Annotated in this window: 41 protein-coding genes; 12 read left to right on the plus strand and 29 right to left on the minus strand. The window is 66.3% G+C overall.

Annotation, left to right across the window (positions count from 1 at the left end; translation table 11 throughout):
• The 3 genes from NA4_RS07400 to NA4_RS07410 form a co-directional block, all read left to right on the plus strand.
• The coding region (locus NA4_RS07400; RefSeq protein ID WP_169810993.1) for an acyl-CoA dehydrogenase C-terminal domain-containing protein at positions 1-485 on the plus strand (485 nt) is incomplete at its 5' end.
• Between the two features lie 201 nt (positions 486-686).
• Positions 687-1,436 (plus strand): helix-turn-helix domain-containing protein, encoded by a 750-nt coding sequence (locus tag NA4_RS07405; protein WP_067466131.1) that lies wholly within the window; start codon positions 687-689, stop codon positions 1,434-1,436.
• A 68-nt stretch (positions 1,437-1,504) separates the two neighbouring features.
• Entirely contained in the window at positions 1,505-2,590 is a 1,086-nt protein-coding gene (locus NA4_RS07410) for a glycoside hydrolase family 183 protein (RefSeq protein ID WP_067466032.1), read from the plus strand.
• A gap of 490 nt (positions 2,591-3,080) precedes the next feature.
• On the opposite strand, the gene NA4_RS07415 is transcribed toward NA4_RS07410, so the two are convergent.
• The 11 genes from NA4_RS07415 to NA4_RS40145 all read right to left on the minus strand — a co-directional run bounded on the left by NA4_RS07415 (position 3,081) and on the right by NA4_RS40145 (position 14,862).
• Entirely contained in the window at positions 3,081-3,350 is a 270-nt protein-coding gene (locus tag NA4_RS07415) for a hypothetical protein (protein ID WP_157128869.1), read from the minus strand.
• A 26-nt stretch (positions 3,351-3,376) separates the two neighbouring features.
• Entirely contained in the window at positions 3,377-3,589 is a 213-nt protein-coding gene (locus tag NA4_RS07420; RefSeq protein WP_067466039.1) for a hypothetical protein, read from the minus strand.
• A complete protein-coding gene (locus tag NA4_RS07425) occupies positions 3,589-4,362 on the minus strand; it encodes a peptidoglycan recognition protein family protein (RefSeq protein WP_067466042.1) in 774 nt (257 codons plus the stop codon). Before NA4_RS07425 ends, NA4_RS07420 begins: the two co-directional genes overlap by 1 nt.
• A 191-nt stretch (positions 4,363-4,553) precedes the next feature.
• Positions 4,554-4,985, minus strand: coding sequence for a hypothetical protein (locus tag NA4_RS07430; RefSeq protein ID WP_067466046.1), 432 nt, complete (start codon positions 4,983-4,985; stop codon positions 4,554-4,556).
• Positions 4,986-5,346: 361 nt separating this feature from the next.
• Positions 5,347-6,633 carry a hypothetical protein gene (locus NA4_RS07440; protein ID WP_067466052.1) on the minus strand — a complete coding sequence of 429 codons (1,287 nt, stop codon included), beginning with the start codon at positions 6,631-6,633 and terminating at the stop codon, positions 5,347-5,349.
• Positions 6,634-6,727: 94 nt separating this feature from the next.
• Complete coding sequence (locus NA4_RS07445) at positions 6,728-7,777, minus strand: hypothetical protein (RefSeq protein ID WP_067466055.1); 1,050 nt, start codon at positions 7,775-7,777, stop codon at positions 6,728-6,730.
• Between the two features lie 2 nt (positions 7,778-7,779).
• Positions 7,780-8,856, minus strand: coding sequence for a hypothetical protein (locus NA4_RS07450; protein ID WP_067466058.1), 1,077 nt, complete (start codon positions 8,854-8,856; stop codon positions 7,780-7,782).
• A 6-nt stretch (positions 8,857-8,862) separates the two neighbouring features.
• Positions 8,863-9,903: a hypothetical protein gene (locus NA4_RS07455; protein WP_067466061.1), complete on the minus strand. Its 1,041-nt coding sequence runs from the start codon at positions 9,901-9,903 to the stop codon at positions 8,863-8,865.
• A gap of 20 nt (positions 9,904-9,923) precedes the next feature.
• Positions 9,924-11,543 (minus strand): Gp37-like protein, encoded by a 1,620-nt coding sequence (locus tag NA4_RS07460; RefSeq protein ID WP_067466064.1) that lies wholly within the window; start codon positions 11,541-11,543, stop codon positions 9,924-9,926.
• Positions 11,543-12,436 carry a phage tail protein gene (locus NA4_RS07465; protein ID WP_067466068.1) on the minus strand — a complete coding sequence of 298 codons (894 nt, stop codon included), beginning with the start codon at positions 12,434-12,436 and terminating at the stop codon, positions 11,543-11,545. Before NA4_RS07465 ends, NA4_RS07460 begins: the two co-directional genes overlap by 1 nt.
• On the minus strand, positions 12,433-14,862 hold the full coding sequence (locus tag NA4_RS40145; RefSeq protein ID WP_157128870.1) for a hypothetical protein: 2,430 nt from the start codon (positions 14,860-14,862) through the stop codon (positions 12,433-12,435). Before NA4_RS40145 ends, NA4_RS07465 begins: the two co-directional genes overlap by 4 nt.
• 140 nt (positions 14,863-15,002) lie before the next feature.
• Here NA4_RS40145 and NA4_RS40150 point away from each other — a divergent pair, with 140 nt between their 5' ends.
• Positions 15,003-15,869 carry a hypothetical protein gene (locus tag NA4_RS40150; protein WP_157128871.1) on the plus strand — a complete coding sequence of 289 codons (867 nt, stop codon included), beginning with the start codon at positions 15,003-15,005 and terminating at the stop codon, positions 15,867-15,869.
• 4 nt (positions 15,870-15,873) lie between these two features.
• Here NA4_RS40150 and NA4_RS07475 read toward each other — a convergent pair whose 3' ends face one another.
• The 12 genes from NA4_RS07475 to NA4_RS07525 all read right to left on the minus strand — a co-directional run bounded on the left by NA4_RS07475 (position 15,874) and on the right by NA4_RS07525 (position 25,623).
• The gene (locus NA4_RS07475) at positions 15,874-16,299 is read right to left on the minus strand and encodes a DUF5361 domain-containing protein (protein ID WP_067466074.1); all 426 of its coding nucleotides are present in this window, start codon (positions 16,297-16,299) and stop codon (positions 15,874-15,876) included.
• Entirely contained in the window at positions 16,260-16,550 is a 291-nt protein-coding gene (locus tag NA4_RS07480; protein WP_067466076.1) for a hypothetical protein, read from the minus strand. Before NA4_RS07480 ends, NA4_RS07475 begins: the two co-directional genes overlap by 40 nt.
• 113 nt (positions 16,551-16,663) lie before the next feature.
• Complete coding sequence (locus NA4_RS07485) at positions 16,664-17,251, minus strand: phage tail tube protein (RefSeq protein ID WP_067466078.1); 588 nt, start codon at positions 17,249-17,251, stop codon at positions 16,664-16,666.
• Between the two features lie 127 nt (positions 17,252-17,378).
• Positions 17,379-17,816 carry a hypothetical protein gene (locus tag NA4_RS07490; protein ID WP_157128872.1) on the minus strand — a complete coding sequence of 146 codons (438 nt, stop codon included), beginning with the start codon at positions 17,814-17,816 and terminating at the stop codon, positions 17,379-17,381.
• A complete protein-coding gene (locus NA4_RS07495) occupies positions 17,809-18,336 on the minus strand; it encodes a hypothetical protein (RefSeq protein WP_067466083.1) in 528 nt (175 codons plus the stop codon). The genes NA4_RS07490 and NA4_RS07495 overlap by 8 nt, the downstream gene beginning before the upstream one ends.
• 467 nt (positions 18,337-18,803) lie before the next feature.
• A complete protein-coding gene (locus NA4_RS07500) occupies positions 18,804-19,682 on the minus strand; it encodes a hypothetical protein (RefSeq protein ID WP_157128873.1) in 879 nt (292 codons plus the stop codon).
• 9 nt (positions 19,683-19,691) lie between these two features.
• The gene (locus NA4_RS38770) at positions 19,692-20,021 is read right to left on the minus strand and encodes an EndoU domain-containing protein (protein ID WP_084496878.1); all 330 of its coding nucleotides are present in this window, start codon (positions 20,019-20,021) and stop codon (positions 19,692-19,694) included.
• Positions 20,018-20,875 (minus strand): hypothetical protein, encoded by an 858-nt coding sequence (locus NA4_RS07505; RefSeq protein WP_157128874.1) that lies wholly within the window; start codon positions 20,873-20,875, stop codon positions 20,018-20,020. Before NA4_RS07505 ends, NA4_RS38770 begins: the two co-directional genes overlap by 4 nt.
• A gap of 31 nt (positions 20,876-20,906) precedes the next feature.
• Entirely contained in the window at positions 20,907-22,853 is a 1,947-nt protein-coding gene (locus NA4_RS07510) for an EndoU domain-containing protein (protein ID WP_157128875.1), read from the minus strand.
• Between the two features lie 533 nt (positions 22,854-23,386).
• Entirely contained in the window at positions 23,387-23,584 is a 198-nt protein-coding gene (locus tag NA4_RS07515) for a hypothetical protein (protein ID WP_067466095.1), read from the minus strand.
• A gap of 543 nt (positions 23,585-24,127) precedes the next feature.
• Positions 24,128-24,823: a hypothetical protein gene (locus NA4_RS07520; protein WP_067466098.1), complete on the minus strand. Its 696-nt coding sequence runs from the start codon at positions 24,821-24,823 to the stop codon at positions 24,128-24,130.
• Positions 24,820-25,623 carry an alpha/beta fold hydrolase gene (locus NA4_RS07525; RefSeq protein ID WP_067466102.1) on the minus strand — a complete coding sequence of 268 codons (804 nt, stop codon included), beginning with the start codon at positions 25,621-25,623 and terminating at the stop codon, positions 24,820-24,822. The genes NA4_RS07520 and NA4_RS07525 overlap by 4 nt, the downstream gene beginning before the upstream one ends.
• A gap of 468 nt (positions 25,624-26,091) precedes the next feature.
• On the opposite strand from NA4_RS07525, the gene NA4_RS07530 reads away from it, so the two are divergent.
• Positions 26,092-26,349 (plus strand): helix-turn-helix domain-containing protein, encoded by a 258-nt coding sequence (locus NA4_RS07530; protein WP_067466104.1) that lies wholly within the window; start codon positions 26,092-26,094, stop codon positions 26,347-26,349.
• 100 nt (positions 26,350-26,449) lie between these two features.
• On the opposite strand, the gene NA4_RS07535 is transcribed toward NA4_RS07530, so the two are convergent.
• Entirely contained in the window at positions 26,450-26,647 is a 198-nt protein-coding gene (locus NA4_RS07535; protein ID WP_067466108.1) for a hypothetical protein, read from the minus strand.
• A 320-nt stretch (positions 26,648-26,967) separates the two neighbouring features.
• Positions 26,968-28,734: a VanW family protein gene (locus NA4_RS07540; RefSeq protein ID WP_245671168.1), complete on the minus strand. Its 1,767-nt coding sequence runs from the start codon at positions 28,732-28,734 to the stop codon at positions 26,968-26,970.
• A gap of 460 nt (positions 28,735-29,194) precedes the next feature.
• Here NA4_RS07540 and gnd point away from each other — a divergent pair, with 460 nt between their 5' ends.
• The gene (gene gnd / locus NA4_RS07545) at positions 29,195-30,223 is read left to right on the plus strand and encodes a phosphogluconate dehydrogenase (NAD(+)-dependent, decarboxylating) (protein WP_067466134.1); all 1,029 of its coding nucleotides are present in this window, start codon (positions 29,195-29,197) and stop codon (positions 30,221-30,223) included.
• Positions 30,224-30,308: 85 nt separating this feature from the next.
• Here the strand turns inward: gnd and NA4_RS07550 are convergent, their stop codons facing one another.
• On the minus strand, positions 30,309-31,631 hold the full coding sequence (locus NA4_RS07550; RefSeq protein ID WP_067466136.1) for an acetyl-CoA C-acetyltransferase: 1,323 nt from the start codon (positions 31,629-31,631) through the stop codon (positions 30,309-30,311).
• A 201-nt stretch (positions 31,632-31,832) separates the two neighbouring features.
• On the opposite strand from NA4_RS07550, the gene NA4_RS07555 reads away from it, so the two are divergent.
• Positions 31,833-33,191, plus strand: a complete 1,359-nt coding sequence (locus NA4_RS07555; RefSeq protein ID WP_067466113.1) for a 3-oxoacyl-ACP reductase — start codon at positions 31,833-31,835, stop codon at positions 33,189-33,191.
• Entirely contained in the window at positions 33,188-34,078 is an 891-nt protein-coding gene (locus tag NA4_RS07560; protein ID WP_245671170.1) for a MaoC family dehydratase, read from the plus strand. The genes NA4_RS07555 and NA4_RS07560 overlap by 4 nt, the downstream gene beginning before the upstream one ends.
• Before the next feature lie 79 nt (positions 34,079-34,157).
• Here NA4_RS07560 and NA4_RS07565 read toward each other — a convergent pair whose 3' ends face one another.
• The 3 genes from NA4_RS07565 to NA4_RS07575 all read right to left on the minus strand — a co-directional run bounded on the left by NA4_RS07565 (position 34,158) and on the right by NA4_RS07575 (position 37,574).
• Complete coding sequence (locus NA4_RS07565) at positions 34,158-35,522, minus strand: DUF5685 family protein (RefSeq protein ID WP_245671172.1); 1,365 nt, start codon at positions 35,520-35,522, stop codon at positions 34,158-34,160.
• A 52-nt stretch (positions 35,523-35,574) separates the two neighbouring features.
• Positions 35,575-36,174 (minus strand): TetR/AcrR family transcriptional regulator, encoded by a 600-nt coding sequence (locus tag NA4_RS07570; RefSeq protein ID WP_040784738.1) that lies wholly within the window; start codon positions 36,172-36,174, stop codon positions 35,575-35,577.
• 239 nt (positions 36,175-36,413) lie between these two features.
• Positions 36,414-37,574: a glycoside hydrolase family 3 N-terminal domain-containing protein gene (locus NA4_RS07575; protein ID WP_067466122.1), complete on the minus strand. Its 1,161-nt coding sequence runs from the start codon at positions 37,572-37,574 to the stop codon at positions 36,414-36,416.
• Between the two features lie 237 nt (positions 37,575-37,811).
• On the opposite strand from NA4_RS07575, the gene NA4_RS07580 reads away from it, so the two are divergent.
• From NA4_RS07580 to NA4_RS07590, 4 genes are all read left to right on the plus strand, one after another.
• Positions 37,812-38,300, plus strand: coding sequence for a universal stress protein (locus tag NA4_RS07580; protein WP_157128877.1), 489 nt, complete (start codon positions 37,812-37,814; stop codon positions 38,298-38,300).
• A gap of 54 nt (positions 38,301-38,354) precedes the next feature.
• Positions 38,355-39,449, plus strand: a complete 1,095-nt coding sequence (locus NA4_RS07585; RefSeq protein ID WP_067466125.1) for an isochorismate synthase — start codon at positions 38,355-38,357, stop codon at positions 39,447-39,449.
• Between the two features lie 174 nt (positions 39,450-39,623).
• Positions 39,624-39,794 carry a DUF2613 domain-containing protein gene (locus tag NA4_RS38775; protein WP_084496880.1) on the plus strand — a complete coding sequence of 57 codons (171 nt, stop codon included), beginning with the start codon at positions 39,624-39,626 and terminating at the stop codon, positions 39,792-39,794.
• A complete protein-coding gene (locus NA4_RS07590) occupies positions 39,775-44,151 on the plus strand; it encodes an alpha-(1->3)-arabinofuranosyltransferase domain-containing protein (RefSeq protein ID WP_067466128.1) in 4,377 nt (1,458 codons plus the stop codon). Before NA4_RS38775 ends, NA4_RS07590 begins: the two co-directional genes overlap by 20 nt.
• Positions 44,152-44,221 lie beyond the last annotated feature (70 nt).

Genomic DNA, 44,221 nt, shown 5'->3' on the forward strand with positions numbered 1-44,221 from the left:
CGATCCAGGCGCAGGACTTCTTCTTCCGCAAGATCGCCCGTGACCGCGGCGTCGCGCTGGCCCACGTGGCCGGCCAGGTGCAGAAGCTCATCGAGTCCGAGGCGGGCAATGGCCGCCTCAAGGGCGAGCGCAAGCTGCTGGCTACCGCGCTGGAGGACGTCCAGGCCATGGCGGCCACGCTCACCGGCCATCTGATGGGCGCCCAGGAGCAGCCGAGCGAGCTGTACAAGGTCGGCCTCGGTTCGGTGCGCTTCCTGCTTTCGGTGGGTGACCTGCTCGTCGGCTGGCAGCTGCTGCGTCAGGCCGAGATCGCCATCGCGGCGCTCGACAACGGCGCGACCGGCGCCGACCAGGCGTTCTACCACGGCAAGATCGCTGTCGCGCAGTTCTTCGCGCGCAACGTGCTGCCGGAGCTGACCGCCACCCGCGCCGTGCTGTCCACCCTGGACAACGACATCATGGAGCTGGACGAAGCGGCGTTCTGACGCATCTTCATAACAGGCACACGACAAAACGGCCCGGAGATCATCTCCGGGCCGTTTTGTCGTCTAGGTTGTCGATTCGTGACTTCCCATCAGCGCTCGACGCCGATGCTCTCCGGTAGATTGCGTGCTCCCGGGAAGCGGCAGGAATCTTCCGACTCCCACGGTTCGGCGCGGAAGGTTTCGGCAGAGGTGCCCGAGGTGATGCGCAACGCGACTGGCATCGGCGCTTACTTGCGCGAACGACGACTCGCCGCCGGATTGACGCCCACGCACCTGGCCGAACGCGCCGGGCTCGCCGAGCTGGTGCTGGATCAAGTCGAAACGGGTGCGATGACGCCGAGTTATCCGCTGCTCGAACGGCTTTTCGACGCGCTCGAAGTACCGGCCTGGTACCGCAGGCACATTGTCGTGCTGACTTTGCCGAGCTTCTTCGAAGCCGCCTACGGACCCGGCCCCGGTGTGCCGACTCCCGATGACCTGGACGACCTGCACAGCCTTCCCGATCCCGCCTGTTATCAACGAATGCCGACGCAGGATCTGGTGGCGGCGAACTCCGCCTTCGAACGGGCCTTTCCGGGAGCCGCCGCCCGAGCGAACATGCTGGAGTGGATGTTTCTCGACCCGGCCGCCAAACGGGTGATCGTGGAGTGGGCGGTCGAGGCGCACCTGCTGGTCGGCGCGTTTCGTATGCTGTCCCCGCTCGCGCCGCGCGAGCGCGTCGAGGAGATCGCCGAGCGCTGCCGCCGCTCCCCCGACTGGGATCGCATGTGGACCACCGAGGTGCGTTCCGCGGACATCCCGCGCGGCAGGCTGCTGGTGCGCGACCTCGCGACGCGCCGGGTACGCACGATGAGCATGCGTGTCTACAGCCCGGAACTCCCCGAACGGCCTTGGTGGCTCTACCGGCTGGTGACGATCAGCCGAACGCGTGGCGCGCATGCGCCGATGTAAGCGACATCGAGCCGCCGAACAGGCACAATGAGCGAGCAGACTGCGTCCCAGAGAAAGGGAATTGCCGGATGACTCGATCGCTGTCCGCACTCGCCGGTGCCGGTGCGCTCGCCGCGGTCCTCACCTTCGCCGCCGCCGCGCCGGCCGGGGCCGACCCCAACAACGTCATACCGATCCCGGCCCTCAACGGCATCCACGGACTGCCGAACCTGCCCGGCCCGACCAAGGCCGTCTTCCAGGTGACCGGCATGGACAGCCCGAACCGCACGCAGAACTTCAACGTGCTCGGCACCGATCTCGGCATCATGTGGGACGACGGCCACGGCCGCATGATCACCGCTTTCGGCGACAGCGCCGGGCTCGGCTTCCCCAATCTGCTGGCAGGCAGCATCTGGGCCTGGACGAGTAACGTACTCTTCCGCAGCTCGACACACGATCCGGCCAACGGCATCATCTTCGAGGACGTGGTGCCGAATCCCTTGCCCAGCCCCAAGATTCCCGGCATCGAGATCAGTTTGATCCCCACGGCGGGCATCTCGGTGGGCGGTGTGCAGTACATGAGCATGATGTCGGTCCGGGAATGGGGCGACCACGGCAAGTGGCACACCAATTTCGCCACGCTGGCCGTTTCGCATGACCGCGGTAGCACCTGGACGCCGCTCACGCACACCCGCCGCGCCAACGTGGACGGTCATGAGAACTTTCAGCAGAACGCCTTCTTGAAGACGGGCGGCTACATCTACCGCTACGGCACCCCCTCCGGGCGAAACAACCCCGGATTCGTCTCCCGCGCAAAAGAATCCGATATCGCAAATATCGACGCCTACGAATACTGGGACGGCAAGGCGTGGAAGCCCGGTGACGCCAAGACCGCTGCGCCCATCCTGGGCGGCGTGGCCGAACTGTCGGTGATGTGGAACGACCACCTCGGTCAGTTCGTCATGCTGACCACCGATCCGTTCAACAGCGTCGTCATGCGCACCGCGGCCGCACCCGAAGGACCGTGGAGCGAACCCAGGGTCCTCATCGAGGCCCGTGCCCTCCCCACCGCATACGCACCGATGATCTTCCCGTACCAAACCGGCCGTGACCTCTATTTCATGGTCACCCAGCACACCCAATACAACGTGCTGCTTATGCGCACACCGCTGTGACAGTGGGAAACAACGACACGAATCGCGGCGGTTCGAGGGTCAGGGCTCGGTGTAGAGCCGCTCGGTGGGCAGGCGCGGGAGGCCCGACGTATCGCACGGGTACACGACGGTGACGGTTCCGTGGTTGCGGGCATGCCATTATATGGATCGGAACCAGGTGTCGTGTTCGACCACCCAGGTGTTGTCCGGGGCTGAGGGACGGACACCGTGGGTTTACCAAGGGAATTCACCTCGCGTGTAACGAAGGGGTGCGGCCGGGAGGAGATGGATCGACCTCTCGCGTGGGTGGCCGCGCATGTCCATGCGGGAAGCAGGCACCGCGGCCAACAGTGTGTCGTGGTGTCGTCCGATGCCTCAGAGCAGAGGAATGTGGCACCAGAAACTCGTGCTGTCCAGAAACGAGCGGAGCCTCGATCCTGACAGGATCGAGGCTCCGCTCGAGGTTGCTGAAGATAGATACTGTCGCACCGGGGCGTGAAAGAGGACCTTGTCAGATTTCTTCCTGCAAGGATTCAGGTACCTTGTACCGCGCCTCCGGAGGTTCCTGGCCGGGCACATGGATGCGCAGGAAACCGCGGAGTTCGTCGATATGCTGCCGGAGTGCCCGGATCAAGCGAATCGCGTCGCGGAAGCGTCGTTTGTCGTCCAGCGCTTGATTTTCCAGTGTTTCGACCCGGGTGCGCAGTTTGGCGACCTCGCGCGCCTGCCACGCGGTGACCGTGGCGATGACAGAGGCCACCGCCATCCCGGCGGCTTGCACGAGCTCAGGGCTGAGCCACGAAGCCGTCATTCGTCGCTCGCCGTCCGATCGGCGATCGGCATGACCGCAGGACGGATGAGTAGACCAGCTATCACCGGAGTGAGCAGGCCGTAGATGGCGAGCACGGATTCGATCCACACCGTGTCGATTTCACGGCCGAGGACGAATGCGATGACGCCGGTGACGGCGACCAGCACCGAGCGGACGAGGGCGGGTTCGGGAAGGCTACTGATCCGCATCACTGTGCACTGTCTCGAGCCGCGAGCAGCTGGTCGAGCTTGAGCTCGAGCGCCTTCAAGCGCTGTTCGGTACGGTAGTCCGAGGCGTCGGAGTTCAGCACATACCCGGCCAATGTGTCGCGGTATTCCGAGTCTGCGACCCGCGATGGGAAACCGTAGGTCAGCTCGTAGTGCACGCGACGCAGCATGTCCAGCAGCTCACGCTGCTCCATGTCGGAAAGTGCCATCAGCACACCGCCTTTCAATCGTTCCGCGACATCAGCGCGGAACACGTCCATGTCCATGGCGCCGGGATCCCACTTGCCTTGTTTGGGCCCGGCCCATTCCTTGTGTCCGATCACCCGATCGGCGCCGTGCCCGAGTTTGCGCAGGATCGCCGCGCAGCAGCCGACGTACGCGTCGTACTGCTCGCGCGACCACCCCTCGGTGCCGTTGTTCACGGCTTCTATGCCGATCGTGTGATAGTTCGCGTTGTCCTCCGGCAGGCCCGGCCATCGCCCGCGCCCCGCATGCCAGGACACGCCCGCGGCGACGACCGTCACGGTCCCGTCCTTCGCCAGGTGCAGCTGCGACAGCGGCCCCTCCAAATGGGGGAACCCGTAGGCGATTTCGGATGCCGGGGTCTGCGAACCGCCCGTGTGATGGGCGATGATGCCCCAGATTTCGCCGAAGTCGGCGTGGCCGCGTTCACGCCATCCGGGGAACTCGATCACGCGCAGGCCCTCCTGCCGGAGGACGTCCGCCAACCAGACTGGGTCGCCGGTCCACGACATGAGTGTCCTGCCTTTCCGATCGACTGGTGCAGCTCGCTGCGCGAGCGCCGCTTTCGATCCTTGAATGGGTCGACGTCAGAGGCGTCGAAAGCTTGTTTCGGATGTCCACGTCGGCGGAGCCGAACACCGAGCCGCGACATCGGTTGCGTAGCGTCGGCCCCACGCCGACGTGGACGCGAGAGGTGCGCGGTTCAGGTGATGCGCACGTACGTGCCGACACCGGCGGTGATACTGGCCTCCCAGCCGGCGAAGCCGACGTCGTGCGTGGTCTCGACCGTCACCAAATCGTCCGCCGAGACGGTGACGTTCGCGCTCACGGTCATCGTTCCGGCAGTACCGGTGGCGACCGGGCCTGTCGCCACGACCACGCTGTTGACCAGCAGGCGCGCTCGGTGGTTCCCGCTCGTTCCCGCGCCCGAGAAAGGCAGCACGGCCGAGACATTCGCGCCGGCGCCGCCCTGCGCGCGCAACCCGTTGTTGGAGACGGTCGAGCCGGGATAGGCCGGGTCCGGGGTCCAACCGGCGACGATGTTCCACTGATTGGCGGTGCCCATGCTCGACGCCGCGCTTTTTGTCATCGCGGAAGGCGCGAATCCGTTGGCGCTGACAATGACGTGCGGCATCACCCGCTCACCTCCCCGGCAACCGATTCTGGGCTGTCTTCCGCATCCTCGGCCGCGATCGGTGCCGTGGGCTGCGCCGTCTCCGCAAACGGCTCCGGCTCTGGAGCTGGATCAGTGGCCTGCTCCGGCTCCGTGGGCTGCTCGGGCTCCGTGGGTTGCTCCGGCTCCGGTTCCGCCGACGGCTCTGGCTCTGGAGCTGGCTCAGTGGGCTGCTCGGGCTCAGTGGGCTTCGGCTCTATTGGCACCTCCTCGGGCACCGTCGCACCGGGATATCCCGCCTCCGCGGTCGCCCAACCCGGGTCCTCCGGCGGCGGTTCCTGCGGCGGTTGGAAGAACGGTCCGCCCATCTGCAAGCCCGGCATCAGAGGGTCACCCCCTTCAACGCGGCCTGCAGGCCGCGGCCCGCCGGGTTGTCCACCGTTGTGACGTGCACGGTGAGCCGGTCGCCCGCCGCGAAGTTCCAGTCGCCGGTCACGGTGGTGTCGAGCGCATGGTTGGCGGCCGAGATCGTGGCGGCGGTGCCGGTGATGGCCGAGCCGTTCTTGCGCAGCTCCACCACCAGGTTGCCGGTGCCCGCGGTCTCACCGCGGTAGGTCACCGAGGTGATCTTGATGGGCCGCTCGATCCGCAGGCCCTCCGGCATCGCGTTACCGGCGCCCGCGGCGCGCAATCCGCTGTGCGACTTGAAGGCGATGTCGTAGGCCTGGCCCGCGGCCGTCGGGGTGCGGACGTCGGACAACCGCGGATCGGTGCTCGAGACGGCCGCGAGCGCGGTACGCGCTGCCGCGGCATCAGCGGCGGTCAGCACCGACCGGCCGAGCGCCGATGAATCGGAGATCTGGTTCGCCGGATGCGTGTGGGAGGTCGGCGTGCGCGCATTTGTCAGGCGCGGATCGTCTCCCGCGACAGCAGTGGTCGCGGTATCACCGATGGCCGGCGGGAATGTGGCGGGTTTGCCGGTGATCCCCGACCACTGTGTGGTCCCGGCCGGACCCCGGATGACCACACCCTGCCCGTTCGGCGACCACCCGCCCGCCGCGGCGTGGTAAACGTAGAGCAACCCATCGGCTTGGACCACGTACTGCGCGCCCTCGGCGGGCGAAGCGGGCAACTGCGCATAGGTCGCGGCCTGACCGTCGATTTGGATGCCCGCGCCGCGCGGTCCCATGACGACGGCATCACCGGCGGAACCCGGCACCGGCGCAGCCAGCGTCAGATCGACTAGACCGGTCGAGTCGGTATCCGGATCCTCCGCGTTCGGGCCGGGGACATACTCGGGCACTGTGAAACTGAAGGACTCCATCGGCACCCGCTCGCCGTCGTAGGACAGCTCGAAGGACACCCGCCAGGTCCACGCGGACGGGTTGGTGTCGGCGCTCGGCGCCACCAGCCGAACGCCACGCTTGCCACGCCAGGTGAGGTAGCCGAACTCGTCGAGCGGGCATTCGTAGTGCTTCGGCAGCTGCACATAGGTCGCTGGAGCCGGAAGTGCCTGCGAAACAAGTACTTTCGGTGCTTCGGCGGTGAATGTAACGATGCCGTTCAGCGGCAGGAATTCGGGGTGGTCGCCAAGGTCGGGTCCGTCGATGACGTTGGCGAGGAAACGCCCGACGACCTTGCCGTATTTCAGAGGGGGCAGATCAGCCATGGATCAATGCCTTTCGAACATCGGGCAGCCCAGCGGCATGCCGGATCGGGAGATGCCGACGTCGCGTACGCCGGTAACGGAGAAGCGCGTGGGCTCAGAGGGGCTGCGCTTGCACGATGAGGTGCGAGTAGTTGGAGCGAACCGTGTACGTTCCCGCGCCGACCACCCGCCGTACCACCACGTAGAGGGTGACGGTCTGATTGGCGGACACCACGGCGGCGGTCGCGCCTGGCTGTATCGGATACTCGTACACCGAGTTCAGGGTCACGTACGCCAACGTGTTGACGGCATGTCCCCAGCCGTAGCCGACGAGGTCGCCGGTGTCGGGATGACCGATTCTGACCTCGGCATCGCAGCGTGTGCCGCTCGGCGAGCTCTGGATCACGGCGCCCTCGACGATCGGCCGCCATGCCATTGGTTGCGCCGGAATGGTGATGGCCGCGACAACTTTCGACGCATCGGCAATATTCGTGACATCGGCGAACTGCTTTTCGCCGATAACCCATGCGCCGCCGAGGCGTGGGTTCGGTGCGGGACGAAACTTCTGCGCCGCCGCGTCCCAGCGCAGCACGAAACCCTCGCCGAGGGAATGCTCCGCATCGATCGCTACGTCGGCAGCGTCCTGGATACGACCTTCGGCGCCTGGGTCGCCGATGCCACCCGCGGCACCGCGCGGAAAGGTGATCTCCAGCCGCTGGTTCGGCGCGGTGCCGGTGACCTGCGCGGACGCAGCGGACCCCGATGCTCCCGCGATCGCTTCTCCGGTGAGCTGGTTGGCCGGTCCACGCTGGCCCGCCTTGCCGAACGCGTCGTCGAAGGCGATGAATTCCAGGCCGGTCCAGAAGTAGATGGCGTTCTCGGAGACCACACGCCAGGCCTTACGTGCGTCGGCGGTCGTCAGTCCGAGCCCGGTCAGGGCCGCCACGTCGGCGACGTCGCCCTGCCACTGCCACGGCCACGCCGCCGCGCCCTCCGGCCCGATCGGCCCCGCCGGCCCTTCGCGCAGCTCGGCCAATGCTTCGCGATCGACCAACTCGAGCGAATTCACCGTGTACGGCAATCCGACGGAGTCGGCGACCCCACGCATGGTGATCATCACGTCGTCGTCGAAGACGACCGGCGCGTTGTTCGTCTGATTTTCCATAGTCACAGCGCCCCCGCAGGTCGGGCCATGCACACGATCCGAGCGCGCGACATGGAGTAGTCGTAATTGGAACTGCCCGCATTGCGACGCAGCACGACGTACAGCGTCACCGCCTGACCGGCCGCAACCACGCCAACTGCGCTGTCCGGCGTGAGTCCGCGGGTCGCATAGAACGGCTGGAAACGGTTGTATGAGTCTGCGCCGGTCACCATGCCCGCGCCGAGGGCGACGATGGGGCCGTCGGCGTTGCCGATGCGCACTTCCGCGTCTACGCGGGTGGTGAACTGATTCCACGCCTCGGTGGTGCCGACCACGACGCCGCCGGTGACGATCGGCCGCCAGGCCACATCTTGTGCCGGAATACTCAGTTGGGCAACGGTCTTGGTAGCCGTCGAGATGTTCAACTGCGATGCGGCGAAGCCTGCGCCGCCGTCCCACGCCTGGCCCTCCACGATGCTCCATGGGCCACGCAAACCCGGATACGGGCGTGGCTTCCATTTCCCGACGGTGTCGTCCCATACCGGCACGGCACCGTCGGCGTGGACGCCATCGGCGTAGTCGGGGGCGTTCCGCAACGGCCCCGGACCACCGGGATCGCCCTTACGCCCCTGCACGCCACGGGGAACGGTCAGGTTGAGCACCAGGTCGGGTGGTTCGCCCACGACAGTCACGTGCAGTTCGGAGCCAACGGGACCGGTATCGACCGTGCCGATGCTGACGGTGCAGGTTTCGCCGTCGGGGCCGTGCGCACCGAACGCCTGCGCGAACGAGTCGAACCCCCGTCCGTTCCAGTACACCAGTGTGTCGGTCGCGACCACCCGCCACGCCTTGCCTGCATGCGCTGTCGTCAGTTCGGCCGCCAACGCCGTCAGCGCCGTATGGTCGGCGATGTCGCCTTCCCAGCGAAACGGCCGTGCGGCTTCTCCCTGCTCACCTTGCGGGCCAGGGGTTCCGGTCATCAGTTCGAGAGAGCCGTCGCTCGGCGTGCCGTGCATCGCCTGCACCACGCCTCGCGTTCCGACGCCCTCGTCGAGTCCGCGGATCGCGGTCGACGCGAAGTAATCGCCTACGGTGGACATGTCACCTCATTCGATGGGTCGGGCGAACACGACCAGCGATGCTCGCGTGTTGCTGAATCCGATGTCGGTGGTGCCGTTTCCGGTGCGCTCGGCCGAGACCACCAAGTTGGCGGGTTGTCCGGCCGGCACGATCGCGAAATCCGACGTGGGCGACATCGCCTTCGTCGTGCTCCCGTCCCGAAAGCACGGGAGGATCGGCAGGTACATCCAGCCGCCCGAGGCCGCCGCTGCCGTCCCGACGATCGGGCCCTGCGCGTGGTGCAGCCGCACCACGAGCTCCGCACCTTGCGAGCCGTTGTTGACCGAATACGAATAGCCGTGCCCATACACGACCGGCTGCCAGTCGAACGGCTGCGCCGGAATCAGGAACGTGCCCGCCTCGATCCGGCTGGCAGACGCCACCTGTTCGGCGGCGAAATCCTCCTGATACCAGGACCAGGGGCCGGTGCCGAGCGGTGCGGGCGCCGCGCGGAACTTCCGCCCTGCCCGGTGGTAGGCGAAGACCGAACCCCGGCCAGGCACGGTCGTCGAATCGTAGTCGGGCGAGTCGCTGATCGCGCCGGACGCACCCGGCGGCCCCTTCGGGCCGCGCTCACCCGCGGGCACGGTGACTTCGAGTTGCTGATCGGCGCCCTGGCCGGTGAATTCGATGGCGGGCACGGTCAGGTCCTCGTCGTGCACCGTCGAAGTCACCGTGATGGAGTTCGCCACGGCGACCGGGCCTTGCGGCCCGACGGCGGCCGGCGAATGCCGCCATTCGGCGCCGGTCCACACGTCCATCCCGTTGTCGTCGAGCCGGTGCCACCACTTGCCGCGGTCCTCGGCGCCGAGGCCGGAGGGGCGGGCGGCCGCGTCTGCGATCGCGCCCATCTTGCGGAACGTGGAACGCGGGCGACCACGCGGGCCGGGTTCACCCGCCGGGCCAGGGGGCAGTGGCAGTGCAGCCACGTCGTCGGTGAGTGAGATTTGCGCGGTCAGCACGGGCAGACCGTCGACGTCGGTCTCCCGGCGCATCGTGATATGGGCGGGAAAGGTTATGTCCGCCATGGATTCTCCTGTTCGAAGGCTCAGAAGATGAGCAGGTCGAGATCGGCGCCGACGTCGGTGGCCAGATCCTTGATCGCGGCGGCGACGCGGCCGAGGCGCTGCCACGCCTTGACGGTCGAGTCCTCTTCGTCGGAACCGTCGCCGACCACGATCTGCCATTTCGCGGAGGTCTCGCGGTCGTCGAGGAAGGTCAGCTCGGTGACGTAGTCGGTGAAGATGTGCTTGCCGAGCGCGAAGCCGATCTGGTCGCCGAGTTCGAAGTCCTTGCCGAGGATGTACGGTGCGTTGTCCTCCACCGTGACGCGCTTGCTCGTGTAGCCGCGCGTCAGATGCAGCCCTTGCAGGCCCGCGACGAGGCCGTCGAGCGTGAACGCTTTGTCGCTGCCCGTGATGTACAGCTCGCGGAAGGCATACGGCCCTGCGCGCTCCACCCGTCGCATGTCCCGGTAGACCATCCACGCGAGGAATACGTCGTTGAGCTGACCCCGATACAGCCAGTCCAGGCCGAAGAGCCCGAGCAGGCTCTTGATCGCGATCTCGATGCCCGCGTTCACCCAGCCCGGCGACCGGCCACCAATGATCACATCGGTGGCTGTCGGCTTGTGCAGTGCTACCTCCGAAGGCCCGATACCGGAGTATTCGCCCTCGAAGTACCACACCCAGGGGAAGTTCCTGGTCGTGCCGAGCCTGCCCCGATGTCCGTAAACCGCCTCGTACTCGGTGGTGGAGTCGAAATTGGGGTACCGGACCGGCGTGGTGCCGTCGTCGGTGAATTCCTCGATCCACGAGACGATTCCGTCGATCAGCGTGCCCGTGGGACCGGTAACGCCCGACTTGTCGACCGTCTCCAGTACCACCGTCGGCCGTTCGAGATAGAACCATTCGGGCGCGGGCTGCTCGTCCTCGCCGGGCAGGAAGAACCGCGCGGTCAGGTTGACGCCGGAGTCTTCCAAAATCGGCCCGAACAGCTTGTCCGCCATGTCGAATCGCGCCGAGGCGGCATTCCATCGGCTGGTGTCGGTCAGCGGGTTCACCGGCACCACCGCGATCGGGAACAGCGTGTTGCCCACGCCAGCCCAGTCCGGGTCGTCACCGGTACCCGGCGGCGCCCAGCCCGGCGCCTGCAAGCGCATCAGATTGGTAGTGAGGTAGGTGGTGATGAGGCTGCGGGCGGGGCCGAACAGGATGTGATGGCGCGGGAACTGCGCCAGGATCGGCGCGAACGGGCTCGCCCAGCAGCAGATCGTCGCGATGTGGTTCCAGCAGTGGATAGCCTCGATGTCGACCGTCTCCACGCCGTGCTCGTCGCGCACGATCGATGCCTTGGTGATGTAGCCGTCCCAGCGGAACCCTTTGGTGTTCACCGTGATCGGGATGGTCGCGTCTTCCTCGTCCGCGTTGTTGAACAGATGGTCGAAGTGCACCATGTCACGCGGGCAGATCATCTTGAGCCCACCGGCGGCGTTGCGCGGATAGGTGAACTCCAGCGAGAGGTAGCTGTGCTCCTCGCCGATCTCGCGCATGAACTTGTCCCAATAGCGGACCAGCACATCGGGATTGCGCCACTGTTCCTGTTCGTCGCGGTGCGCCTTGTCCATCCGCCGCGATTCGGCGTGCGGGTCCCAGGTTTGCGTACTCATCAGAACGGCCTGGAGGATCGCGGGGTGACCGCCACGATCAGGCTGGACTGCGTGTTGCCGCCCTCGACCTTGACCGTGATATCGGTCGCGCTCCACGGCGGCAGGGCGGCCAGCCAGCGCCGGCCGGCCAGCTGTCCCCATACGTTGACGGGATCACTGTCACCCGAGGTGTATATGCGCGCTGTGCGATGACGCGGATGGGTGTCGATGCGCAGTGTCGCGCCTTCGGGCAGCGTCGGGGTCTGCACCATCCGCAGCAGATCGCCGCCCACCGGGTCGAGAATCGACCAGCGGCCCGGTCCGTTCATCGTGTACCGCGGCCAAGCGGGCTGATCGGCGGCGTTGCGGGCCCGCACGATGCCTTCGCCGATGCCGCTGGAGTTGGTCCACACCGCGGTCTCGTCGAAGTGCCGCTCCAGCGGGTCCATCGCGACTGCCGACATCTTGTAGATCGCGAGAGCATTCCGCGCGGGATCGACATCGCCGATCGCCTCGGGCGGCGCATCGACCTGCGCCTGCTGGAATCGCCACCCCTGATGGCGGGTGTAATACCCGACAGTGACCGGTTTGTCGGTGGACCAACCGCGGAACCAGGCGTCGTGCACGGCGTAGAAATCCCGCACCGTGTTGTTGCTGCCGTTTTTCGCGGCGGCAGAGATCATGACGACGAAATCCCACTCCTTCTTCGACCGCACCGATCGCAGGAAGGTCGCCCCGTCCTGCCGCGCCCCTTCGGAGACCAGCAGCTTCACCGGTGCGAACATATTGCCGGTCTGCTTCGACAATCGCACGCCCTCACGACCGCCGTTCGCCCCGGACAGGTGCCAGACCCGTCCGTTGACGTCCCAGACGACGATCTTCGTATCGTGTCTATCCAAGAGCTGGTAGGTCATCGCCCGAGCCCTCCTCCACGTTGCTGCGCCAATGAACGGCGCCGGCGGACCCGCTCGACCGCAATCGCGGCGCTCTTCGGATCCATACCGTTGAAGTTGTAAATGTCTTGTCGCGGTGTGTAACCGCCTGGGCCTTCCGCCAGATCGACGAGGCCGAAACCGCTACCGATAACCTCCTTCGCGGTATCGGCCGCGTAGCCGACAACCTGCTCGACCGGTTCGAGCAGCGCCTCCGCGCCCATCTGGCCGATAGTGGAGCCGAGAGCCTCGCCGATAACCGGGCCGAGCGGTGCCGCGGGGCCCAGGGCGGGCATCAGCGCCGTACCGATGGCGCTGCCGATCGCGCCCCCCGCAGTGACGGCAAGTCCGGAAACGCCGCCCTCGAGCATGCCGAACGGTCCGCCCTTCGCTCCGGCGATCGCACCCTCGAGGAAGCCCCGGGCCAGGACATTCTGGTCCAGTCCGAACGGGCCCGCATTCTCATCGGAGGTTGCCGGCCGTTGCCGCGAATCATCTGGCACACTCAAACTCGGACCGGGCAATTCCAGCGTCTTCAGCTTCCACGGACTGGGACCGGGGGACTCCAGTGTCTTGATCGGCTGGATTCGCGACGATTCGATCAGCGCCTCCAGATCTATCCCGCTGCCCCCACTCTCGGGCTGCGGCGGCATGATCGATGACCATTCCGCAGGATCCAGTGTTCGTTTCGGAGTTGTGTACACGCCGGTCCACCCCACTGGCGAGAATCCCGGAACCAGGCCGTGCAGCAGATCGGCGGAAGGCACCCACCCCGAGTTGATCGCCTGCAGGATCGGGAGATTATCGGCTGTTGCCGAAGCATTGACTACATATTCACCGTTGGACAACCAGGCGGGGATCAAATCGTCGGTAGACCCGCCCGGGCCCGAGATGTACCCACCGGCCGCACGATGTTCCGCCTTCGGATTCTCGACCTGACCGAGTTTCTCGCGTGCGGCATCGATTTGTGTTTGCCACTCGTCGTGCAGATATTTCTTGGTATTGTACGAATCATAGTTCGCCGGACCGCGGCCGACATATCCGTGGTTCGTCGGTTTCTCAGGCTCCGACTGCTCGAGAGCACCGATATATTCCCGCAGAGATGCCGGATCGTCGGGCAGCAACCACGTGGGCGGCGGATTCTCGACCCTGCCGTCCGGTCCGCCGAAATCCGGAGGAAGAACGTAGTCCATCGCCTTCGATCCGGCGTACGAGCCCGCCATCCCAGCAATCAGACCTGCAAAGAAACCAGGAACGGCTCCGACGCCGCCCGCGAAAAATCCGAGCCCAGCACCCGTGGCGGCACTGAGTGCCAATCCGGTCAACAGTCCAGTACCCTCACGGACTGATGCCCGCTGAAAGGAATCACCACCCTGCATATCACCCCAGATCGCCAGCGGCAGTGTTGTTGCTCCGATCGCACCACTAAGCCTTCCGACGCCTAGCGGAACAGACTTTCCCCCCGGAGCTGTGACGGTCAGGTCACGTGTCGCAAGCTCAACGTTATCGATCGCTCCAGGAAATAGACGATACGCGTATCTATCCAGCCAATTGGCGCCTGTCTGCATTTCCGACGCTGTCGTGTTAGAAACAACCCGCACCCCCTCTAGCGAACCTACTTGGGTACCATTGACAGCAATGATCCCGGTATCGAGCGGACCTGGAAGCAATTTGAATTCCCGCTGCTTCGGATCCAGCGGAACGATCGTCAGCCCCTCAGGTCCGAATAGTATCTCCTTAGCGGACGAAGACCCATATATGATTGCCCGCTTCGGATTTCCGTCGGCATCCTCTTCCATATCGAAATGTGTACCGAAGCCGAGTATCGGCTCATTGAATCGGCGGGTCGTCGAATCGAAATCTACGTATGGCTGACCGTCCGGCCCGGTCATTACCACGGATCGCGTATAGAAATCGTCGCCCATACTCGTCCGGATCGAGAACTTGCCTCCTGAGGGCAGCGTAACCGTCACTGGCCTCGGGTTTGTTCGATTCGCATCAGAGAGATCGATCTTCGCGCCGGTATGCGCGGCGATGTCATCATTTTTGACAATCGCCAGAACATCGATAAGGCCCAACACGGATGGCGTCGCAGGGGAAGCACCGATATCGCCCACGCCGCCGTTGTGTATAGTCGTGCCACCCGGCGGCGTCACACTCTGACCGGGATCCAACTTTGGACCACCACCGACGGGGTAGGGAAGGTTCTGCGCCGGCGCCGGAGCAGCCGGGGGCCGCGCCTGGGGCACAAGGATGTTCATGACCTCGCTGCTACTGCCGGTCGTGGTTGGCGCGGCGTTTGCCGACGGGCCCCCCGTCTGAGAACTCGGATTCTCCGACCGATTCTTGCCTTCTTTCACTGTCTTCAACACATCGAGAAGGCTGCCGCTGAATTCGTCATCCGACATGACCACACTCCTGTCGACAATTATTGATGAAATATGTACTGCAAATCCCTCACCCTTGTGCGACAATCGACCCGTCATGGTTGCGACGACCGATCCGACCAGGCATGACGATTGACGATTTAGTTACACGGAGGGGTTCCATGGATGCACCCAGCATGCCCGGCACGGCAGGCTCGCCACCCGACTATCGATGGCAGTATGTCTGGCCGGAAGGCCGAGGAATCAGCTGGCTCTTGCTGATGTCGCCATTTGCCTTGCTGGCCGTTCTGGTCACTGCCGTCGCCATTCAGCGGCGCGATCCGGTGCCGCTGGCGATTGCCCTGATCGGCGTATCTGGGGTGGCGTTCGGAATCGTCCTGGATGCCGCTGCGCGTAGCACGCGTTCCCCATCCATAGAATCAGGCCGAGAATTGCAAACATTCTCATTGCGGCGCAGGTTCCGGCCGGTCAGAACTCTAGTGCTCTTCGGCGGATTGACGACTTTGAGCCTCGGTGCCACACTATCCGGATTCATCGAGCGAAGTGCCTTGCTGATCGCCGCAGGGGCCATAATGTTCTCGATAACAATTTACATCGGTTGGCACGATATCAGATACATCCGTACCGGTCGTCTGATTTTGACACCGCACAGTCTGCGCATCTCCACACATAGGTGCGACTGGGAGTTTCCGTGGATATCATTGACCGAAATAGGTGGTGACGTCGGCTCGTCCGAAGCCTTTATCACACTACAATGCTCCACGGGAGCAATGATTTCGCGCCCCGCGCCGTCCAGGCCTCTGTCGAAATGGCTACCGCCTAATTCCTCTGACAGTGGCCCCTGGCGAGTACCAACTACGCTCTGGGTGGACAATGCAAATTCACTCTTATCCACTCTTCGATACTTTCAGAATCAACCGGAGAAACTTCGCACCATATCGACCTCCGAATTGAAGTCCATGCTCACACCGCCCTCTTGGGAGGATCGGAAGGAGATGGCGCGAATTTATCGCGCTCGATCGAGCTGATACTTCACTCTTGGCGATCAGCCCAGCCGAGAAACTTGTTCAGTTCACCGACACCGACTGAAGTCCCGATACGCTCGGTGGTCGATTTCAACCCGGGCCGGGGTATCGGCTCGGGCCGGTCGCGATTCTGCTGGGCCGCTGTGGTTTTGGACCACACCAGCCACCGGAGCGAGTCGGCCATCGAGGCGAGCAGGTGCTCGTTGAGTTGCCACCGATAGTCGTCGGGCCGCATAGCCCGGGACAGCGCCGAGCCGACCGGCGCCAGTCTGACGATGGCTTTGAGGTCACGCCAGCTGAGTTCCTCCGACCCCAGCTGGCGCAATCTGAGTCCAAGTGCGATCAGGTCGTATTCGATTGCCTCGGTGTGCTCTTCGACCAGAGCATCGAGGCTCAGGATTCCCCCAGGCCGACCCCCGAATGCGCGCGCCATTCATCCAGCAATGCCTGGTATTCGGTGGGATCCATGTCGTCCAGTACCGCAAGCGCGGCAGGCGATGCGCTCATCTCGATCAGGGTATACATCGCATCGACACTGTTCATACGCCGGATACGGCGAATGAAGCCGGGCTTCAGGTAGGACAGCGAGGGAAGACGAACCTCGACGTCGCCGATGCGATGTACGAAGTCCTCCTTGACCCTGGTGATCTCGTCGATGGTGTTCGGCTCTTTCGGGGAAGTCATTGGTTCGCAGACCCTTTCATATCATTTGTGTGCGCAGGATTCGATGGACGGGGCCCAGTGGCGGCGGGCGGGCCTGCGCATAGGTTCGATTCCCGCCGCCAACTGGGGGCTTATCAGGCGGTGCGGTTACCGTCGTCGAGGTAGCGGTAGGCCTTCACACCGGCGTCGTTCTTGAACGCCTCGATGGTGATGTTGAAGCCGGCCAGCTCCTTCGAGACGAACTTCTTCTCGGTCGCCGCGGTGATCTTGGCGTTCGGGAGGACAATGCGGAGCTTCTTGTCCTCGTTCTTCATGTCGAAGATCCAGGCGCGGTGCGGCAGCACCGAACCGGTCTCCTCGACCTTGATCAGCTTGCCCGAAGTGGACGTGGCCGCGGTGGCCGTCACATTGTTCGAGCCGAACACTTCGTTCAGGACGTCCTGGTCCCAGACCGCGTACAGGGTCAGTGCGAAGCGCACCGAGTGTTCGGTCTGCAGCTGCGCGATGATGTCGGCGTTCCAGTCCTTGATCGTCTCGATCTTGCGCTCGCCCTTGGACTCGATACCGTCCTCGGAGACGTAGCCGAGCGCCTTGAACGCGGCATTCGGTGCGTCCGAGGCCGAGGTCGGCAGCGCGGTGGCCAGGGGGGCCACCAGAACGCCGCCGGTCACGGCGATGTCCGGGGTGCCGGCGCCGATGTACTTGCTGGAAGGCAGTGCCATTTCGATTTTCCCTTCGGGATTGTTGCGCAGGCCCTAGGGATTCGGTTTTCAGTTGTGCGACTCCCGGACGGGAGTCATGTGAGAGCGATGCTCTGCACAATTGTGTCGGCACATGCCAGTGCCGAAGTCAGGCGAGAAGCTTCCCTCGTACGCACAGATCGACGATGATCAGCTGCCGCGGGGCGTTCGTCGCGGGGTCGGTATCGTTCTCCACGCCGACGTCATCGATGTAGTCGCACCACACCGTGCCGAGGTAACCGGGCGACGCGACCGACAGTATGGCGCGCACCGTCGCGGCCAAACCGCCTGCGGCTCCGGCATCATCGGAGCACTCGAGGATTACCCGCGGTCGGTCCAAGATCAGGTTGGGTCCGCGTATGCCCTCGCGATCCTCACGGTCGTTACGACGTTTGCGGTCGTTCCGGAGGACGCGCACCATCCGCGTCGGTCGCGGGTCGGGAACCCGTGTCACGACCTGCGCGGTATCCGACAGCGCGGCCAGTTCGGTGGTCAGGTAGTCGACAAGCGTCTTCTCTATATCGGCGAACATGATTCGTTCACTCATCGTGCGGCCGCCTTTCATCGGCTTTTCGGGCCCGCTCGATCCGCTCCCGCAGTCGATCGACGATCCCGGCGTAGGCTTCGGTCTTGGTCGTGGCCTCGACGGCGAGTCCACGCGGATGGGTTGCGCACCACAGCCCCTCATCGGTCTGCTCGACCTCGATATCGTCGAAGTCGTAGAACGATTCCGGGTCGGGTGCGGGCCACTGCCCGTCCTCGTCCTTGGTGACGTGTAACCCGATATCGAACGCACCCGGCATTCCACCCGGAGTCGGCGTCCAACGGATCTCCTCCAGTTCGGGATGCACTCGCACGCCACGCTTGACGAGGTAGTCCGCGACCCGGGTGGCCTGTTTGATACTCGTGACAGCGGGTTCGGCGCGCTTGCGTCCCACACTGTCGCGCCATTCCGGCAGGTGGATCACGGACAACTCCTCCGCAAGCGCGCGCACCTGCGGATCGAGTTCCGCGGTCGCCTCGGATTCGGCGAGCTTGCCGGACAGCGCATGCTGAATCAAAGCCATGAACTCCGGCGTAACCAGCTGCCCGGTATCGGTTTTGGTGTAGCCCGACGGTGGCTGATGGTTACCGAACCGTACGGACCGAACGATTTCTCTGTCAGACATAGTTTTTCGCGTGCCGCTCTATTGGGTTGGTAGTGATGGTTGTCGTATCTCGCATCGCCGGACACGCCGAAGCGGTCCGAGGAGAAGCGAATTTCGATCCGGGAATGCGAGAAGCCTCGAACCGTTACGGTTCGAGGCTCCGTCTCGATGAGGATCGAAAATGTTGTGCGAGTGGCCTACTCGTCGTTCCGCCGCTGAGGAACCTGCTCCGCCCACACTTCGTCGGCCTTACGCCACGAGCAAAGGTTCCGATTCGGCTTGGAATCGGACTTTTCCTGCTCGGACCAGGACCGGCCGTCGATATCCGGTCAGCGGGACACGACGAAGTCGAATAGTCAAGGTGCCGGGAGCACTCAGGCCGATCATTACTCGGCAGTACCGCCCGCGGCTGCGCGCTTGCGCTTCCATTCCTCGAAGCCCGTGATGAAACTCTCGTACTCCACCGCCACCGGCCCATATTCCGGAATGCGATACCACCACCACGCCAGCTCGAGCTTCGAGCGTTTCGCCTTCCACACTATCCAGCGCCGAGAATCCTCCACGGTGAATGATAAATATATCCGATCATATTCGGAAACCCATCTCTCGACCGCCAGGCGAAGAGGCTCGTCCAACTCTGGAAGAATGGCTTCGATAGCGTCTCTAATTCGCAACTCGTCTAGCAGATCGTCAACCGTCCAAGCATTCCACTCGTCACTCTTCCGCGTCGAATCGCTTTCCAGTCTCAGAACACTGGTGGCCCATTCCAGCAGAACCCAGTCGAACGTCTTCACCGGCAATCCGGTTACTCGATGCTCGATCGATTCGAGATGGCGCAGTTCGTCATGGCCCAACGCCTCGAAGGCATCGAAACCCGGCAGTTCACTCGCAACGACCGCGAATACCGGGCCCTCGACCAAACGATCGCGCACAACCAGGTCCGCGATCACCTCGTCACGATTATTGATGAATCTGCCATGCCGTACCGGGATCTTGAACTTGGAAAGTATATCGCACAGTTCAGCATACTCGTCGGGCGTTATCGGTATCCTCTGATTGAAAAGGGAACCCGCTAGTACGTCGACGAGTAAGCCCGTCTCCCCGCCGAACGACATTATTTCGGCGTATTCGACATCCCCGGCGGGCAGTCGATTGACCAGCTTCTCCAGCAGAGCTGTCGATCTATCGTGCAATCCGATCTTACTTCGAGCCACAGCAGGCCCCTCCTCTTTCACTGCCACGTGACGAGTAATCGCCGACGGCATTCGACCATACTATCGGAGCGGTCGCGGTACCCCGTTCTCATCGTTGCGCATGACCCCGGGACCATCCTTGGGGATAGCCGTAACAATATGACCGCTCGGATCGACGACGACGTGGATACGGACGCCATCACGCACTCCTTCGGCCAACCACGTCTTATTCTGAGGCTGCCACGTCGGCGGGCTGTCCGGGTTTCTGGCAATATCTTCGATGGCATCGAGGATCTGCGTACTGGGATTATCCACATCCTCGGGGTCGCCCCAGCGCTCGGGAAACACGGTCTTGCCCGGGACACCGCTGCCGAAGCCGTGCCCGCCTCCGACCCCATTCAGCCCAATCATTGCTCGGCCGCACCGCCTGCGGCTGCACGCTTGCGCTTCCAATCCTCGAAGCCCGTGATGAAACTCTCGTACTCCACCGCCACCGGCCCATATTCCGGAATGCGATACCACCACCAAGCCAACTCGAGCTTCGAACGCCCCGCCTTCCACGCTATCCACCGCCGAGAATCCTCTACGGTGAATGACAAATACATCCGATCATATTCGGAAACCCATCTCTCGACCGCCGGACGAAGTGCCTCACCTAACTCGGGAAGAATGGCTTCGATAGCGTCTCGAATTCGCAATTTGTATAACAGGTCACGAACTATCCAGGCATTCCATGAATCACTCTTCCTCGTCGAATCGCTTTCCAATTTAAGAACACCTGTGGCCCATTCCAGCAGAACCCAGTCGAACGTCTTCACCGGCAATCCGATTACTCGATGTTCGATCGATTCGAGTTGGCGCAGTTCGTCATCGCTCACCGCCTGGAAGGCATCGAAACCCGGCAGTTCACTTGCAATGACCGCGAATACCGGGCCCTCGACCAAACGATCGCGGACAACCAGGTCCGCGATAACCTCGTCGCGATTGTTGATGAATTCGACATACCGCAGCGGGATCTTGAATCTGGACAGTATGCCGCACAGTTCAGAATACTCGTCAGGCGTGAGCGGTATTCTCCGATTTACAAGAAAAGCCGCAAGCCCGTCGACGAATAAGCCCGTCTCCCCACCGAACAACATTGCCTTGCCCTCTTCGACCTCATAGGCGGGCAGTCGATCGACCAGCTTCTCCAGCAGAGCGGTCGATCTCTCGTGCAATCCGGTCTTACTTCGAGCCACAGCAGGACCCTCCTCTTTCACTGCCACGTGACGAATAATCGCCGACGACTCCACCATACTATCGGAGCGGTCGCGGTACCCCGTTCTCATCATTGCGCATCACACCGGGACCATCCTTGGGAATGGCAGTGACAATATGTCCGTTCCGATCAACGATGACTTGGATACGAACGCCATTACGCACTCCCTCAACCTTCCATGTCTTCCTGCCATCCTGCCAAATTGGCACAGTATCCGGGTTTCTGGCAATATCTTCGATGGCATCGAGAATCTGCGTACTGGGATTATCCACATCCTCGGGGTCGCCCCAGCTCTCGGGAAACACGGTCTTGCCTGGGACACCGCTGCCGAAGCCGTGCCCGCCTCCGATCCCATTCTCGTCATCTTCATCAGCGTTGGAGTCGCCCCGGAGGATGTGTACTAGACCGGCCTGGGTAAGGCCGTCGATGTCATCTGGGCCGAAATCTTTGGTTCCATCTTCGGTCCGATCCCATTGATTCGGTCTACGGACAGGGGGCGGCTGCCTTTCCGGCTCGCGCTCCTCCTCCTGCTGATCACCCCACGCCTCCTCTTGTTCGCGGCGTTGTCTCTCGGCCTCTTCCCGTTCGTATCTCGCCCAGTCGTCCTCGTCCTGAGGCGGTCCCTCATCACCGGATTCATCGACAGGTCCCGTATCCGACGGAAGACGCGGCCCCGCCTCCTCGTCACCCTCGATCTCCGGTGGCGTCGTCGGATCGTGCCCACCGGGTTCTCCCGGATCGACCGGGCCGAATTCGGGCGGCGTGGGCAGCTCCTTGGGCGGCGCGGTGGCCGGCGGATGGTTCGGCACGGGCTCGACAGTGGGTGCGCCCGGACTCGTATCTCCCCCCGTGCCAGAGGGATTGGGGATCTCGGGTTTCTTCGGGGCGGTGGGGATCTCGGGCTTGTCCGGGATGCCGGGAAGCTCGGGCCCACTGGGCAATCCGGGGATCTCGGGGAGGTCCGGGACGTCGGGGATCTCCGGACCATCCGGATAGGGCGGCCTGACGACGGGTGGCCGGTTGATATCGGGCTTGGCAGGAGCTGCGGGGGGCGGGTCGTCTTTGAGAAGGTTGTAGAGACCCTTTCCGCCTTGGATTGCGGGCCGGGCACCCTTGAGCGGCGGGACGACCAGCGAAAAGAAGGCTTCCACTTCATCGGTGGTCGCCACGACGCTGCCCGGATCGAGCCGCCCGGTTCCGGTGACGATGAGCTCGTCATCTTGGTAACCGAAACTGACGTAGGCACTCGTCTGCGGATCGAAAATGCCGATGAGCTTGCCGTTCTCGTCATAGGACGCCGTGAACGTCTTCTGCTCACCATCGGCACCGTTGTAAATCAGATGCCGAGTCGTATTGGCGCTCGCGGAATCCGGATTGATCGGCTGGAGCTCCCACGTGCTGCCGTCGAAGTTGTCCACGCCCACCGTGCCACCCGGTGACCGCACCACACCGGGCTCCGGCTCGGTGGAAGGCAGCTTCATCGGCTTGACTTCGCCGGTATCCGGATCCACATAGCTGAACCGCGGCGGCTCCGGCTTCGCAGGCGCAAGACCAGGGCTATCGGAGTAGTACGGTGGATCCGTCGGCGTCACCTTCGGATCCACCGTCGTGATCGCCGGAGGCAGATCCGTCAACACCGGATCGGTCGGCGCCCACCGCGGACCCTGCGGATTCGGCACCGTATCGGGCTTCGGAATCCGTTTGCCGTTCTCGTCCAAGTCCGTGAACGCCTGCGGGTCTACAATCGGCTTCACCTGCGGCACATCGGACTTAGGATCGATCTGTTGCTCGATGGCCCGCACCATGTCCTGCACATTGAAAATCCGCCCGACCATCCGAGCCGCACTCTCCGGCGTCATTCCGTGAAAGTTCTCGACCCGGCCCGGTGAGGCGGAAGCCTGACTCGAAGAACCCGAACCGGTATTCACTTTCGGAATCAGCCTCGCGAACCAGCCCGCGTTGTCGCGAACCCAAGACAGATCCACCTCACACCGCCGGACCTGTCGCGCAGCGCGGTCCGGCGACAGACCGTTCCGAGCTGGATGCGAATTTCGCCATGCGAAATCACCTCATCTATCAGTTGAATTAGAGTCCGGAGGCGGCAATGCCGCCCGGACCGAAGCCGGTGAAACGAGAACCCGTTCAGATCCCGCGATGCCGTTGGATGGAACGTCGGCATTCCGAGAGTTGGACCGTGCAGGACGCGGCGTAGAGTGCGGCCATGCCGAGAGCGTTCTGGCGGGGTACCGAGAGGCTGGCGGAAATGTTTCCGGCGTGGCGCCACCGGCTGGATCAGATGCCGACGAAAGGCCGGATCAGTGGCACGAGGTGGCAGACCAGTTCGAGTAGGTCGAAGGCGAGAGCGAGCATCGGGGTTCACCTCCTCTCCGTGGATGGGATGCCCCACCCCCGGCTCGTAGCAAAACCGGGGGTGGGGCGGGCGCCCCGCGGCTCGGACCCTCTGCGACCGCGATTGCGTTGCGGGAGAAAGGAGCCGCGCGGGGCGGGTCTGGTGGGCTCAGTGGCTGCGTGAGGAGTCGGGGACGATGCGGCCTAGGCTGATCAGAGTTCGCAACGCTTGGTCCTTGCGGCGGCAGTAGTCGGTGGCGCATTCGCGGTGTACGCGCATGATCTGGTGGGCCAGGTCGATGGTGGGCGTCGTCGGTAGTGCGCCGTGAGCGTTCAACTCCAGCAGTTCACGCACGGCGTCGTTCATGGCTGCCTCCTCGCGGATGGCCGACCGGAGCACGGCCGGGTGGGATGGAGGCCCCACCCTCGGCCTGGAGGGGCAGGCCGGGGTGGGGCGGCAGCCCGGAGATCGGCGCGTCTGCGCCGCGCACCGAGGTGGCGGGAGACGGGCGGCGGGTCCGGGCTGATGCGGCAAGCTCTGCCCCGCTTGTCAATCGACATCGGAAGGGTTTCGGGGGCGTGCCGCATGTTCGTGGGAGCTGAGGAACTCCGGTTGGAACGACTGTGGCCCTGTGCGTCCGAGTTCGGACGCACAGGGCCACGACGAGTGATATCGAGAAGATTTGGGAGAGCGGGAATTCCGGTCATTCCCGGGATGAGGGCGCAGCTCTGGCGCTGCACAAAGCTTCGCCTAAAGCGCGAACAATGTCAACCCCCGAATACCGAAATGCATGGAAATACCAGGTAGAGCGGCTATTCGACCCATGCAAACGAAGATCGCCCCATCTCGACAGAGATGGGGCGATCAGCGTCCGAGCCAAATATGTAGTGACACACTGCGTCGCAGCCTTTACCTTCGCTTCTTGTTGTCGGCAGGCACCCGCCCTCGCGTCGGATATGCCCGGTGTGCGTCCACTACCTCGCCGACCACGAACATTTCCGGCCACCCTGGCGCCCACGGCCCCGGTATCGGAGCGATCTTTCCGGCATCCCTGAGCGTCCGGATCCGCCGGACGGTGAGATTTCGGTATTCCTCGCCCAGTTCCTTTGCCAATGTGGCGATCCCGGACGCGTTGAGTCGATGCTCGCGGGCCTGCTTCACCTTCACTTCGTCCCATACGATCGGCGGGGCGGGCGGGCAGATGATCCGCAGTGCGGCCTGAACCACCGACTGGATCTCGTCGAGCGCCGTCTCGGCGCCTGCGGTCATAGCGAGTGCGACGAGATTCCGATCGAGCCATCGGGCCAGGCCGGCGGTGGAGGGCGAACCGTCGTAGTCGAGTCCCCGCTCTTCGCAGACCAGGCGGGCCCAGGTGACCAGTACCGCGTGGAGTTCGTCGGCCGCGGCGGCCGCGGCGGGGTTGAAGGGCAACGGCTGTTCGCTCGCCCTGCGATCCATCCGGTAGTCGCCGCGAGTGCTCAGCCGTGATTGACGGGTGCGTGTCAGCTCGAGATCGTCGGCGATGCCGGGTATCTCGCGGAGAAGTTCGGCGAGGGCGCGGAGTTGAGAGCGATCGAGGAAGAGGTGGTCGCGGTGCTCGGTCACCGGATGGCCGCCCTGGTGGCAGAGCAGTCGCGGTTGATCGCCTCGGCGAGGCGGCGGGCATGTCCGTGCCGGATGTAGTCGTCGGTATGCCGCCCGTCCACCAGGTAGCCCCGAGCGAAGGCCGCGGCCGAACCCCAGCTTCGCCAGTGCTGCGGCGACCACCATCGTTGCAACCGACGGTGCACCGCCACCTCGACCAGGCTCTCTCCCCATCGCAGCATGGCCTGCGGGGAGGCGACGCAGAAGTAGGCACTCAGGTCGGCGATCGAGCGGAGCGGGTTTCCAGCGGGCAGCGCGGTGATCGGATCGCCCGGCGCCGCGACCCAATACGTCGGAACACCCTTGACATTCCGCTCGCCCGCGATACCGTACCCGCCCGGATCCGGCCCGAGGCATTGTCCGGCCGGGCGCAGGGGATCGGCGATGAGCGCGCATGCGATCACCTCGAGGTGCGGTAGTTCGCCGCGCCCGATCGCGGCGGCGACGTCACCCGCGATGGCCGCGCCTTGGGAATACCCCACCAGCACCACACGGTTCGGCGTCGCTTCGACGGCGGCGATCAGTGCCCGTCCACCCGCGGCGAGGCTCTCGGCGTACGGAACACTCCTGCCGTAGTCCGCCGGATACGGAACCAGACGCGAGGTGAATCGATCTTGATCCAGTTCCGCGGCGAAGGCGGCGGTGACGTTGTCGCCGTGGGGATTCCAGGTTCCGCCGACGATCAGGACGTCGATGCGCTCCGGGCTGCGCGCCGACTTCGATACCGACGCCGCGGTAGCTGATCGATCGCCCGAGCTCACGGTCCCGACCGCGGAATAGATATGATTTCTGTCACAAAAAGTTTGAGACGGACCGTCCGCGAACCCCTCGGCGGCCGCCCGCGGCGACCATCCCCATGATGTCGTCATCGCTCCCCCGCCCGCGGGAGCAGGTCGACGGTGTGGCAGCCGACCAGTGACGCGATGCGAGCCAGTTCGTAGAGAGTGAACGAACTTCGCGCAGCTAACCGGCGTCGCAGGGTTGCTGCCGGTATTCCAGTGTGTTTGACCAGGTCATCTAGGCCGATACCCCCTCGTGCGAGAGCGCATCGCACACGCTCCGCAACCACTAAGTCCAAATGATCCATACGGAGTACTCTAAGGTCCGTACGGACCTTTGCCAACCCCGATTGGAGTGCTGCCCACGCCGGGGGTGACCCAGCGCGTCGCCAAAACCGACACTCGGCATGTCGTTTGCCAGGTAGCCGTTCGGACCTCAGAATGGTCCATATGGGTGCGAAAGAGACGGCTTCGGGCATCAACCGTGCGGTCGGCAACGAGCTGCGGGCCGCTCGAGCGCGACGGGATCTGACCCGTCAGCAGCTGGCGGGACTGACCGGCCTGGCCGTCAGCACGATCCAGCGCTTCGAGAACGGTGAACGGTCACCGGATATGCAGCAGCTGCATGCGCTGTGCCAGGCGCTGGAGATTCCCATGCGGGAGTTCGTCACCCTGGCCTTGAAAGATATCGAGCGGCCGGAGGACTGAGCAGCTCGGCACGGTCGATGCGATCGACCGTGCCGAGCCCGACGTCCCGGACAGCTGCTCTACCCAGCGAACGGTTTCCGGCAGACCCGCGACCGGTGACTCACGCGCAGCGCGAACCGGCCGCACCCTTGACCGCGGATTCGATCGCCACTTCGGCGTATTCGACGACGGCCTGCACAGTGTCCACCCCCATAGCCCAGGAAGTCAGGACTACATCGCACAATGTCGCAGTGCCGTGCAGGATTCGGTCTGCCGCATCGTCACCGATTGCCACCCCCAGCGCTGCCGCGGCTCCCATGCCTCGCACTGCCACTAACTCCGTTACCGAGCCGATACGGTCCACGACCACAGTTCCCCTTCATATCAGTGCTCTGACCTCGAGCGTGACTCCGAAACGGAGTCGAACTCCCGTCCCAGAATCACGGTAGTTATATCCCATCGCCGCCCACCAGGCGCGCCAAAGTTTGCCTGCTACACAATGTTTCGCAGGTGAGGCGTTCTGCGGTACCCTCGTCGTCCGTTAGCTGAAAGTTCGCGACAGCTGTCCGATTCGCACCATTTCAGGACGGCGACTTCCGCGCTGCGGCGTGGCACTGCGAGGAATGCGCCGGGGCCCTCTCACTCACACTTGACGACAGGAATCGGGTCGTACTTCACCGTGCGCGTGGCGCGGGAGACTTCACGTCCGGTTTTGCGGTCGGTAATGACGCGGGTGTCGGAGATGGTGAAGCCGGGAGCGCCTTCGGAGGCGATGCAGTCCTTGCCCTTGGGCAAAGTGATGGTCTTGGGCTCGGTCGGTTTGGTCTTCTCGCCGGTGATGGATTCGACGTCCACCGTCTTGGTGCCCCACAGGCGAACGGTCACCTCCGAGTCGGTGACGAAAGCTTCGATGTAAACGCCGGTTTGGCTGTTGTTGCGGAATTTGAGGTCGATCGCGCCATCGAAGACGGTGGCCTCGCGGGCGGCCGGGTAGCGGGAGATGTAATAGCTGTGCTCGGTATGGCCCGCGTCCTCCATACCGGCGAAGTACGCGGCGTTGTACAGCGTGGTGGCGAACTGGCTGATGCCGCCGCCAACAGCCGTGCTGGGGCGGCCGTGGTCGATGATGCCGGACTCGACATATCCTTCCGCCGTACCGCGCGGGCCCGTGAATTCGTTGAGCGAGAACGTTTCTCCTGGCTTCACGATCGCGCCGTTGACCTTCCTGGCCACGGTGCGGATATTGACGCCGGAGGGTCCACTGAAACCGCTGGTGGTGAACGAACCCACGGTTTCGGCGATGCCGAGGCCCTGCGCGGCCTCGGTGGTCACCTTCGGTTCGATTCGCTCGTAGACCGCCTGGCCGGTCCGCTCGCCTTGGGCCACCAGCAGCGCGTTGAACTGTTCGAAGGTCTTCGGCCAGTTGATCTTGTCGCCGACCACCGCGGGAACGACCGCGGGTCTACCGCCGGAGAGCGCGAAGGTAGCGTCCTTCGGCTCGACTTCCGTTGGCGCGAGTTGCGGGGCGAGCAGACCGATCGCGGCATCCTGGTTCACCGACAGGGCCAGACCGCCCTGTCCGTCCGGCGCGAAGGTGAGCACGGACGCGATCTGTGCGGGATCGAGTCTGGCGGCGGCACCCTTGCCCGCGAACGTGATCGGCGCCTGCACCGCGGGCTGCGCGATCTCGCGCAGCGCCTGGTCCACCGCCTCGGGACGCACGCTCTGCGGCGCGGGCACGACCGGAAGATCCAGTGGTCCACCGGTGATCCAGTTGCCGACCAGTTCGGCGCGTGCGGGCACCGGATCGAGCACGCGCCCCGGGACCGGCGGCACCGCAACGGGTTTGGCGTTGTCGAAGACGATGGTGCCCTCGACCGTGGGACGGTCGTGCACCCGCAATTCGGACAATTGGCGTTCCAACGCGGATTCGTCGACCGAGCTGACGATCGCGACGTCGCGAGTGGTGAAGAACGAGGTGAGCCGGGTGAGCGGATTGAGCGGCTGGGAGCCGATCCGCGACCAGGTGGCATCCCAATTCACGGCGAGTCCGGCGGAGCCGGGCACGATGGCGGTCTGCACGTCGCCGATGCGCAGCGGCAGTTCCCGGCTCGCTCTCGGCTCGAGTTCGGCCCGCAAGCGGGCATCGGCCGCGGACTTGTCCATGCCGCCGATGTCGACACCCGCGACGACCGTGCCGCGGGGCACCTCGCCCGAGGACAGCGCCCAGTCCACGGCGTACCCGAGGCCCGCGAGGGCGAGCACGGCGCCGACCGCGATGCCGACGCGGCGCAGCACGGCGATATCCGGGCGGTTCGGCGGCGGGCCCGAAATCGGACGGCGGCCTGGCGCACGGCGCGGCGGCGGAGGCCGCCGCGGGCCGGTGTGCATGGGCTGGGTGGGCATTGCATCGCCATGCCACCCGACCGTTTGGTCTGATTCCTGGGGTCGATCCGCCCCGAGGAGCTGGCGCCATCCGACCTCGCCACCCGCTCTAGGGCCGCGGTCTCCGGTGCTCGGCTGGCTCGTCACGAACCGTCCTCCACGTTCGATTGAATTGTGGACCCGCAACGACACGAGTCCCCACCAACGATAGTGGCCCCTGCCGACCGGGGTCGGCACAGCACGGATCAGCAGCAAATCCCGCGCAAAAGAGCCGGGTACAGCACGCAAAGAGGCGCCGCGCAGTTGCCGGGTCGGGGGTCTGGCAACTGCGCGGAGCCGTCCTGTTTATCGGCGGACCGCACGCGGCGTTACAGCGCCGCACGACCGTGATCGAACCCACGCGGGAGAATCGAGAGAGACCGCCCCTGGGGTGGCTCGCGCTGGACGCCGCAAGACTTCGCACACGAGGGAGATGGATGGCATGCAGCTTGGAATGATCGGCCTCGGCCGAATGGGCGCCAACATCGTGCGCCGGATCGTCGCCGACGGGCACACCGCCGTCGGGTACGAGCGCCGGGCACAGCACATCGAGGAACTGCGCGCCGAGCTCGGGGACGGCTTCCAAGGCAGCACCGACCTTGCCGAGTTCGTGCGCATGCTCGAGACGCCGCGCGTGGTCTGGGTGATGATCCCGGCCGGCGCCACGGGCGCGGTGATCGACCAGGTTGCCGAACTGCTCGAGCCAGGGGACATCGTCATCGACGGCGGCAACAGCCGCTACCACGAGGACATCAGGCGGGCCGAGCGGCTGCGGCCCAAGGGCATCCACTACCTGGATATCGGCACCTCGGGTGGGGTGTTCGGCCGCACGCGCGGCTTCTGCCTGATGATCGGCGGCGAGGCGGAACAGGTGAAGTACCTGGACCCGCTGCTGAAATCCATCGCCCCGGGTCTGGCGGCGGCCGAACGGACGCCCGGGCGCACCGGCGAGCCGTCCACGGCCGAGCTCGGCTACCTGCACTGCGGACCGGCGGGCGCAGGCCACTTCGTGAAGATGGTGCACAACGGCATCGAGTACGGCGCGATGGCGGCCTACGCCGAAGGCTTGAACATCCTGCACAAGGCCAACTACGGCGCCGAGCACGCGGGCGAGTTCTCCGCGGAGGAGGCGCCGCTCGAGCACCCCGAGTACTACCGGTACGACCTCGACGTGCCCGAGGTCACCGAGGTGTGGCGGCGGGGTTCGGTGGTCGCCTCCTGGCTGCTCGACCTGACCGCGGCGGCACTGCACGCCGACCCGGACCTGGCGTCCTACAGCGGCCGGGTGTCCGATTCCGGCGAAGGGCGCTGGACGATCGATGCCGCCATCGATACCGGCGTGCCCGTGCCGGTGCTGTCGTCCGCCTTGTTCACGCGGTTCTCGTCCCGGGGCGAGGCTCTCTACGCGGACAAGGTGCTCTCGGCGATGCGGAAGGCATTCGGCGGCCACGACGAGCTTCCCGGCGAGTAGGCGATCACAACGCGGCCCCCGATCGGGAATTCCGATCGGGGGCCGGTTTCGTTGTGCGGCAATTATTTCCCGGCGCTCGGGGCGATCAGCGCTCCAGGATGGCGACGACGCCTTGGCCGCCCGCGGCGCAGATGGAGATGAGCGCGCGCCCGGAGCCCTTTTCGGCGAGCAGCTTCGCGGTGGAGGCGACGATGCGGCCGCCGGTCGCGGCGAAGGGGTGGCCCGCGGCCAGCGACGAGCCGTTGACGTTGAGCTTGCTCCGATCGATCGAGCCGAGCGCGCCGTCCAGGCCGAGGCGCTCCTTGCAGTAGGCGTCGGACTCCCACGCGGCCAGCGTGGCCAGCACCACGGAGGCGAATGCCTCGTGGATCTCGTAGTAGTCGAAGTCCTGCAGGGTCAGGCCGTTGCGGGCGAGCAGGCGCGGCACCGCGTAGGTCGGCGCCATCAGCAGGCCGTCGGGGCCGTGGATGTAGTCGACCGCGGCGACCTCGCTGTCGACCAGGTGTGCCAGCACCGGCAGCTTGTGCTCGGCGGCCCACTCCTCGCTCGACAGCAGCACGGCCGACGCGCCGTCGGTCAGCGGGGTGGAGTTGCCCGCGGTCATGGTCGCGTCGCCTGCCTTCACCCCGAAGACCGGCTTCAGCGTGGCCAGCTTCTCGATCGTGGAGTTCGGCCGCAGGTTGTCGTCGCGGGTCAGGCCCAGGAACGGCGTGATCAGGTCGTCGAAGAAACCGCGGTCGTAGGCGGCCGCCATATTCGTGTGCGAGAGGTAGGCCAGCTCGTCCTGCGCCTCGCGCGCGATGCCGAATTCCTTGGCGGTGATGGCGGCGTGCTCACCCATGGACAACCCGGTACGCGGTTCGGCGTTGCGCGGGATCTCGATGCCCAGCATGCTCGGGCGCAGCTGGCCGACCAACTTGAGACGGTCTTTGTTGGTCTTGGCCCGGTTGGCGTCCAGCATCCACTCGCGCAGGCCCTCGCTCACGCCGATCGGGGCATCCGACGTGGTGTCGGTGCCGCCGCCGACACCCGCCTCGATACGACCCGCGGCGATCGCGTCACCGACGGTGGCGATCGCCTGCAGGCCGGTGCCACACGCCAGCTGCAGATCGTGGGCGGGGGTGTAGGGGCTCAGCTTGCTGCCGAGCACGCTCTCCCGGATCAGGCCGTGCTCGCCGACCCGCTTCAGTACCGCACCGCCGACGACCATGCCGAGCCGCTCGCCCTGCAGGCCGAAACGGCTGACCAGCCCGTCCAGCGCGGCGGTGAACATGTCCTGGTTGGAGGCGTGCGCGTACGCCTTGTCGGAGCGAGCGAACGGAATCCGGTTGCCGCCAACGATGGCGACCGGGCGGGGCGTCTTACCGGTCTTGGCGGTGCTCTTCGCCGAACGGGCTTTGCTAGTCACTCGAGTCTCCAAGGTCTCGTGGATGGATGTCCCGGCGGCCCGGCCCGGCGTGGCGGACTCCACGCAGATCGGCGCACCGTCGCGGTTGTTTACAACAAACTTACTCTGGAGTAAGTTCAATGTCGACACGTACCCCGCAAAAGTGCGCTAGCAGACCACGCCGGGGCGACCTCCAAACCGAACTCAGAAAAGGTAGGAATAGTGGCAGCCAGCAAGAACAAGGGTGCTCCCAACCTCTACGGATCGTTCGTACACTCCGCTCCCGGCGCGTTCCTGGCCAGCAAGCTCGGCCTGCCGCAGCCGGAGACCCTGCGCCGCTACGTCAAGGGGCAGTCGCCGCTGCCCGGTCCGGTGCTGCTCGGCGGCAAGGGCCGGGTCGCCGAACCGGTCCGCGCGCTGCTGTCGGACTACACCTTCGCCGACGCGCCCAGCCCCGAAACCAAGTACGGCGCCATGGTGTTCGACGCCACCGGCATCGGCACCATCGAGGACCTCTCGCAGCTGTTCGAGTTCTTCCAGCCCACCATGCGCAGCATCGGCCCGTCCGGCCGCGTCGTGGTCATCGGCACCACGCCCGAGCTGGCCTCCAGCGTGGACGAGCAGATCGCGCAGCGCGCGCTGGAGGGCTTCACCCGCTCGGTGGCCAAGGAGCTGCGGCGCGGGGCGACCGCCCAGCTGGTGTATTTGCACCCCGAGGCGCAGGCCGCCGCGACCGGTCTGGAGTCGACCCTGCGCTTCCTGCTCTCGGCCAAGTCGGCGTTCGTCGACGGCCAGGTCATCCGCGTCGGCAAGGACGACGCGAGCGCACCCGCCGACTGGGACCGCCCGCTGGAGGGCAAGGTCGCCGTGGTCACCGGCGCGGCGCGCGGGATCGGCGCGACCATCGCCGAGGTGTTCGCCCGCGATGGCGCCCAGGTGATCGTGGCCGACATCCCGGCAGCGGGCGAGGCGCTGTCGCAGACCGCGAACAAGGTCGGCGGCACCGCGCTGGCGCTCGACGTGACCGCCCCCGACGCCGCGGAGAAGCTGGCTGATTTCGCCACCGAGCGCTTCGGCGGCATCGATATCGTGGTGCACAACGCGGGCATCACTCGCGACAAACTGCTGGCGAACATGGACGAGGGCCGCTGGAACTCGGTCATCAGCGTGAATCTCGCCGCGCCGCATCGCATTACCGAGGGCTTGGTGGCCCGGGGCGCGCTGAAGGAGGGCGGTCGCGTGATCGACGTGTCCTCCATCGCCGGCATCGCGGGCAACCGCGGCCAGACCAACTATGGCGCGTCCAAGGCAGGTGTCATCGGCATGGTCGCCGCCGAGGCGCCGAAGCTGGCGGAGAAGGACATCACCATCAACGCCGTCGCCCCCGGCTTCATCGAGACCGCGATGACCGCCGCCATCCCGCTGGGCACCCGTGAGGCGGGCCGGTTGATGAGCTCGTTGCAGCAGGGCGGCCAGACCGTCGACGTCGCCGAGACGATCGCCTACTTCGCGAGTCCGGCCTCGAACGCGGTGACCGGCAACGTCGTTCGGGTCTGCGGGCAGAGCCTGATCGGAGCATGATGGCCCACGGCGCAGCAGCGGGGGAACAGACACAGGTCATCACGCTCAGCGAACCGCCGAAGAACAGCAGGCTGTTCGCCAAGGCGGCGCTCGGCGCCGTGCCGCTGCTGTCGGCGCGCAAGCCGACGCTGCCGGACCGAGCTGTTCGGCTGGAGGGCCTGCGGGTCGCCCCGGAGCACCTGGCCGCCTACTGCCGGGCGACCGGTCTGCGGTTCGGCGACGCGCTGCCGCTGACCTATCCGTTCATCCTCACCTTCCCGCTTGCCATGCAATTGGTGGTGGCGCGGGACTTCCCGTTCGTCGCGGTAGGTGCGGTGCACGCGGAGAATGTCATCGAGCGCACTCGCGACATCTCGGTGAGCGAGCCGCTGGACATCCACACGCACATCGAGAATCTACGCGAGCACCCGAAGGGCCTGCTCGTCGACGCGATCAGTGACGTGAAGGTGGGACGGGAGCTGGTGTGGCACCAGGTCACCACGTTCCTGCACCAGCAGCGCACTTCGCTGTCGGGCGGGCCGAAGCCGGAGCCGAAGCCGGAGGAGGTCCCGCCCCCGCCGCTGCGCACGTTGCGGGTGGACCAGAAGACGATCACCCGATACGCCGCGGCGTCCGGTGACCACAACCCGATTCACACGTCGGCGTTGGCCGCCAAGGCATTCGGATTCCCGAAGTCGATTGCGCACGGCATGTGGTCGGCGGCCGCCGTTCTCGGCTCGGTCGAGGGCCGCATTCCGGAGAAGACCACGTACGTGGTCAAGTTCGGCAAGCCGATTCTGCTGCCCTCCACCGTGAACGTGTACGCAGACCAGGCCGAAGGCGGCTGGGATCTGGCGCTGCGCCACCCGAAGAAGGGCTACCCGCACCTGACGGCGACCCTTCGCTGAGCGACCGAAGCCGCTGCCGGATTCAGGCGAATCCGGCAGCGGCTTCGCCTATTTCACGGCGCTTGCCTTCGGCCCGCGTTCAGCAGTCGCAGCCACAATCGCAGTTGCAGCAGCCACAGTCGCCGCAATTGCAACAGCCGCAATCACACTCGCCGCAATCGCCGCAATCGCAGTTCTTGATCCAGGCGTCTTTGCGTTCGCCGGTGCAGGGTTGCGTATGGTCGGCGCAGCAGGCATAACCGGTGCAGTAACCGCCCAGGATGAGTGCGAGGGATTCACCTATTCCGGGGCGGCGGGTCGGTGGACGATGACCGGTGCGGTGCATGCGCGGACGGACTTCGGCGTGCGGCAGCTGGCCGGGGGTCAGCTCTTTCGCCCGCAGTCCTGCGGTGTCATGCGAGATCGAGCAGGTGTGCGCGGCCAACGTCCCGAGGCCGCCGCCGATCCTCCGCAGCACCGAGGTCAGCGGGTCGAGCAGCATCCAGCGTACGGTCGGCACCCGGCTCAGCTCGGCCGCCGCGACAGCGGTGCGCAGGCGCGAATTGGACTGCCGCAGCAGGTCATACGCCTCGGACAAGGTTGTTCCGGTGGCCGCGAGGGGGTTGAAGTTGTCCCGAGCCGAGTCCTCGTCATAGTCCGTGACGGCGTCGGCCAGATGCGCGATCCGTCCGAACTGCCACCCCGCCTCGCGCAGGGCTTCGACATTGTCCGGACGATCGGCCAGCACGGCGGTGTGGGCGAAGAACGCCGACGCGCACAACTGAGTGGGTGCGGTGAGCCGCTCCAGCGGATCGGCCGATGGCGCCATCGCCGATTGCCAATGTGGGGAGCTGACAAGCGATTCCGGCATGAACCCGCCCATATGCGGCCCGGCGGCACGCGAAGCACCCACGGCGGCTAGCTCTTTCGCCTCCAGCTCCAGTCGCACCTGGGCGTCGAGCGCGGCGACCAGAGGCTCGACGTCGAGACCGATCCGCGCGGCGCCCGCGCGTGCCTCCCCCGCCCACCGCGCCGCCGCTTTCGCCAGCGGCCTGCGCGCGAGCGCGACCACCTCACCGTCATCCACGTGATCCCGAATCTTCGCAGCCGCCAACAACAATGATGCTGTGGTGGCGAGCTGCACGCCGGGCGCGTCCGCGGTGACCACCGACGCCCGCCGCATTCCGCGCAGGGGGCACGGCGCGGCCGTGGTGCGCGACGCCGAACCGGACTGCGCCTCGGTGAGCATGCTCAGCACCAGCGCGTCCTTGTTGGTCGTGGCGCGGGCGAGCTGACCGTGCCCGTCCCGCAACCCGAGACACAACCCGCACAGATGCGCACGCCATTCCGTGCTATCGATCCCATACTTCTGAGCGCCGTGCGCGCACGGCCTGAGCAACCCGAACACTTCCGCCCCGTTCTCCCGGCTCGCCCGAATGAGCCGGTCCGCATTTGTCGAACTCACGCACTCTGGCAGGAGGGCGGCGCGGAAGCAACCGGACTGGGCAAAAGCCGGGCTACTCGGTCTTCTTGCGGCCCGCCAGACCGCGCCAGGCGAGGTCGTCGAGGAGGTCGACGGCTTCGGCGACCTCGATCCGGCCACTGGCCAACCGGTCGGCGATGGCCTCGCCCGCGCCGATCACAGCGACCGCGACGACATCGAAATTCGTTCCGGGCTCGGCGTGCTTGGCGCTGGACTCCAGCAGTTTGGCGGTCAGTTCGATGACGCGCTCGCGGGCGTTCTCGATCTCCGACGCGAACGCTTGCTGACCGATGGCCTGCCGGTAGAGCACCTGCCAGGAGCGGCGATTGCGGTCGACGAAGCCGAGGAAACCCTCCAGCGCGGTGCGGACCTGCTCGTGCGGTGACAGCAACGGGTTGCCCGCCGGTGCGACGGATTCGATGAAGCGCATCCCCTCGCGCTGGATGCAGGCGCGGAACAGTTCGTCCTTGGAGCCGTAGTACAAATACAGCATCGGCTTCGAGATCTTCGCCTCGGCGGCGATCGCGTCCATCGAGGTGTCGTGGAAGCCTTTACGCGAGAAAACCTCCACCGCGGCGTCGAGCATCTGCTGCTCGCGCACCGCCCGCGGAAGTCGCTTCGTTCCGCCTGCCATCCACTCTCCTACCACAGGTGAACCTCATATATTACTCCAAGGTAAGTTCCGGCGGTCCGATTTGCTCACCGGTCGCCCGACTCGGCCGTGCGGCTGCCTCTTCTTCGCTCGGCCCGGCGCATAAGCGGCTGCCTCGAGAGCCTTCGCTCGGCCCGGCGCATCACCGGCTGCCTCGCCTTCGCTCGGCCCGGCGCGGGCTGTAGGCGGGCGTCGGCCGGCAGAGTCCTGACGCGGCTGCCTCAGCAGCGCGGCAACGTACCCTTGAAAGCGCCCATCCGCAGCACCGAGGCATCCACCTGCGCCATCGGCAGGCGTCCACTCGACACCGCCTGCTCCAGCCGGTCGAGCACCTGCGGCACCGCGTCGGTGGTGATCCACAGGGCGTTGTCGGCACCGGCGACGAGTGCGGCCTCGACGGCGTCCTCGATCGACATCCTCGCGGTGATGGCCGCCATCCCGCCCAGGTCGTCGGTGAAGATCGGTCCCTGGAACGGCGCGGCACCGTACCCCCGGCCCTCGCGCAGCAGCGTCATCGCCTCAGGACTGATGCTGGCCGGGACATCAGGGGTGGTCAGGCCGGGCACGTCCAGGTGGCCGACCATCACCGCCGCACCCGAGCCGATCAGGTCGCGGAACGGCACCAGGTCCACGGTCTGCAGCTGCGCCAGCGGCGGTGTGCGCACCGCGCCGGTGTGCGAGTCGCCGGAGCCGGACCCGTGACCAGGGAAGTGCTTCATCACCGTGCCGACACCGACCTCGCGCATCGCCCGGATGTACGCATCCGCGTAGCGGGTGACCACGGCGGGATCATCGGAGAAGGAGCGGTCGCCGATGACGGTGTCGTCGGGCTGGGAGCTGACGTCGATGTCAGGGGCGAAATTCACCGTCACGCCGACGTCCTTCAGTGCCTGCCCCCTGGCCAGCGTCGCGCTGTGGAACTCCTCTGGGCTCATGGTCTGCGCCGTGACCCGCGCGGACGGCGCGGGGCCGATCAGGTCGCGAACGCGGGAGACGCGGCCGCCCTCCTCGTCGATGGTCACCATCAGCGGAACCTTGGCCGCCTCCTTGACCTGTGTGATCTCGCCCGACCCGAGTAGCGACTGATCGGTCCATCCGCCCACGAAGATGCCGCCGACCTGCTCGGTGCGCACCACGTTCGTGGCATCGGCCGCGCCGGTGACGCCGACCGTCAGCAGCTGGGCCAGCTTCTCGCGGGTGCTGAACTGCGCGAGGTACCCGGCATTGCAGTCCGGCGGCGCCGCGGTCGTGACCGGGACCACGGCGGTCGTCGCATCCGGGGTGGGGCTGCCCGGCGACGCCGAATCGGAGGAACCGCCGTTCGAGCAGGCGGTCGCGACGGCGGCGAGAATGGCGAGGACGAGCAAAGGCGTCTTCCGCATAGAGGTCAACCGTACTCGCCGCGGCGTGGGTGACCGCAGCCGCTGGGTGCTTACCGGGCGGGCAACTCGCTCACCGACGCACACTCACCACGCTGTCGATCGTGCGGTCCATCCGAGCGGCGAGTCGGTGTGACTCGACCGAATTCATGCAGGTGGGGACGGTGACGCGAGCCGGTTCGGGACGGCCCGGCGGGGTAGTCTCTTGGTATCGCCGTGCGTCTCCCTCAGGAGGTCAGCGTGCCCTGCGATCTGATGCTCATCGCCTACGACGGTTCCGAGAACGCCAAGCGCGCCATCGAATACGCCGGGCGGTTCCTCACCGCGAATCGAGCCATCGTGCTGACCGCGTGGGAACCGATGGTGCGTCAAGCCGCCCGTCTCTCCGGGCTGTCGGGTGTCATGCAACCGGAATGGGTGCCCGACGACCAGATCGAGGACATCGCGTACGTCGACGCACGCGCCGTCAACGCCGAGGGCGTGCGGCTTGCCGAGCTGGCCGGCCTGAACGCCGAGGCACGCACCGCGGAATGCACCTCGACGATCTGGAACGCCATCGTCGACTGCGCCGACGAACTGGACGTCGACATCGTCGTCGCGGGCACTCGCGGCGCCACCGGTATCCGTGCGCTCCTGCACAGCAGCGTGGCCGATGCCGTCCTCAAACACTGCCACCGCCCCGTCCTGCTCGTCCCGCCCGGAAAGAATCCTGAGCCGCGCGGCTGGTGAGACTTGGGTCGCTCGAGGGCGATAGGACACCGATGCCGGGGTTAGTTTGGTCCCATGGATGGGTTCCTGCTTGCTCGCGCCGACGGGGTTGTCCGGGGATACGGGAGCCGGGTCGTCTTCGATGACGCGCAGCAGGCGGCCGCGGCGCTGCGGAAGGGCAGCGCGGAGTTCGTGGTCGGCGCGCTGCCCTTCGATCCGCGCAGGCCCGCCGCCCTGACTGTGCCCGAACGCACCGAGCACACGGCAGGCCCGTGGCGGCCCGCCGCGCTGCCCGACCTGCCCGCGGTCCGGGTGGTCGCCGAAATACCCAGCCCGGCAGAGCATGTCGCGCGGGTGACGAAATTGGTCGAGCAACTGGGTGATCCGGCGCAACCACTGCGCAAGGTCGTCGCGGCGCGCTCGGTGCTGCTGGAGGCGCAGTTCGCGCTCGACCCGGAGGTCGTCGCCGGTCACCTGCTCACCAGGCACCCGCACGCGAACGTCTTCGCAGTCGACCTGACGCCCGCGGGACGCACCGGGGCGAGCCTGGTAGGGGCCACGCCGGAAGTGCTGATCGCCCGGCACGGTGACGCGGTCACGCTGCGTCCGCTGGCGGGCACGCTGCCGCGGCTGCCCGACCCGGACGCGGACGCAGCGCAGGCGCGAGAACTGCTGGCCAGCACCAAGAATCGGGATGAGCACGCGTTCGTGATCGACTGGATCAGGGATCGGCTGGGACCGATCTGCGCCGAACTGTCCATACCGGACAGCCCGGAGCTGATCAGCACATCGGACGTATGGCACCTCGCTACGCCGATCAACGGACGCCTGCGCGACACCTCGATCACCGCGCTCGACCTGGCGATGCTGCTGCACCCGACGCCCGCGGTCTGCGGCACCCCGACCGACCTCGCCCTGGACACCATCGCGCACGTCGAGGAAGACCGCGGGTTCTACGGCGGAGCCGTCGGCTGGTGCGACGCGGACGGCGACGGGGCGTGGATGGTCGCGATCCGCAGTGCGGAACTATCGGCCGACGGGCGCACGGTGCACGCGTACGCGGGCGGCGGCATCGTCGCGGCCTCCGACCCACACGCGGAGCTGGACGAGACCACCGCGAAGTTGCGCACCCTGCTCGGCGCGCTGCACTGCACGCTCCACTCGAAGTGATACTCCGAATGCCGGTGCGGGCCTGTGTGGCCGGTCACATGCAGGTCAGCGTGTCGGCAGCGCAGATCCGCGGGACAAGTCGATCGGAATTCCGCGGGCTGAACGCATACAAATACCGGACGTCCTGCTAGGTTGACCGGGAACGTGCCTGCATCGACGTATTGGAGTGCCCCGATGAAGTTTGCTGTCCCTGGTGTTGCGAGTGCGGTCGCGGGCGCCGTGCTGGGCGTGATCGGTGTTCTCCTCATCACCATGGCCGTGCAGCAGAACACGCGACCGGAAATCGACCGCAGCGGCGACAAGGACTCCTCGCTGCTGAACAACGTTGAGTACGGCAGCCGCTGACCCGCTGACCTCCCCTTCACCTGCCGACTCGCTCGGATCTTCCGCGGCGCCGGGGCAGCACAGCACCGCGCCGCTCGGTAGACGCTGGTTCGCCGCGACCGTCGTCGCGGCGTTCCTGCTGACCTTCGCGCAGGCGCCCGGACAAACGGTCGCCGACACGAAGTACGACCTGGCGCAGAATCCGCTCGGCTTCCTGGAACGCGCGAGCCATCTGTGGAGCAGCCAGGCGCCGATGGGCCAGGTGCAGAACCAGGCCTACGGATACTTCTTTCCGCACGGCGCGTTCTTCTCGCTGGGCGATGTGCTCGGCGTCCCCGCCTGGGTGACCCAGCGGATCTGGTGGGCGCTGCTGCTGCTCGCCGGATTCTGGGGGATCGTCCGGCTGTGCGAGACGCTCGGCATCGGCACGCGCGGGTCGCGCGTCGTCGCGGCGATCGCGTTCGCGCTGTCGCCGCGGGTACTGACCACGCTCGGCTCGATCTCCTCGGAGACGCTGCCGATGATGCTGGCCCCATGGGTGCTGCTCGCGCCGGCCGCCCTCGGCATCGCCCACCGGAACCGGCGGCGCGGTGGAGCCACCTCGCCCGCGGGCAGCGCGCTGGCCTTGGCCCTGATGGGCTCGGTCAACGCGGTGGCGACGGCGGCAGCTTTTCTGCCCGCACTGCTCTGGTGGGCTTCCTACCGGCCGAACCGGCGCTGGTGGCGCTTCACCGCGGCCTGGATTCCGCTGCTCGTGCTCGCCACGTTCTGGTGGGCGGTGCCGCTGCTGCTGCTCGGCAAGGTGAGTCCACCGTTCCTGGACTACATCGAATCCTCGGGCGTGACCACGCAGTGGGCCTCGCTCGGCGAGGTGCTGCGCGGCACCGACAGCTGGACGCCGTTCGTCTCGCCGGAACGCATCGCGGGCGCGGTGCTGGTGACCCAGCCTGCGGCGGTCCTGGCGACCGGCCTGGTGGCCGCGGCGGGCATGGCGGGCTTGGCCCTGCGGTCCATGCCGTACCGCGGCAGGCTCACGCTGATCCTGTGCGTCGGGCTGGTCGGCATCTGCGCGGGGTTCGTCGGCGAGCTTGGCGGGCCGTTCGCCGAGTCGGTGCGCGTCTTCCTGGATTCCGGCGGCGCTCCGCTGCGCAATGTGCACAAGCTGGAGCCACTGATCCGCATCCCGCTCGTGCTCGGTTTGGCTCAGCTGCTGGCGCGGGTGCCGCTGCCTGGCTCGGTGCCGCTGCCGGTCTGGCGCGGCGCGTTCGCCCATCCGGAGCGCGACCGCGCGGTCGCGGTCGCGGCGCTGATCCTCACCGCGCTGGCCCTGTCCACCTCGCTGGCCTGGACCGGCAAGCTCGCGCCGCGCGGCGCCTACGACCGAGTGCCCGCCTACTGGCAGCAGACCGCAGACTGGCTGCGGGACAATGCCGCCGACACCCGCGCCCTGGTGGTGCCCGGCGCTCCGTTCGGCAGCCAGGTCTGGGGACTGACCCGCGACGAACCCCTGCAAGCGCTGGCCGGCACGCCGTGGGCGATTCGCGACGCGGTCCCACTGAACCCGCCCGGCACCATCCGCGCCATGGATTCGGTGCAGCGGCTGATCGCCGACGGCAGGCCCTCGACGGGGCTGGCCCCGACGCTGGCCGCCCAGGGCATCGGCATCGTGGTGCTGCGCAACGACCTGGACCCGGAAACTTCCCGATCCACGCGGCCGATGCTGGCCCACCAAGCTCTGGACGGCTCGCCCGGGCTGACCAGGGTCGCCGAGTTCGGCAACCCGATCGAATCGCTGGTGATCGCCGACGGCCTGGTGGCCGATGGCGATCTGCGCCCGCCGTACCCGGCGATCGAGATCTACCGGGTGGACGCGCGCGGTCCGGGAACGCCCGCCGAGGTGCGCGGCGGCACCGGCGCACCGAAGGCGTTCCCCGGGGCGTACACCGTGCCGCTCGGCGACATTCCGGTCGTGCAGGGCGGGCCGGAAGTGCTCGAACGACTGCACCGCGACCCCGCTGCCGCCGAGACTCCCACCATGCTGGCCGCCGACGCGACCCGAGCCGGGCTGCCCATCGGCCCGGTGACCGTCACCGACACCCCGATGGACCGGGAAGCCGATTTCGGCCGGGTGGACAACCACAATTCCGCGCTGCGGGCTCCCGATGACGCGCGCCGCACGCACAACCTGGTCCCGGACTATCCGGTGCCCGGCGCGGAGCTGGTGCGCGGCGAATGGTCCGGCGCGACGATCACCGCGTCCAGTTCGGCAGCGGACGCCACCCAACTCGGCGGTGCGGCGCCAGGAAGCTCGACCGCGGCCGTCGTGGACGGCGATCCCGCCACCGCCTGGATCAGCAGCGGCATCGAACGTGCGCTGGGACAGTGGCTGCGGCTGGACCTCGATCGCCCGCTCGCGACCGGGCAGCTGAGCCTGACCACCAGCTCGGCCGCCATCGGCGATCCGGTCAAGTGGATCGAGGTGCGCACCGCCAACGGCACCGTCTCCGCCCGCGTGCCCGAACCCGGTGCGCCGGTATCGGTTTCGCTGCCCGCGGGCAAGACCGACTGGCTCACCATCACCGCCATTCGTACCGAAGGCGGCTCGCGCGGTGGGCAATTCGGTATCAGCGAACTGACCCTGGACGACTACTCCGAGCGTGACGCGCCGGTCCGCGTCGACATCAGGCATCGGACGGTGCTGCCGCCCACCCCGGTGGGCGCGCAGGTGCGCGCGTGGGATCTGGGCCAGGAATTCCCCGGCCGCAGCGCCTGTTTCGACGCGCCCGACCGCGTGCGGTGCAGCAAGGGCCTCGCGTTGGCGCCGGAGGAACCGGGAACGTTCCAGCGCACGCTCGAGGTCCCGGAACCGATGACGGTCACTCCGGAGCTGACCGTCCGGACCAGGCAGGGGCCCGCGCTGGAAGCGCTGCTGACCGACCGCGGCCGCCCGGTGGCCAGGGGCAAGGCCGATGTCGGTGACCTGCGCGGGGCCGCATTCGCCGCGACCGACGGCGATCCGCGCACCAGCTGGACCGCACCGGAGGACTCGGTCCGCAATCCGACCGGCGGCAGGCCGACACTCACGATCGAGCTGCCCGAACCCGCGCTGGTGACCGGCTTGGAGCTGACCCCCTCGCTCGGCGGCCTGCCCGCGGCGCCGACCTCGGTGACGGTGAATCTGGGCGACGGCCCGCAGGTGCGCGAGCTGAAGGAAGCCGAACCGGGCACGCCGGTGCGCGTCGCTGTGCACCCCACTGTGACCGACCGGATCGAACTCAGCATGCGCACCTGGCGACCCGTGCTGGACAAGACCGCGCTCGGATTCGCCCAGACCCAACCCTCCGGCCTGGCGGAGGTGACGGTGCTCGGACCGGAGTACCCCGAGCCCGCGCCGCTGGATCGTGCACTCACCGTCCCGTGCGCGCTGGGACCGACGATCGAGGTCGGCGGCCGGACCCTGGCCACCACGGTCACCGCGACCGCCGCCGAATTGCGCTCCGGCGCACCCGTTCCCGCTCGTGTCTGCACCGATGCGGCCGAGGCGCCGGGCGAGTTGTCGCTGTCGCAGGGCCGGGTCGACGTGTCGGTCGGGCCGACCGATCTGTTCTTCGTGGACCGTCTGCGCTTGGACCGCACCGGGACTGGACCTTCCCCCGCGCACGGGTCCGACGCGGGCACACGGTTGCTCGTGCTGCCCCTGAGTACCAACGTCGGTTGGCATGCGACCACCGCGGACGGGCGGGTGCTCGAGCCGGTGGTGGTCGATGGCTGGCAGCAAGCCTGGCTGCTGCCCGCCGATGCCACCGGCCCGGTCACCGTCTCGTTTCCGGTCGACCGCTGGTACCGCCTGGGCATCTTCGGCGGTCTGCTGCTGCTCATCCCGCTCGCCGTTCTCGCCATTCCACGTCGCGAGCGCACGACAAAGCGACTGGATGGCGCCGCGGCCGACCACACTCGCAGGGTCTCGGATGCACTTGCCACCCAACCGGACTCGCCGGCGGGTGCACCCCCGGGCACCTGGGGTCGGAAGTGGATGGGCGCGACCGGACTCGCCGGTGCGACCACGTTGATCGCGGGGCCGGTAGGGGCGGTCGTCACGGTGATCGCCTTGGGCGCGACTCGTTTCAGGCCGCGCCTGGCCCCCCGAGCACTCGTCGTCGTGGCGGGTGTGGGTACAGCGTTGTCCGCCGCCGCGCTGTCCACCGGCCCATGGCGCTCGCCCGACGGCTATATGGGCGGGTCGCTGCTGGTGCAGTTGCCCGCACTGATCGCGATCATCGCGGTGGGAATCGCGGCGCTGCCGCAGCGCGAAGACCGGCCGGACACCAAAGGGTCGGCTGAGTCCGGGGACGAGACCGGCCGACCGGCCTCCGATTGACCGTTCCGCGACCGGCCACCTCGGCGCGGTCACCGCGCTCAGCGGGCGCGGCTCGCCCCTGGCGTTCGGC

Origin of the sequence: Nocardia amamiensis NBRC 102102 (assembly GCF_001612745.1) — a bacterium.
Classification (GTDB): Bacteria; Actinomycetota; Actinomycetes; order Mycobacteriales; family Mycobacteriaceae; genus Nocardia; species Nocardia amamiensis.

What these genes read in the sequence shown, in the direction of transcription:
- NA4_RS07450 (WP_067466058.1), bottom strand. Translation starts at nt 8,856, where the DNA reads ATGTCCACCGTAGGCGATTACTTCGCGTCGACCGCGATCCGCGGACTC.
- NA4_RS07405 (WP_067466131.1), top strand. Translation starts at nt 687, where the DNA reads ATGCGCAACGCGACTGGCATCGGCGCTTACTTGCGCGAACGACGACTC.
- NA4_RS07530 (WP_067466104.1), top strand. Translation starts at nt 26,092, where the DNA reads ATGGGTGCGAAAGAGACGGCTTCGGGCATCAACCGTGCGGTCGGCAAC.
- NA4_RS07585 (WP_067466125.1), top strand. Translation starts at nt 38,355, where the DNA reads ATGGATGGGTTCCTGCTTGCTCGCGCCGACGGGGTTGTCCGGGGATAC.
- NA4_RS07410 (WP_067466032.1), top strand. Translation starts at nt 1,505, where the DNA reads ATGACTCGATCGCTGTCCGCACTCGCCGGTGCCGGTGCGCTCGCCGCG.
- NA4_RS07455 (WP_067466061.1), bottom strand. Translation starts at nt 9,903, where the DNA reads ATGGCGGACATAACCTTTCCCGCCCATATCACGATGCGCCGGGAGACC.
- NA4_RS07465 (WP_067466068.1), bottom strand. Translation starts at nt 12,436, where the DNA reads ATGACCTACCAGCTCTTGGATAGACACGATACGAAGATCGTCGTCTGG.
- gnd (WP_067466134.1), top strand. Translation starts at nt 29,195, where the DNA reads ATGCAGCTTGGAATGATCGGCCTCGGCCGAATGGGCGCCAACATCGTG.
- NA4_RS07485 (WP_067466078.1), bottom strand. Translation starts at nt 17,251, where the DNA reads ATGGCACTGCCTTCCAGCAAGTACATCGGCGCCGGCACCCCGGACATC.
- NA4_RS07430 (WP_067466046.1), bottom strand. Translation starts at nt 4,985, where the DNA reads ATGCCGCACGTCATTGTCAGCGCCAACGGATTCGCGCCTTCCGCGATG.
- NA4_RS07490 (WP_157128872.1), bottom strand. Translation starts at nt 17,816, where the DNA reads ATGAGTGAACGAATCATGTTCGCCGATATAGAGAAGACGCTTGTCGAC.
- NA4_RS07445 (WP_067466055.1), bottom strand. Translation starts at nt 7,777, where the DNA reads ATGGAAAATCAGACGAACAACGCGCCGGTCGTCTTCGACGACGACGTG.
- NA4_RS38770 (WP_084496878.1), bottom strand. Translation starts at nt 20,021, where the DNA reads ATGATTGGGCTGAATGGGGTCGGAGGCGGGCACGGCTTCGGCAGCGGT.
- NA4_RS07575 (WP_067466122.1), bottom strand. Translation starts at nt 37,574, where the DNA reads ATGCGGAAGACGCCTTTGCTCGTCCTCGCCATTCTCGCCGCCGTCGCG.
- NA4_RS07540 (WP_245671168.1), bottom strand. Translation starts at nt 28,734, where the DNA reads ATGCCCACCCAGCCCATGCACACCGGCCCGCGGCGGCCTCCGCCGCCG.
- NA4_RS07495 (WP_067466083.1), bottom strand. Translation starts at nt 18,336, where the DNA reads ATGGCTTTGATTCAGCATGCGCTGTCCGGCAAGCTCGCCGAATCCGAG.
- NA4_RS40150 (WP_157128871.1), top strand. Translation starts at nt 15,003, where the DNA reads ATGGATGCACCCAGCATGCCCGGCACGGCAGGCTCGCCACCCGACTAT.
- NA4_RS07515 (WP_067466095.1), bottom strand. Translation starts at nt 23,584, where the DNA reads ATGAACGACGCCGTGCGTGAACTGCTGGAGTTGAACGCTCACGGCGCA.
- NA4_RS38775 (WP_084496880.1), top strand. Translation starts at nt 39,624, where the DNA reads ATGAAGTTTGCTGTCCCTGGTGTTGCGAGTGCGGTCGCGGGCGCCGTG.
- NA4_RS07460 (WP_067466064.1), bottom strand. Translation starts at nt 11,543, where the DNA reads ATGAGTACGCAAACCTGGGACCCGCACGCCGAATCGCGGCGGATGGAC.
- NA4_RS40145 (WP_157128870.1), bottom strand. Translation starts at nt 14,862, where the DNA reads ATGTCGGATGACGAATTCAGCGGCAGCCTTCTCGATGTGTTGAAGACA.
- NA4_RS07425 (WP_067466042.1), bottom strand. Translation starts at nt 4,362, where the DNA reads ATGTCGTGGACCGGCGACCCAGTCTGGTTGGCGGACGTCCTCCGGCAG.
- NA4_RS07440 (WP_067466052.1), bottom strand. Translation starts at nt 6,633, where the DNA reads ATGGCTGATCTGCCCCCTCTGAAATACGGCAAGGTCGTCGGGCGTTTC.
- NA4_RS07420 (WP_067466039.1), bottom strand. Translation starts at nt 3,589, where the DNA reads ATGCGGATCAGTAGCCTTCCCGAACCCGCCCTCGTCCGCTCGGTGCTG.
- NA4_RS07560 (WP_245671170.1), top strand. Translation starts at nt 33,188, where the DNA reads ATGATGGCCCACGGCGCAGCAGCGGGGGAACAGACACAGGTCATCACG.
- NA4_RS07475 (WP_067466074.1), bottom strand. Translation starts at nt 16,299, where the DNA reads ATGGCGCGCGCATTCGGGGGTCGGCCTGGGGGAATCCTGAGCCTCGAT.
- NA4_RS07570 (WP_040784738.1), bottom strand. Translation starts at nt 36,174, where the DNA reads ATGGCAGGCGGAACGAAGCGACTTCCGCGGGCGGTGCGCGAGCAGCAG.
- NA4_RS07500 (WP_157128873.1), bottom strand. Translation starts at nt 19,682, where the DNA reads ATGCCGTCGGCGATTACTCGTCACGTGGCAGTGAAAGAGGAGGGGCCT.
- NA4_RS07480 (WP_067466076.1), bottom strand. Translation starts at nt 16,550, where the DNA reads ATGACTTCCCCGAAAGAGCCGAACACCATCGACGAGATCACCAGGGTC.
- NA4_RS07535 (WP_067466108.1), bottom strand. Translation starts at nt 26,647, where the DNA reads ATGGGAGCCGCGGCAGCGCTGGGGGTGGCAATCGGTGACGATGCGGCA.